Source organism: Paraburkholderia diazotrophica (genome assembly GCF_900108945.1).
GTDB lineage: Bacteria > Pseudomonadota > Gammaproteobacteria > Burkholderiales > Burkholderiaceae > Paraburkholderia > Paraburkholderia diazotrophica.
On sequence record NZ_FNYE01000048.1, the window covers coordinates 1 to 57,348 of the forward strand.

Annotated in this window: 50 protein-coding genes, 4 pseudogenes and 1 riboswitch; of the genes and pseudogenes, 30 read left to right on the top strand and 24 right to left on the bottom strand. The window is 63.0% G+C overall.

Features of this window, described 5'->3' with window-relative positions; translation table 11 throughout:
• Positions 1-138: 138 nt before the first annotated feature.
• Entirely contained in the window at positions 139-876 is a 738-nt protein-coding gene (locus tag BMW76_RS35015; protein WP_090873410.1) for a FadR/GntR family transcriptional regulator, read from the bottom strand.
• A gap of 191 nt (positions 877-1,067) precedes the next feature.
• Between BMW76_RS35015 and lhpH the strand changes: the two genes are divergently transcribed.
• The 6 genes from lhpH (at position 1,068) to BMW76_RS35040 (ending at position 6,613) form a co-directional block, all read left to right on the top strand.
• Complete coding sequence (lhpH, locus tag BMW76_RS35020) at positions 1,068-2,075, top strand: trans-3-hydroxy-L-proline dehydratase (RefSeq protein WP_090873411.1); 1,008 nt, start codon at positions 1,068-1,070, stop codon at positions 2,073-2,075.
• A 152-nt stretch (positions 2,076-2,227) separates the two neighbouring features.
• Entirely contained in the window at positions 2,228-3,145 is a 918-nt protein-coding gene (lhpI, locus tag BMW76_RS35025) for a bifunctional Delta(1)-pyrroline-2-carboxylate/Delta(1)-piperideine-2-carboxylate reductase (protein WP_090873412.1), read from the top strand.
• 233 nt (positions 3,146-3,378) lie between these two features.
• Positions 3,379-4,863 carry a glucose-6-phosphate dehydrogenase gene (gene zwf / locus BMW76_RS35030; RefSeq protein WP_090873413.1) on the top strand — a complete coding sequence of 495 codons (1,485 nt, stop codon included), beginning with the start codon at positions 3,379-3,381 and terminating at the stop codon, positions 4,861-4,863.
• A gap of 394 nt (positions 4,864-5,257) precedes the next feature.
• On the top strand, positions 5,258-5,938 hold the full coding sequence (locus BMW76_RS35035) for a hypothetical protein (RefSeq protein WP_143062401.1): 681 nt from the start codon (positions 5,258-5,260) through the stop codon (positions 5,936-5,938).
• On the top strand, positions 5,923-6,246 hold the full coding sequence (locus BMW76_RS40695; RefSeq protein ID WP_143062402.1) for a hypothetical protein: 324 nt from the start codon (positions 5,923-5,925) through the stop codon (positions 6,244-6,246). Before BMW76_RS35035 ends, BMW76_RS40695 begins: the two co-directional genes overlap by 16 nt.
• Positions 6,247-6,250: 4 nt before the next feature.
• Positions 6,251-6,613, top strand: coding sequence for a hypothetical protein (locus tag BMW76_RS35040; protein ID WP_090873451.1), 363 nt, complete (start codon positions 6,251-6,253; stop codon positions 6,611-6,613).
• A gap of 125 nt (positions 6,614-6,738) precedes the next feature.
• Here BMW76_RS35040 and BMW76_RS35045 read toward each other — a convergent pair whose 3' ends face one another.
• A complete protein-coding gene (locus BMW76_RS35045) occupies positions 6,739-7,824 on the bottom strand; it encodes a GlxA family transcriptional regulator (protein WP_090873415.1) in 1,086 nt (361 codons plus the stop codon).
• 418 nt (positions 7,825-8,242) lie between these two features.
• Here BMW76_RS35045 and BMW76_RS35050 point away from each other — a divergent pair, with 418 nt between their 5' ends.
• From BMW76_RS35050 to BMW76_RS35090, 9 genes are all read left to right on the top strand, one after another.
• A complete protein-coding gene (locus BMW76_RS35050; RefSeq protein ID WP_090873416.1) occupies positions 8,243-9,631 on the top strand; it encodes an L-serine ammonia-lyase in 1,389 nt (462 codons plus the stop codon).
• A 37-nt stretch (positions 9,632-9,668) separates the two neighbouring features.
• Positions 9,669-10,913: a sarcosine oxidase subunit beta family protein gene (locus BMW76_RS35055; RefSeq protein WP_087733733.1), complete on the top strand. Its 1,245-nt coding sequence runs from the start codon at positions 9,669-9,671 to the stop codon at positions 10,911-10,913.
• A gap of 24 nt (positions 10,914-10,937) precedes the next feature.
• A complete protein-coding gene (locus tag BMW76_RS35060) occupies positions 10,938-11,237 on the top strand; it encodes a sarcosine oxidase subunit delta (RefSeq protein ID WP_090873417.1) in 300 nt (99 codons plus the stop codon).
• Positions 11,234-14,233 (top strand): sarcosine oxidase subunit alpha family protein, encoded by a 3,000-nt coding sequence (locus BMW76_RS35065; protein WP_090873418.1) that lies wholly within the window; start codon positions 11,234-11,236, stop codon positions 14,231-14,233. The genes BMW76_RS35060 and BMW76_RS35065 overlap by 4 nt, the downstream gene beginning before the upstream one ends.
• Positions 14,223-14,873 (top strand): sarcosine oxidase subunit gamma, encoded by a 651-nt coding sequence (locus BMW76_RS35070; protein ID WP_090873419.1) that lies wholly within the window; start codon positions 14,223-14,225, stop codon positions 14,871-14,873. The genes BMW76_RS35065 and BMW76_RS35070 overlap by 11 nt, the downstream gene beginning before the upstream one ends.
• Positions 14,870-15,334 (top strand): dihydroneopterin aldolase, encoded by a 465-nt coding sequence (locus BMW76_RS35075; protein WP_090873420.1) that lies wholly within the window; start codon positions 14,870-14,872, stop codon positions 15,332-15,334. Before BMW76_RS35070 ends, BMW76_RS35075 begins: the two co-directional genes overlap by 4 nt.
• 13 nt (positions 15,335-15,347) lie before the next feature.
• Positions 15,348-15,629, top strand: a complete 282-nt coding sequence (locus tag BMW76_RS35080; protein WP_090873421.1) for a hypothetical protein — start codon at positions 15,348-15,350, stop codon at positions 15,627-15,629.
• Positions 15,630-16,532: 903 nt separating this feature from the next.
• Positions 16,533-16,790 carry a hypothetical protein gene (locus tag BMW76_RS42245; RefSeq protein ID WP_245763520.1) on the top strand — a complete coding sequence of 86 codons (258 nt, stop codon included), beginning with the start codon at positions 16,533-16,535 and terminating at the stop codon, positions 16,788-16,790.
• A 9-nt stretch (positions 16,791-16,799) separates the two neighbouring features.
• Entirely contained in the window at positions 16,800-17,111 is a 312-nt protein-coding gene (locus tag BMW76_RS35090; protein WP_090873422.1) for a hypothetical protein, read from the top strand.
• 54 nt (positions 17,112-17,165) lie between these two features.
• On the opposite strand, the gene BMW76_RS35095 is transcribed toward BMW76_RS35090, so the two are convergent.
• Both BMW76_RS35095 and BMW76_RS35100 read right to left on the bottom strand, forming a co-directional pair.
• The gene (locus BMW76_RS35095; protein WP_090873423.1) at positions 17,166-18,125 is read right to left on the bottom strand and encodes a LysR family transcriptional regulator; all 960 of its coding nucleotides are present in this window, start codon (positions 18,123-18,125) and stop codon (positions 17,166-17,168) included.
• Between the two features lie 195 nt (positions 18,126-18,320).
• On the bottom strand, positions 18,321-19,373 hold the full coding sequence (locus BMW76_RS35100) for an NAD(P)-dependent alcohol dehydrogenase (protein WP_090873424.1): 1,053 nt from the start codon (positions 19,371-19,373) through the stop codon (positions 18,321-18,323).
• A 363-nt stretch (positions 19,374-19,736) separates the two neighbouring features.
• On the opposite strand from BMW76_RS35100, the gene BMW76_RS35110 reads away from it, so the two are divergent.
• Entirely contained in the window at positions 19,737-20,732 is a 996-nt protein-coding gene (locus BMW76_RS35110) for an AraC family transcriptional regulator (RefSeq protein ID WP_090873426.1), read from the top strand.
• Between the two features lie 40 nt (positions 20,733-20,772).
• On the opposite strand, the gene BMW76_RS35115 is transcribed toward BMW76_RS35110, so the two are convergent.
• Positions 20,773-21,165, bottom strand: a complete 393-nt coding sequence (locus tag BMW76_RS35115; protein ID WP_090873427.1) for a VOC family protein — start codon at positions 21,163-21,165, stop codon at positions 20,773-20,775.
• A 152-nt stretch (positions 21,166-21,317) separates the two neighbouring features.
• Between BMW76_RS35115 and BMW76_RS35120 the strand changes: the two genes are divergently transcribed.
• On the top strand, positions 21,318-21,632 hold the full coding sequence (locus BMW76_RS35120; RefSeq protein ID WP_090873452.1) for a VOC family protein: 315 nt from the start codon (positions 21,318-21,320) through the stop codon (positions 21,630-21,632).
• Positions 21,633-21,674: 42 nt separating this feature from the next.
• On the opposite strand, the gene BMW76_RS35125 is transcribed toward BMW76_RS35120, so the two are convergent.
• Positions 21,675-23,141 (bottom strand): sensor domain-containing diguanylate cyclase, encoded by a 1,467-nt coding sequence (locus tag BMW76_RS35125; protein WP_090873428.1) that lies wholly within the window; start codon positions 23,139-23,141, stop codon positions 21,675-21,677.
• Positions 23,142-23,297: 156 nt separating this feature from the next.
• A complete protein-coding gene (locus BMW76_RS35130; RefSeq protein WP_090873429.1) occupies positions 23,298-24,512 on the bottom strand; it encodes a polysaccharide pyruvyl transferase family protein in 1,215 nt (404 codons plus the stop codon).
• Positions 24,513-24,788: 276 nt separating this feature from the next.
• Between BMW76_RS35130 and BMW76_RS35135 the strand changes: the two genes are divergently transcribed.
• The 5 genes from BMW76_RS35135 (at position 24,789) to BMW76_RS35155 (ending at position 28,430) form a co-directional block, all read left to right on the top strand.
• Positions 24,789-24,989 (top strand): hypothetical protein, encoded by a 201-nt coding sequence (locus tag BMW76_RS35135; RefSeq protein WP_090873430.1) that lies wholly within the window; start codon positions 24,789-24,791, stop codon positions 24,987-24,989.
• Positions 24,990-25,337: 348 nt separating this feature from the next.
• Entirely contained in the window at positions 25,338-26,159 is an 822-nt protein-coding gene (locus BMW76_RS35140) for an alpha/beta fold hydrolase (protein WP_090873431.1), read from the top strand.
• Positions 26,160-26,321: 162 nt separating this feature from the next.
• Complete coding sequence (locus BMW76_RS35145; RefSeq protein WP_090873432.1) at positions 26,322-26,831, top strand: DUF1697 domain-containing protein; 510 nt, start codon at positions 26,322-26,324, stop codon at positions 26,829-26,831.
• Positions 26,832-26,951: 120 nt separating this feature from the next.
• Positions 26,952-27,884 carry a 2-hydroxyacid dehydrogenase gene (locus BMW76_RS35150; RefSeq protein WP_090873433.1) on the top strand — a complete coding sequence of 311 codons (933 nt, stop codon included), beginning with the start codon at positions 26,952-26,954 and terminating at the stop codon, positions 27,882-27,884.
• A 57-nt stretch (positions 27,885-27,941) separates the two neighbouring features.
• Positions 27,942-28,430, top strand: a complete 489-nt coding sequence (locus BMW76_RS35155; protein ID WP_090873434.1) for an OsmC family protein — start codon at positions 27,942-27,944, stop codon at positions 28,428-28,430.
• A 110-nt stretch (positions 28,431-28,540) separates the two neighbouring features.
• Here the strand turns inward: BMW76_RS35155 and atzF are convergent.
• From atzF to BMW76_RS35200, 9 genes and pseudogenes are all read right to left on the bottom strand, one after another.
• Positions 28,541-30,342, bottom strand: a pseudogene (gene atzF, locus BMW76_RS35160) (allophanate hydrolase).
• A 39-nt stretch (positions 30,343-30,381) separates the two neighbouring features.
• On the bottom strand, positions 30,382-33,993 hold the full coding sequence (uca, locus tag BMW76_RS35165; protein WP_090873435.1) for an urea carboxylase: 3,612 nt from the start codon (positions 33,991-33,993) through the stop codon (positions 30,382-30,384).
• A 209-nt stretch (positions 33,994-34,202) separates the two neighbouring features.
• Entirely contained in the window at positions 34,203-34,847 is a 645-nt protein-coding gene (locus BMW76_RS35170; RefSeq protein ID WP_090873436.1) for an urea amidolyase associated protein UAAP2, read from the bottom strand.
• 12 nt (positions 34,848-34,859) lie between these two features.
• On the bottom strand, positions 34,860-35,576 hold the full coding sequence (locus BMW76_RS35175) for an urea amidolyase associated protein UAAP1 (RefSeq protein ID WP_177200579.1): 717 nt from the start codon (positions 35,574-35,576) through the stop codon (positions 34,860-34,862).
• 36 nt (positions 35,577-35,612) lie between these two features.
• The gene (locus tag BMW76_RS35180) at positions 35,613-36,386 is read right to left on the bottom strand and encodes an ABC transporter ATP-binding protein (protein ID WP_090873437.1); all 774 of its coding nucleotides are present in this window, start codon (positions 36,384-36,386) and stop codon (positions 35,613-35,615) included.
• Positions 36,383-37,197 (bottom strand): annotated as a pseudogene (locus BMW76_RS35185) (ABC transporter permease). The gene BMW76_RS35180 and the pseudogene BMW76_RS35185 overlap by 4 nt, the downstream one beginning before the upstream one ends.
• Positions 37,198-37,227: 30 nt before the next feature.
• Entirely contained in the window at positions 37,228-38,295 is a 1,068-nt protein-coding gene (locus BMW76_RS35190) for a putative urea ABC transporter substrate-binding protein (RefSeq protein ID WP_177200580.1), read from the bottom strand.
• Positions 38,296-38,352: 57 nt separating this feature from the next.
• Positions 38,353-38,463, bottom strand: a riboswitch (guanidine-I (ykkC/yxkD leader).
• A gap of 359 nt (positions 38,464-38,822) precedes the next feature.
• The gene (locus tag BMW76_RS35195; protein WP_407669068.1) at positions 38,823-40,421 is read right to left on the bottom strand and encodes a glycoside hydrolase family 32 protein; all 1,599 of its coding nucleotides are present in this window, start codon (positions 40,419-40,421) and stop codon (positions 38,823-38,825) included.
• Positions 40,422-40,678: 257 nt separating this feature from the next.
• Positions 40,679-42,220, bottom strand: coding sequence for a glycoside hydrolase family 68 protein (locus tag BMW76_RS35200; protein WP_090873440.1), 1,542 nt, complete (start codon positions 42,218-42,220; stop codon positions 40,679-40,681).
• Positions 42,221-42,447: 227 nt separating this feature from the next.
• Between BMW76_RS35200 and BMW76_RS35205 the strand changes: the two genes are divergently transcribed.
• Positions 42,448-43,461 carry a substrate-binding domain-containing protein gene (locus BMW76_RS35205; protein ID WP_090873441.1) on the top strand — a complete coding sequence of 338 codons (1,014 nt, stop codon included), beginning with the start codon at positions 42,448-42,450 and terminating at the stop codon, positions 43,459-43,461.
• Between the two features lie 58 nt (positions 43,462-43,519).
• Here BMW76_RS35205 and BMW76_RS35210 read toward each other — a convergent pair.
• Positions 43,520-43,741, bottom strand: a pseudogene (locus BMW76_RS35210) (IS6 family transposase); the annotation flags it as partial.
• A 23-nt stretch (positions 43,742-43,764) separates the two neighbouring features.
• Positions 43,765-44,703, bottom strand: a complete 939-nt coding sequence (locus BMW76_RS35215) for a LysR substrate-binding domain-containing protein (protein ID WP_090873442.1) — start codon at positions 44,701-44,703, stop codon at positions 43,765-43,767.
• A 140-nt stretch (positions 44,704-44,843) separates the two neighbouring features.
• On the opposite strand from BMW76_RS35215, the gene BMW76_RS35220 reads away from it, so the two are divergent.
• From BMW76_RS35220 to BMW76_RS35240, 5 genes are all read left to right on the top strand, one after another.
• The gene (locus BMW76_RS35220; RefSeq protein ID WP_090873443.1) at positions 44,844-45,968 is read left to right on the top strand and encodes an NAD(P)/FAD-dependent oxidoreductase; all 1,125 of its coding nucleotides are present in this window, start codon (positions 44,844-44,846) and stop codon (positions 45,966-45,968) included.
• Positions 45,961-46,254, top strand: coding sequence for a (2Fe-2S)-binding protein (locus BMW76_RS35225; protein WP_090873444.1), 294 nt, complete (start codon positions 45,961-45,963; stop codon positions 46,252-46,254). Before BMW76_RS35220 ends, BMW76_RS35225 begins: the two co-directional genes overlap by 8 nt.
• The gene (locus tag BMW76_RS35230; RefSeq protein WP_090873445.1) at positions 46,251-47,735 is read left to right on the top strand and encodes an FAD/NAD(P)-dependent oxidoreductase; all 1,485 of its coding nucleotides are present in this window, start codon (positions 46,251-46,253) and stop codon (positions 47,733-47,735) included. The genes BMW76_RS35225 and BMW76_RS35230 overlap by 4 nt, the downstream gene beginning before the upstream one ends.
• A gap of 94 nt (positions 47,736-47,829) precedes the next feature.
• Positions 47,830-48,612, top strand: a complete 783-nt coding sequence (locus BMW76_RS35235; protein WP_090873446.1) for an ABC transporter substrate-binding protein — start codon at positions 47,830-47,832, stop codon at positions 48,610-48,612.
• 356 nt (positions 48,613-48,968) lie between these two features.
• A complete protein-coding gene (locus BMW76_RS35240; RefSeq protein ID WP_177200581.1) occupies positions 48,969-49,478 on the top strand; it encodes a CBS domain-containing protein in 510 nt (169 codons plus the stop codon).
• Positions 49,479-49,553: 75 nt separating this feature from the next.
• Here the strand turns inward: BMW76_RS35240 and BMW76_RS35245 are convergent, their stop codons facing one another.
• From BMW76_RS35245 to BMW76_RS42255, 6 genes are all read right to left on the bottom strand, one after another.
• A complete protein-coding gene (locus tag BMW76_RS35245) occupies positions 49,554-50,450 on the bottom strand; it encodes a hypothetical protein (RefSeq protein ID WP_090873448.1) in 897 nt (298 codons plus the stop codon).
• 315 nt (positions 50,451-50,765) lie between these two features.
• The gene (locus tag BMW76_RS41455) at positions 50,766-50,942 is read right to left on the bottom strand and encodes a hypothetical protein (RefSeq protein ID WP_177200582.1); all 177 of its coding nucleotides are present in this window, start codon (positions 50,940-50,942) and stop codon (positions 50,766-50,768) included.
• Between the two features lie 61 nt (positions 50,943-51,003).
• Positions 51,004-52,200 (bottom strand): glycosyltransferase, encoded by a 1,197-nt coding sequence (locus BMW76_RS35250; protein ID WP_090873449.1) that lies wholly within the window; start codon positions 52,198-52,200, stop codon positions 51,004-51,006.
• 599 nt (positions 52,201-52,799) lie between these two features.
• Positions 52,800-52,976, bottom strand: coding sequence for a hypothetical protein (locus tag BMW76_RS41460; protein WP_177200583.1), 177 nt, complete (start codon positions 52,974-52,976; stop codon positions 52,800-52,802).
• 364 nt (positions 52,977-53,340) lie between these two features.
• Complete coding sequence (locus tag BMW76_RS42250) at positions 53,341-53,448, bottom strand: paraquat-inducible protein A (protein ID WP_281248585.1); 108 nt, start codon at positions 53,446-53,448, stop codon at positions 53,341-53,343.
• A gap of 12 nt (positions 53,449-53,460) precedes the next feature.
• Positions 53,461-53,727 (bottom strand): hypothetical protein, encoded by a 267-nt coding sequence (locus BMW76_RS42255; protein ID WP_245763521.1) that lies wholly within the window; start codon positions 53,725-53,727, stop codon positions 53,461-53,463.
• 116 nt (positions 53,728-53,843) lie between these two features.
• Here BMW76_RS42255 and BMW76_RS35260 point away from each other — a divergent pair, with 116 nt between their 5' ends.
• Entirely contained in the window at positions 53,844-54,134 is a 291-nt protein-coding gene (locus BMW76_RS35260) for a hypothetical protein (RefSeq protein WP_090873450.1), read from the top strand.
• Positions 54,135-56,913: 2,779 nt separating this feature from the next.
• Positions 56,914-57,348 (top strand): annotated as a pseudogene (locus tag BMW76_RS35265) (hypothetical protein); the annotation flags it as partial.

Sequence of the window (57,348 nt, forward strand, 5' to 3'; positions counted from 1 at the left end):
GGCAAAAGCACGACAACAAGAGCCGTTGCAAACAGAAGCAAGTGCCGCCCCGCACAGGGGCAACGCCCGCGCCGCGAGGCGCATACGCGGATGCCAACGCAAAGGCAACAAACGCAAACAAGCGTCGCAGACGAAAACCTACTTCGGTGCAATATCCCGCCTCACCCTCATGATGTGCTGCTCGACATAGAAGGCAGCCGCATCCGCATCGCCATCGACGATCGCCTCATAAATCAGCCGATGCTCCGACACATACAGCCGGATACGCCCCGGATCGTGAATGCCGTCGTCCTTCAGGCGCTTCCATAGCGGCTGGTCCATCGCCTGCGCGACTTCGTCGGCGATCTTCACGAGCAGCGCGTCGCCCGTCATCACGGCCAATTGCCGGTGGAACAGGCGGTCGCTGTCGTTCCAGAGCGCGCGCTGCACGGCATCCGACACGTCGTCGATCGAATCCATCTGCGCAAGGTAATGCTCCGCCAGCTCGTCGCGCCGCGCATGCGCGGCCGCGCGGCGTGCGATCGCCGGTTCGAGGATCAGGCGCACGTCGAGCGCGGAAGTGGGGCTGATATCGGCGTCGCCCGGCGCGCGATCGTCCGCGCGTGCCGTCGACAGGCGCTGCAACGCGTCCGCGCACACATAGGTGCCGGAGTTGCGCCGCGTCACCACGAGCCCTTCGTTCTGCAGCGCGCCCAGCGCCTCGCGCACGGCGGGCCGGCCCACGCCGAAGCGCGCGGCGAGATCGCGCTCGGACGGCAGCCGCGCTTCGGGCGCGAACTGTCCGCTGCGGATGTCGGCGCGCATGCGCTCCGCGACCTGCTCGTAAATCTGCTTCGGGCGAAACGCGCGTTCCAGTGCGAATGAGGTCGTGGCCATAGTGCGTAGCGAGGAATGGACGGCAAGCTGACGTAAGCCGGATTCCTACCAGTTTAGCGCGACAATTTTGAAATTGGTTGATAGCCAACCAAAGCTGGTCTACATTCTGATCCAATATAGCCACTCATGGAGCGAGACGACATGTTCGATATGCAGCCGGCCAAGCCCGTGACGCGAGGCGCGAACGCATCATGAAAATGAACCGCGTGATCAGCACGGTCGAAGTGCATACGGGCGGCGAGCCGTTTCGCATCGTCACGAGCGGGCTGCCGAAGATGCCCGGCAAAACCATCGTCGAGCGGCGCACGTGGCTGAAGGAACATGCCGATCATCTGCGCCGCGCGCTGATGCTGGAGCCGCGCGGCCACGCCGACATGTACGGCGGCTACCTGACGGAGCCCGTCACCGAGGGCGCCGACTTCGGCATCATCTTCGTCCACAACGAGGGCTATAGCGACCATTGCGGCCACGGCGTGATCGCGCTGGCGACGACGGCCGTCGCGCTCGGCTGGGTCGAGCGGACGGAGCCGGAAACGCGCGTCGGCATCGATGCGCCGTGTGGCTTCATCGAGGCGTTCGTCAAATGGGACGGCGATCACGCAGGCAGCGTGCGCTTCGTCAACGTGCCGTCGTTCATCTGGCAGCGCGACGTGAGCGTTCAGACGCCGAGCTTCGGCACCGTGCGCGGCGATATCGCGTTCGGCGGCGCGTTTTATTTCTACACGTCCGGCGAGCCGTTCGGGCTCGAGGTGCGCGAAGAGCAGGTGGACCGCCTGATCCAGTTCGGCGCCGAAGTGAAGTGCGCCGCGAACGTTGCATTCAAGGTCCAGCATCCGCACATTCCCGAGATCAACCACATCTACGGCACGATCGTCGATAACGCGCCGCGTCATGCGGGCTCGACACAGGCCAACTGCTGTATATTCGCCGACCGCGAAGTGGACCGCTCGCCGACGGGCTCGGGCACGGCGGGACGCGTCGCGCAGCTGTATCTGCGCGGGCAGTTGGGCAAGAGCGAAACGCTCGTCAACGAATCGATCATCGGCACGGTGTTTCGTGGACGCGTGCTGTCGGAGACCAGGCTCGACCGCTTCGACGCCGTGATTCCCGAGATCGAAGGCGACGCGCATATCTGCGGCTTCGCGAACTGGATAGTCGATGAGCGCGATCCGCTGACTTACGGATTCCTGGTCCGCTGAGCGCAGGACTGAACGCAGAACTGAACGCAGGACTGGATATAGAACCGAGCGCCGGCTGAGCACAGGACTAAACCCTGGACTGAGTGCAGGACTGAGCGCCGGGCGAACACAGAATTGAACGCACGACTCAACGTACGAGGAGCACGCCCGCCATGAGCAGCACGCCGATTTTCGATGGCGCCGAAACGGCCCGCCTGATTCCCTTTCGCGCTCTCGTCGACGCGCTGAAGACAGCCGCCGCCGATTACGCTGCGGGGCGCGTCGCGAGCCCCGAGCGGTTGGTGGTGCCGCTCAACGACAACGGCATCATGCTGTCGATGCCGGCCGCCGCGCCCGATCTTGCGATCCACAAGCTCGTCAACGTGTGCCCGCGCAACGGCGAGCGCGCGCTGCCGACGATCCACGGCCAGGTCATGACGTTCGACCCCGACACGGGCAAGACGCTGTTCATTCTCGACGGTCCGACTGTCACGGGACGCCGCACGGCCGCGATGACGATGCTCGGCATCGAGACGCTCTCGCGCGCCGCGCCGAAGGAGTTTCTGCTGATCGGCACGGGCACACAGGCCGCGAGTCATCTGCAGGCGATCGGCGAGCTGTATCCGGATGCGCGCGTGCGCGTGCGAGGCACGTCGGCGGCTCGCGCACAGGCGTTCTGCGACGCGCAGCGCGGCAGCGTGCGCGATCTCCAGCCGCTCGCCGATACAGCGACGCCCGATTCCGTCGATGTCGTGATCGCGCTGACGACGAGCCGCCAGGCCGTCTACGACGAAGCGCCGCGCGCGGGGCGGCTCGTGATCGGCGTCGGCGCGTTCACGCCGCAGATGTGCGAGATCGGCGCGCGCACGCTCGCGGGCAGCGCGCTTTACGTCGACGATCTGGCGGGCGCAAAGCACGAGGCGGGCGATTTCATTCAAGCGGGCATCGACTGGTCGACGGTCACGGGCATGGCGGACGCGCTCGAATACAAGCCTGCGCTCGACGGGGCGATCGTGTTCAAGACCGTCGGCTGCGCGGCGTGGGATCTGGCGGCGGGACGCGTCGCACGAGCGACGTTGGGCGCGGGCTGAGTGTCCACAAGCGCTTGCGTCTGCGAGCGCGCAGCGTGTTGGCTGTTTCGCGAAGGAGAGTGATCCGGCACGAACGAACGTGCGTGCCGTGTCACGAGAACATGCGTGCAAACAATCCGAAAACGTTGCACCATAATCGTCTCGCGCAAACGCGTCCGGCCTGAACGCTGCCTGAAAGGGCGGCCCGGACGGGTTTGCGTTTCTCCCAGCAGTTCATCTTTCGCGACCGCGCTATGACGACTTTCAACGCTCCCGCCTCGCCGGACCTCCCGCTCGACATGATCATCTTCGGCGGTGCCGGCGACCTGTCAGCCCGCAAGCTGTTGCCCGCGCTCTACATGGCGCACGCGCACGGCAATCTGCCCGCGGAGACGCGCATCCTCGCGATCGGCCGCCGCGACTGGCAGCGCGAAGACTATCTGAAGTGGATGGATGAGCAGAGCAAGCCCTTCATCGAGTCGAAGGCATTCGACTCGGCCGCATGGGATCACTTTCTCGCGCTCTTCGAGTACGTGCGCGTCGACGTCGATCAGCCCGCCGATTACGTGCGGCTTGCTGAAGCGTCGCGCAAGGACGCGCTGCGTGTGTTCTATCTGTCGACGTCACCGGAACTGTTCACGGCGATCTGCGACAACCTCGCTTCGCACGATCTCGTCGACGACCGCGCGCGCGTCGTGCTCGAAAAGCCGCTCGGCCACGATCTCGAATCGGCGAAGGCGATCAACAATTCGGTTGGCAGGCATTTCGAAGAGCACCAGATTTATCGGATCGACCACTATCTCGGCAAGGAGACGGTGCAGAACCTGATGGTGCTGCGCTTCGGCAATGCGATCTTCGGGCCGCTGTGGCAGGCGCCGTATATCCGCAGCGTGCAGATCACGGTGGCCGAGTCGGTCGGCGTGGGCACGCGCGCGGGTTTCTACGACCATACGGGCGCGATGCGCGACATGGTGCAGAACCACCTGCTTCAACTGCTGTGCATCGTCGCGATGGAGCCGCCCGTTTCGCTCGATGCGGATGCCGTGCGCGACGAGAAGCTGAAGGTGCTGCGCTCGCTGCGTCCGATGACGGCCGAAGACATTGCGCGCGACACGGTGCGCGGCCAGTACACGGCAGGTGCAGTGGGCGGCGAGCCCGTCAAGGGCTATCTGGAAGAGGCGAACGTGCCGCCCGACAGCCGCGCGGAAACCTTCGTCGCGTTGCGCGCGCATATCAACAACTGGCGTTGGGCGAACGTGCCGTTCTATCTGCGCACGGGGAAACGGATGGCGAAGAAGGTGTCGGAGATCGTCATCGAATTCGCGGACATGCCGTTCTCGATCATGCCGAACAGTCCGTGCGGTCCGCGCAATTGCGGCAACCGTCTGGTGATCCAGTTGCAGCCTGCCGAATCGATCCAGTTGCAGATGCTCGCGAAAGAGCCGGGCAGCGGCATGCGCACGTTGCCCGTGAACCTGAATCTCGATCTGGAGCAGGCGTTCACGAGCCGCCGCGCGGAAGCGTATGAGCGTCTGCTGATCGACGTCGTGCGCGGCAGGCTCACGCACTTCATGCGCCGCGACGAACTGGAAGCGGCATGGACGTGGGTCGATCCCATCATCGAAGGCTGGAAGCGCAATGGCGACAAGCCGCGTGGATATACGGCCGGGACGTTCGGGCCGGGCGCTTCGACTGCGATGATGGCGAGGGAGAATATGGTCTGGTCGGAGGAGACGTGATCGGGTTCGGCTTCGATTGAATCGTGAGTTGAGGAAGATGGAGAGGGGGCTGCGTAACTGGTAGCCATTCCAATGTCCATCGTGACCCAGATCGGACTCGACCGCCTCATAGCGCGCACCGCTGCGAGGCACGCGGCCTGTCCGCTCTTCCTCGGTTCAGCCGAACGGCTGTTGCGAGACTCACGCGTCGAGATGACTCTCAATCTCTGAGCGAGTCATCTCGCGCAATGGCCCGCGCACACAAAACCAGCGGGACGCCCCCGCGCCGCTTGCGTCAAAAATTGTCATATTGGTTCTTGGTGACGTGACCCCGTGCTACGTATATCCCTCCATCGCCCAACGACGTGGAGGCTGAGTGCGCAGCTATGGGGGTATGTCATATAACGCGCTTCACGTGCCGCTCGATATCGGCACATGGCAATGCGAGCTTGTACCCGCGAGGGAGTTCTACAGCCTTTCTGGCGGATACGTGGACCGCTTCGCCGACTGGGACGCGCGCCGTGAGCGGGAGCGCGAAATCGAAGACGACAGGCGCACCTTCGACCGGTATTTCCGTCCCAATTATGATTTCCGGCGAACCATTGCCGCTGACATTGACGCGATCCGATCATTCCTGAGCGATCAGCTGAACGTCGTTCATTGGGATCTGCCGACCGATAATCCCGGTATCGAACGCGCGCTCAAACAGTCCGTCCGCGACGGAATGCTTGTGCCTGTCATCAACCGTGACTGGCGCTCGCTTCCGATGACGTTTCGACCTGCTCCCGCGCCGCTGCGTTGGCCGCCAACGTCCGGCGGTGGCGGATTCTGCAGCGGTGGCGGCACGGTGTGGGCCGCCTTCAGAAATGCCGGGCCGGGGCCTTTGATATGGGACGGTGAACCGGTCCTGAGAGGGCCATACGATCCCTCTACCGTAGAGGCGCAGTTGAAGGCTGCGCGCGCCGCCTTGAGTGAGGGCAACAGCGACGATGGCGATAGCCTGCCTGGCGTGGTCGAGGCATGGCCGGACCCGTGCTCGGTGGCGGCGCAGAGCCGGACGATGGCGACGGTACGCTGGACATGGCGGAGAGCTTGACGGACGGCTCAGATGCTGACGACGATACATCGAAGCCGCTCGGCGATGGCGCGCCGTTCGAATATGGCGGAGACATGCCGCTGGGTGAAGACGAAACGCTTGCGGGTATGCCTATCAAAGGCGGGCCGCCTGACACTTGGGTAACGAATCCATCGGGCAGCGGGCAATTGCGCCTATACGATGCCAACGGTAACGCGGCAATGGATATCGACTTTGATCACGACCATGGTTTCGGTGCTGCGCATTCGCATAATTGGGATGGACGGGACCGCGACCTTGGCAACCCTGTATCAATTCTTCCAAGGTAACGACATGGGCGACCTGAAAACCTTTAATCATTTTCACGACTGGTATATCGACACGTTCCATGTTTCGAAAGAGCGCGAAACATTGACCCTTGGCCTGTACCTGCAAGACCGGCGCGCTTCCGTTTCGTTTGTGGGAATGAATCGATGCGTGCTCGAAAATCTCGGACTTCAGAACATCGTGTACGGGATTGAAGTTCTGGAACCAGGTACGCCACGTTATGAGAAAGCGCAGCGGATACTCGCCAGGGCGGAACGATGGACCGATAACAAGCCCAGTCAAGTCGCGCAGATTTTCTCCACGTGCGGAGCGGATCTTATTGTCGAGTTTGACTCGTTGGAGATCGAGTCGTCCACTATCGAACTTTGACGACGACGCATCGACGCCGCTCGGCGTCGACGAAAGACTAACGCATCGCCAGTTCGAAAAGCCGACGTTTGTGACGTCGGCTTCTGTCCTGTCTTTCCGGCTGTCACGTTTGCGCTGCCGCCCCCTCAAAACACATCCACCCTCCCCGGAAACGTCTCCTCATACGCGGCCGCCGCATCGCCTTCAACCGGCGTTCCGCCGCGTTGCTCTCTGAACATCACGGGGGGCATGCCGAACTCCTTGCGGAACTCGCGCCCCAGATGCGACGCGTCAGAAAACCCGCAACTCGAAGCAATATCCGCGACAGTACGATCCGAACTCGTCAGCAGCCACGCAGCCGTTCTCAAGCGAACCTGCTTCGCAAACGCCTGCGGACTCTTGCCCGTCTCCGCCTTGAACAGCCGCTCCAACTGACGCGGCGACAGATCCAGCTTGCAAGCCAGTTCCTCGAGCGGCAGCGTGCGCCCGACGTGCTGCTCCATCAGTAGAATCGCGCGCTTGACCTTCGGATGCGTTGCCGGTTCGAGTCCCGGCGGATGCGGTTGCGGCGCGTTGCCTTTCTGCATCTCGCCGACGAGCAGAATCCGCAGCGCCTTCTGCACCGTCGCCGTCTCGAAGTGCCGCAGCAGGATCGCCGCCGCGACGTCGATCGACGCGCGCCCGCCCGAGCACGTGATCCGTCGACGGTCGATCACGAACAGCCGGTCCGCGATCAGCGCGTCGGAATTGACGGAAGGAAAGCGCTCGACGAAATCCCAGTAGTGGAACCAGCTGACGCAGATCCGATGCTCGTCGAGCACGCCCGCGCGCATCAGCGCGAACACGCCGGTGCAGATGCCGACCAGCGTCGCATTCGAGCGCGCCGCATGGCGGATGAACTGCAAGGTCTCGTCGCTTGCCTGCGGCCCCGAATGCAGCAGCCCGCCGACGACGACCACATAGTCGAACGGCTCGGCATCGGCGAATGTTTCCCACGGCGTGATCTGGATGCCGCAACTCGCGCGCACGGGCGCAAGCGACTCGCCGATCACGCTCCATGAGCAGCGCACGGGCTTGCTGTAGTCGCCTTCGTCGGCGGACAGACGCAGCATGTCGACGAAGCCTGAAAAAGCCGTCAGCGTGAAGTTGGGCAGCAGGACGATGCCGAAGCGGATGCGCTCTTTGGGCAGCGCATCGATGGAAGTCAGCGGTAGCGAATCAATGATGGTCATGGCGCAATGGCGCAGGAAAACGTCATAAGGTCCGGCAAGCTGAGCAAGGGCTGACGAAGCAAAACAGAAACGCAAAACAAAAACGCAGCACGAACGCGCAGCACTAAATACGCGCGCGCGTGGGGATAACCCTAGCGTCGCCGATCCGGCTTCGCGCCTCTTGTCCTTTTCCGACACCGACTTTCGCGGATGCGAAGCGCGTGTGCCCTCGACAGGCGTGCGATCCGGCGATCCCGCACGCGCGCCGACTTGCGTTTTTCCGTCGCCGAGTTGCGCAGAAACGCAGCGGGAGCGGGCGCTGGCGTCGCCATCCCACGTCGATGCCGTTTTTGTTCTATCTGCGGATTTTACGCTTTGGTGTACTGGCGTCACTTCGCAATCTTCGCGTTTCCGCCCAACTCAACTGAGCAAGGTTTCCATGAACGTCAGCGTTTTCGACCTGTTCAAGATCGGCATCGGCCCATCGAGTTCGCACACCGTCGGCCCGATGATCGCCGCATGCCGCTTCGCTTCGCATATCGAGGACGCGAATCTGCTCGCGTTCGTGCGCCGCGTGAAAGTCGAGCTGTACGGCTCGCTTGGCGCGACAGGCAAGGGCCACGGCACCGACAAGGCGGTGCTGCTCGGCCTCGAAGGCCATCTGCCCGACACCATCGACCCCGATCTGATCGAGCCGCGTCTCGCGCAGATCCGCAAGGACAAGCGCCTGTCGCTGCTCGGCAAGCACGCCATCGCCTTCGAAGAGAAGGAGCACATCGCGTTCTTCCGCCGTCTGATGAGCGGCACGGGCAGCGTCGTGCATCCGAACGGCATGCGCTTCCAGGCCTTCGACGAGAACGGCCAGCTGCTCGTCGAGAAAGAGTATTACTCGGTCGGCGGCGGCTTCGTCGTGAACCGCGAAGGCGATCGCGTGAACGGTGTGCGCGCGGGCGGCGAAGTGCCGTATCCGTTCCGCACGGGCGACGACCTGATGCGCGTGTGCCGCGAAAGCGGCCTGTCCGTCGCGCAGGTGACGTTCGCGAACGAATGCGCATCGCGCTCGCCGGAAGACGTGCGCGAAGGGCTGCTGACCATCTGGCGCACGATGGCCGCTTGCGTCGAGCGCGGCTGCAAGATGCACGGCGAGCTGCCTGGCCCGATGAAGGTGAAGCGCCGCGCCGCCGATCTCTCCGTGCAACTGCGCACGCGCTCCGAAGAGTCGCTGCGCGATCCGCTGTCGATGCTCGACTGGGTCAATCTGTACGCGATGGCCGTCAACGAAGAGAACGCCGCGGGCGGCCGCGTCGTCACCGCGCCGACCAACGGTGCGGCAGGTGTGATCCCGGCCGTGCTGCACTACTACGTGAAGTTCGTGCCGGGCTCGAACGAGAACGGCATCGTCGATTTCCTTTTGACGGCGGCCGCGATCGGCATCATCTACAAGGAAACGGCGTCGATCTCCGGCGCCGAAGTGGGCTGTCAGGGCGAAGTGGGCGTCGCGTGCTCGATGGCCGCGGCGGCGCTTGCGGCCGTGATGGGCGGCACGCCGACGCAAGTCGAGAACGCCGCCGAAATCGGCATGGAGCACAACCTCGGCATGACTTGCGATCCCGTCGGCGGCCTCGTGCAGATTCCGTGCATCGAGCGCAACGCGATGGGCGCGATCAAGGCGCTGAACGCTTCGCGCATGGCGCTGAAGGGCGACGGCCAGCACTACGTGACGCTCGACAACGTCATCAAGACGATGCGCGAGACGGGCGCCGACATGAAAACGAAATACAAGGAGACGTCGCGCGGTGGTCTCGCCGTGAACGTCATCGAATGCTAATGGAAACCAGCAAGGCAACGACGAAGGGGTCTGCACGATGAGCCGCTATTCGATATTCAGTCTGTTCCGCAACGGGTTGTCGTATCACGAGAACTGGGAGCGACAGTGGAGGAGCCCGGAACCGAAGAAGGAATACGACGTCGTGATCGTCGGCGGCGGCGGGCATGGCCTTGCGACCGCGTACTACCTTGCGAAGGAGCACGGCGTGAAGAACGTCGCGATTCTTGAGAAGGGCTGGATCGGCGGCGGCAATACGGCGCGCAACACGACGATCGTGCGTTCGAACTATCTGTGGGACGAATCGGCGGCGCTGTACGAGAAGGCGATGAAGCTGTGGGAAGGCCTGTCGCAGGACCTCAACTACAACGTGATGTTCAGCCAGCGCGGCGTGATGAATCTCGCGCACACGCTGCAGGATGTGCGCGACACCGAGCGCCGCGTGAACGCGAACCGGCTGAACGGCGTCGATGCCGAGTTCCTCACGCCCGAGCAGATCAAGGAAATCGAGCCGACGATTAACCTGAACAGCCGTTATCCCGTGCTCGGCGCTTCCATCCAGCGTCGCGCGGGCGTCGCGCGACACGATGCGGTTGCGTGGGGCTTCGCGCGCGGCGCGGACCAGGCGGGCGTCGACATCATCCAGAACTGCCAGGTGACGGGCATTCGCCGCGACGGCGGCCGCGTGACGGGCGTCGATACGGTGAAGGGCTTCATCAAGGCAAAGAAGGTCGCCGTCGTCGCAGCCGGCAACACGACGACGCTCGCCGACATGGCGGGCATCCGTCTGCCGCTCGAAAGCCATCCGTTGCAGGCGCTCGTGTCCGAGCCGATCAAGCCCGTCGTCAATTCGGTGATCATGTCGAACGCGGTGCACGCGTACATCAGCCAGTCCGACAAGGGCGATCTCGTGATCGGCGCGGGTGTGGATCAGTACACGGGCTTCGGCCAGCGCGGCAGCTTCCACATCATCGAAGGCACGCTGCAGGCAATCGTCGAAATGTTCCCGGTGTTCTCGCGCGTGCGGATGAACCGCCAGTGGGGCGGCATCGTCGACGTATCACCGGATGCGTGCCCGATCATCAGCAAGACGGACGTGAAGGGCCTGTACTTCAACTGCGGCTGGGGCACGGGCGGCTTCAAGGCGACGCCGGGTTCGGGCTGGGTCTTCGCGCACACGATCGCGAACGACGAACCGCATCCGCTGAACGCGCCATTCTCGCTGGACCGCTTCTACACCGGCCATCTGATCGACGAACACGGCGCTGCCGCCGTGGCCCACTAATCACGGACACCTGGAGAAAGAAACATGCTGATGATCGAATGCCCGTGGTGCGGGCCGCGCGCCGAATCCGAATTTTCATGTGGCGGCGAAGCCGACATCGCGCGTCCGCTCGACACCGACAAGCTCAGCGACCGCGAATGGGGCGACTACCTGTTCATGCGCAAGAACCCGCGCGGCGTGCACCGCGAGCAATGGATGCATACGCAGGGCTGCCGCCGCTGGTTCATGGCGACGCGCGACACGGTCTCGTACAACATCCAGAGCTACGACACGTTCAAGGTCGGCAACACGTCTGCTGATGCACAAGGGGGCAACAAGCAATGAGCCAGAAGAACCGCCTCGGCGCCGGTGGGCGCATCAACCGCGCGATTCCGCTGACCTTCACGTTCAACGGCCGCACGTACCAGGGCTTTCAGGGCGACACGCTCGCGTCGGCGCTGCTCGCGAACGGCGTGCACTTCGTCGCGCGCAGCTTCAAGTATCACCGTCCGCGCGGCATCGTCACGGCTGACGTCGCCGAACCGAATGCCGTCGTGCAACTCGAGCGCGGCGCGTACACGGTGCCGAATGCGCGCGCAACGGAGATCGAGCTGTATCAGGGACTCGTCGCGACGAGCGTGAACGCCGAGCCCAATCTCGAACACGATCGCATGGCGATCAACCAGAAGTTCTCGCGCTTCATGCCCGCAGGCTTCTACTACAAGACGTTCATGTGGCCGCAAAAATGGTGGCCTAAGTACGAAGAGAAGATTCGTGAAGCGGCCGGCCTCGGCAAGTCGCCGGACGTGCGCGACGCCGATCGCTACGACAAGTGTTACGCGCATTGCGACGTGCTCGTGGTCGGCGGCGGACCGACGGGTCTCGCGGCCGCGCATGCGGCGGCTGTCAACGGCGCGCGCGTGATTCTCGTCGACGATCAGCGAGAGCTGGGCGGCAGCCTGCTGTCGTGCAAGACGGAGATCGACGGACGCCAGGCAATGAGCTGGGTCGAGAAGATCGAAGCGGAACTGTCGCGCATGCCGGACGTGAAGATCCTCACGCGCAGCACGGCGTTCGGCTATCAGGACCACAACCTCGTCACGGTGACGCAGCGTCTGACCGAGCATCTGCCCGTGTCGATGCGCAAGGGCACGCGCGAACTGCTGTGGAAGATCCGCGCGAAGCGCGTGATTCTCGCGACGGGCGCGCACGAGCGTCCCATCGTGTTCGGCAACAACGATCTGCCGGGCGTGATGCTGGCGTCGGCGGTGTCGACGTATATCCAGCGCTTCGGCGTGATGCCGGGCCGCAACGCCGTCGTGTTCACGAACAACGACGCCGGTTATCAATGCGCGCTCGACATGAAGGCATGCGGCGCGACGGTCACGGTCGTCGATCCGCGCGCGCAGGGCAGCGGCGCATTGCAGGCGGCGGCGCGCCGTCATGGCGTGAAGATCATGAACAACGCGGCCGTGATGACGGCGCACGGCAAGCAGCGCGTGACGTCGGTCGAGGTGGTCGCGTACGCGAACGGCAAGACGGGCGCGAAGCAGGCGGATCTGCAATGCGATCTCGTCGCGATGTCGGGCGGCTTCAGCCCCGTGCTGCACCTGTTCGCGCAGTCGGGCGGCAAGGCGCACTGGAACGACACGAAGGCCTGCTTCGTGCCGGGCAAGGGCATGCAGCCGGAAACGAGCGTCGGCGCAGCAGCGGGCGAATTCAGCCTCGCGCGCGGCTTGCGTCTGGCCGTCGATGCAGGCGTTGAAGCCGTGAAGTCGATCGGCTATGCGGTGAAGCGCCCGCAAGTGCCGCAGGTCGCGGAAGTCACCGAGTCGCCGATCCAGCCGCTGTGGCTCGTCGGCAGCCGCACGGAAGCGGCGCGCGGACCGAAGCAGTTCGTCGATTTCCAGAACGACGTGGCGGCAGCCGACATTCTGCTCGCCGCGCGCGAAGGCTTCGAATCCGTCGAGCATGTGAAGCGCTATACGGCGATGGGCTTCGGCACCGATCAGGGCAAGCTCGGCAACATCAACGGCATGGCGATTCTCGCGGATGCGCTCGGCAAGACGATCCCCGAGACGGGCACGACGACGTTCCGCCCGAACTACACGCCCGTGACCTTCGGCACGTTCGCGGGCCGCGAACTCGGCGATCTGCTCGACCCGATCCGCAAGACGGCCGTGCATGAATGGCACGTCGAGAACGGCGCGATGTTCGAGGACGTCGGCAACTGGAAGCGCCCCTGGTACTTCCCGTTGAACGGCGAAGATCTTCACGCGGCCGTGAAGCGCGAATGCCTCGCGGTGCGCAACAGCGTCGGCATTCTCGATGCGTCGACGCTCGGCAAGATCGACATTCAGGGCCCCGATGCCGCGAAGCTGCTGAACTGGGTCTATACGAATCCGTGGAGCAAGCTCGAAGTCGGCAAGTGCCGCTATGGTCTGATGCTCGACGAAAACGGCATGGTGTTCGACGACGGTGTGACCGTGCGCCTCGGCGAACAGCACTTCATGACGACGACGACGACGGGCGGCGCGGCGCGCGTGCTCACGTGGATGGAGCGCTGGCTGCAGACCGAATGGCCCGACATGAAGGTGCGCCTCGCATCCGTCACCGATCATTGGGCGACGTTTGCCGTCGTCGGTCCGAAGAGCCGCAAGGTCGTGCAGAAGGTGTGCAGCGACATCGACTTCGCCAACGAGGCGTTCCCGTTCATGTCGTATCGCAACGGCACGGTCGCGGGCGTGAAGGCGCGCGTGATGCGGATCAGCTTCTCGGGCGAGCTCGCATATGAAGTGAACGTGCCCGCGAACATGGGCCGTGCGGTATGGGAAGCGCTGATGGCCGCGGGCGCCGAGTTCGACATCACGCCATACGGCACGGAAACGATGCACGTGCTGCGCGCGGAGAAGGGCTACATCATCGTCGGCCAGGACACCGACGGCTCGATCACGCCGCACGATCTGGGCATGGGCGGGCTGGTCGCAAAGTCGAAGGACTTCCTCGGACGGCGTTCGCTCACGCGCTCGGACACCGCGAAGGAAGGGCGCAAGCAGTTCGTCGGCCTGCTTTCCGACGATCCGCAGTTCGTGATTCCGGAGGGCAGCCAGATCGTCGCCGGTCCGTTCCAGGGCGACACGGCGCCGATGCTCGGACACGTGACATCGAGCTATTACAGCCCGATTCTCAAGCGTTCGATCGCGCTCGCCGTGGTCAAGGGCGGGCTGAACAAGATGGGCCAGAGCGTGACGATCCCGCTGTCGAGCGGCAAGCAGATCGCTGCGAAGATCGCGAGCCCGGTTTTCTACGACACCGAAGGAGTGCGTCAACATGTGGAATGAAGCAAGGAACAATGCACCGGGCGCTACCTCGGCTGTCGCGCAACGAGTGGCGGGCCAGCCCTGGCAGGAGTCGCCGCTCGTCGGCGTGAACGACCTCGTGAAGAAGCACGCGGCCGCGCCGTCGACGAAGTTTCATCTGCGAGAGAAGGCGTTTTGCGATCTCGTGACGCTGCGTGGCGATGCGCGCGATGCAGCGTTTCTCGGCGCCGTCGAAAGCGTGACGGGCTGTCGTCCGCCCGCGAAGCCGAATACGGTTGCGCGCGGCAACGGCTATGACGTGCTGTGGCTGGGCCCCGATGAATGGCTGGTGCGTTCGCAACAAGCGCAGGCGTCCGTCGCCGAGGACAAGCTGGTCGAGGCGTTGCAAGGGCAGTTCGCATCGGCCGTCGATATCGGCAGCGGCTGGACGGTGCTCGAAGTGAGCGGCGAGAAAGTACGTGACGTGATCGCGCGCGGCTGTCCGCTCGATCTGCATCCGCGCATGTTCGCGCCTGGCCAGTGCGCGCAGAGCCACTATTTCAAGGCATCGATCGTGCTCGCGCCCGTCGCCGACAATACGTATGAAATCATCGTGCGCCGCAGCTTCGCCGATTACTTCGTCCGTATCATGCTCGACGCGGCTGAGCCGCTGATGTCGTGAAGCCGTTCGAAGAACCTCTGGCGGCTTACGTGCAGCCGTTGCGCGGCTCGCATGGGACGCGCGGCAGGGGCTGGCGCGTCTTCATCGACGAATTGGCCGTGTCGACGCGCATCGGCATTCATGCGCACGAGCATCTCGCGCCGCAGCCTGTCGTGATCGACGCGAGCCTTGCATATCGCTGCGAGCCTTCGGAAGAAGGTTCGCACGCGATGATCGACTATGAGCGTTACTGCAACCGCGTGAGTGCGTTTCTCGCGACGAAGCCGCATACGCGGATGCTCGAAACGCTCGCCGTCGAGATCGCGCAGCTTTCGTTCGACGAGTGGCCCGCGCTCGATGCGCTCACGCTTTCGTTGCATAAGCCGAAGATTCGGGAGGGCACGAAGCGGATCGGTGTCGAGCTGGACTGGACGCGCGCCGATTACGACATGCATCGCGCGGCTTCGGCTGCCAGGCGTTGAGCGAGCGTTCGATATGTCGCGTGAGCATACGTCCGAACTGCTCAAGCGTGCGTATGCGGCCGGCGACGCGCACGCGGCTGTCGCGCTGCTCGATCAGAGTATTGCGCTGGGGCATCGGCGGATTGCGTTGATCCGCTATTTGCAGGCGCAACATCTGGACGCGCCGCTCGATGCGAGGCATCACGAGTATGTACGGGAAGTTGCCGCGCGGATGAGCCCCGCGACGCTGGCAAGGGTGGTGGGGGAGGCGCGGGCGAGGGCGGGAAGGTATGCTCGTCACGAATACCGTGACTAGTGCGCGAACTCATCACTTTGGCGGGTGCCGCGATGTGAAGCGGGACGCGCGTTCGATGCGTGCGGACGTTCGCGATTGACGGAGGCAGACTGCCGTGCAGTCTGTGGTTTTCTATTACGACCGCGCCGAGTGGCGCGCGATGCGCCCTGTGCTGGCGCGTATGCGGCGGTGCCTCGAACCCTTGCCGCGTCTTGACACTGTTTTGCAACTGACCTCGGCTCCATGCTACGTATACCCCCTGATCGCGTGATTACTGATTGGGTATCCTATGCAATGGAACACGCTCGACGTACCGCTCGAAATCGGATGGCAATGTACTTTGGTTCCGGCCAGTCAATACCGCAGCCCGTCGGGCGACCGGTTTTCGCGGTTCATGAGCGACGACGAACGCAAGCAGGTTGACGAGGACATAAAGACATTTGTCCGATACTTTCGGCCACGGCTCGACCTGGGGCGCATCACCGACCAGAGAGCGCTTGACGAAGTTCGGGCGTTCTTGAGTCGTATCCTCCATATGGCGCACTGGAATTTGCCGTCAGACTGCAAAGGGGTCGAACGGGCGCTTCGGGAGGCCGTCGAGGATGATTGGCTTGTACCCATTGTGAATCGTGAATGGCGTTTGGCGACGCGCTACTGGCGGCCGACGCCCGCGCCGCTGAATTGGCCGCCAATCGGCGGAGAGGGCGGCGGTGGCCCTCGCAGGCATGGTGCAACCAGATGGGCCGCCTTTGAAGGCTTATCGGGTCAGTTGTCATGGGAGGGCGAACCGGTTCTTTCGGGCCCATATGACCCGGCCACGCTGGGATCACGGCTGGCTGCTGCGCGGGCGGCATTGAGCGGTGGGGTTGAAAGCGTTGCGGACGCATTGACCGGCGACGGCGCGGATACGCAAGACAATAGCCTTTGGACGGCTTTGCTGATACCGACGACGAAACGACCGCGATCAGCGACGCCGCGCCGTTCGATCTTGGCGAATTACCTGACAGTGACGACGTGTTGACCGTGGCCGCGCGTGGCGCGAGCGAGCAGCAGGAGGCCGAATGCTTTGCAGAGTACGAAAGGGAAATGATTGCCTGCCAGGCCGCAGGCGCGATGTTCCAGGGACACACGCACCTACGCGGAGTGCTCGCGCCGTGCTTTCGCCAATTACCAGCAATGTAGAGGCTACTAATGCCCAAACAGCTCTATGCCAGTATCGTTTTTTATAACGACGATACTCAGCAGATGACCGTATGCACGGTGAACCGGCGAGACGTACAAGCCGTCATTGATCGAGAACTGACGCGCACGGGAGGAATCAGGATACCTCCCGACGCGCCCGACCACAGCACGATGCCACTTACCGACGAACACGGGCGCAAACTCGGCGGAATGGTAATGCTTATGCAGGCATATGCCCATCCCGAACTGCGTGAGCGATTGCAAATCACCACTGAAACGCCGATGAAGTGGACCGTAGATCCTCCGCTCGGCAGCGAGTAACAGATGCAAAAAGGGCCACGTGGCGGTCCGTCAGTCGGGAGCTTTCGTCACCCCTCACGCCGCATGCAACCCCCCACGCATCAACTGCCGCACACGCGACATATCCGCCTCGACATGCCCCTGATGCTCGAACAGCTCAGCGAGCCAATCGACGAACGCCCGCACGCGCGGCGATACGCGACGCCCTTTGACATAAGCAACAGACACAGGCATCGGCATCGGCTTCCACTGCGGCAGCACTTCCCGCAGCAGCCCCTTTTCGAGCAGCGGCTGCGCTGCGATCCGCGCGGGCTGGATCAACCCGAGCCCTTGCAAACCGCATGTCAGATACGCATGCTCGTCGCTGACCTTGATGAAGCCATTCACCTTCACGGTCAACGGGCTGCCACCGACATCGAAGTCGAAATCGACGGCGCGGCCGCTGTGCGGCGACATGCAGTTCACCGCGACATGACCCGACAGATCGTCGAGACTTTCCGGCGCCCCATAGCGCTCCAGATACGCGGGACTCGCGCACGTCACATGTTCGAGCGAGCCAAGACGCCGCGCGGCCAGCCCTGAATCGGGCAACTCGCCCAACTGGATGCTGCAATCCACTGCCTCGCCGACGAGATCGACATTGCGATGGCTCACGCCGATCGCCAGATCGATGGCCGGATAGCGTTCATGAAAATCGTCGAGCGCCGGCAATACGATCGATGTCGCCACCGCGCCCGGCATTTCGACGCGCAGCCGTCCGCTCGGGTTGTCCTGCGTTTGACGCAGGCTTGCTTCCATCTCGTCGATGTCGGCGAGAATCTGCGCGCAGCGCTCGTAATATGCCGCGCCTTCCGGCGTGAGGCTCAGGCGGCGCGTCGTGCGCACGAGCAGCGCGGTGCCGAGCATCGCTTCCAGATTCTGCACAATCGTCGTCGCCGTCGCGCGAGGTAGGTCGAGCGATTGCGCGGCGCGGGTAAAGCTATTGGTATCGACGATACGCATGAAGGTACGCATCGCCTGGATACGGTCGATCACGGAACTCTCCAGTTGATTGCTGCAAACGGGACATTCCAAAACCAGATCAGCAAGAAAAGCCGCGGCATGCCCCGTCCCGTCGGGAAGGCGCGCCGGTAATGCAGATACAAGAGCGATACAACGCGGGAAGCAGGGACAGGCCGCCGTCCTGCGCGGCCCGGGTGGAAGGGGTAAAGCGGAGGGTCCTGCTGCCCGTTACTTCCGGAGCGAATCGAGATCGATGACGAAGCGGTACTTCACATCGCTCTTCAATATGCGCTCATATGCTTCATTGATCTTCTGCATCGGGATCATCTCGATGTCGGAGGTGATGCCGTGCTTGCCGCAGAAGTCCAGCATTTCCTGCGTCTCAGCAATGCCGCCGATCAGCGAGCCCGCCAGGCGGCGACGCTTCATGATCAGGTTGAACACTTGCGGCGACGGGTGATCGTGCTCCGGCGCACCCACCAGCGTCAGCGTGCCGTCACGCTTGAGCAGGTTGATGAACGGATTCAGATCGTGCTGCGCCGCGACCGTGTTCACGATCAGATCGAAGCTGTTCGCGTGCGCATCCATCTCTGCCTGGTTCTTCGAGATCACTACTTCATCGGCGCCGAGGCGCTTCGCGTCGTCGATCTTCGACGGCGACGTCGTGAACAGCACGACGTGCGCGCCCATCGCATGCGCGAGCTTCACGCCCATGTGCCCGAGGCCGCCCAGGCCGACGATGCCGACTTTCTTGCCCGGCCCGGCGCCCCAGGTGCGCAGCGGCGAATACGTCGTGATGCCCGCACACAGAAGTGGCGCGACGCCCGCGGGATCGAGGTTCTCCGGCACGCGCAGCGCGAACGCTTCGTCGACGACGAGTTGTGTCGAATAACCGCCGTAAGTGACAGCGCCCGTCACGCGGTCGTTGCCGTTATACGTGCCGACGAAGCCGTTCTCGCAATACTGTTCGAGGCCCTCCTGGCAGCTCGCGCAGATGCGGCACGAATCGACGAGACAGCCGACGCCGACGAGATCGCCGGCCTTGTACTTCGACACTTGCGGCCCGACTTTCGTCACGCGGCCGACGATCTCATGGCCGGGGACGACGGGGTAGATCGTGTTCTTCCATTCGTTGCGCGCCTGATGCAGGTCCGAATGGCAGACGCCGCAAAACAGGACTTCGATATGCACATCGTGTTCGCGCAACTCGCGACGCTGGAATTCGAACGGCGCGAGTTTCGATTGCGCGTCGGTTGCGGCATAAGCGTGGGTCGTGGTCATGAAAGCTCCAATCCTGGTGATGCAATTCAGCGAGGCGCCACGCGCGTTGACAACGCGCGGCGGGCGAATCTGTCGTGCGCCGAGGCACGCGGGAGTCCGTTGGAATGTCCGTCCGATGAACGGGAAGGCGGCGGTGCGCGCTTCGCTTGCCTCGTGCGAGAGGCGATGGACGGTGGTGGTCGCGGACAGAAAGCGGGCTTTGCGACAGGGTTCCCATAGTAGGGATCGCATGCGCCCCAGGGAATACCTGAAGGTCTTGAAGACTTGCCTATTTCTCCTGATGCCGTCCGCTGTAGGCCATTTAATGCTAGATTTCAAGCCATATTCTATGGCGCATCATGGTCGCGCCGAACGGATTTAATCATGTCGGACACAAAACTTTCAAATAACGCGCTTGCGCAATACACGCCGCAGCAGCGCATGGTCGAACTGTTGCGCACGCTCGCGCCGAACGAAGGCATGACGGATGCGCCGCTCGAAGGCGTCAAGTTCCTGCGCGCGAATCATCCGATGCCGCGCCGACCCGTCATGTACGAGCCCAGCATCGTGATCGTCTGCCAGGGCAGAAAGCGCGGGTACCTGGGCGGCCACTCGTACATCTACGATGCGCAGCAATACCTCGTGCTCTCCGTGCCGCTCCCGTTCGAATGCGAGACAGAGGCGAGCATCGAAGAGCCGTTCCTCGGCATTTCGATCCGCGTCGATCTGACGATGGTCGCGGAACTGCTGATGCTGCTGAACGAAACGCATGGCGCCGTCGACAGCGAGCCGCGCGGCATCTACTCGACGCCGCTCGACCAGCCGTTGAGCGATGCCGTACTGCGTCTGCTCGAAGCGCTCGTGTCGCCGTTCGATGCGCGGATTCTCGCGCCGTCGGTCGTGCGCGAGATCTGCTATCGCGTGCTGACGGGCGTGCAGGGCGATGCGATCCGCGCGGCGCTCACGCATCAGCATCACTTCGGGCGCATCGCGAAGGCGCTGCGCCGCATCCACACCGAGTACGACGGCGCGCTCGACGTCGAGACGCTCGCGCGCGAGTCCGGCATGAGCCTCGCCGTGTTTCATGCGCAGTTCAAGACCGTCACGTCGACTTCGCCGATGCAGTACGTGAAGACGACGCGTCTGCATCATGCGCGCCTGCTGATGGTGCAGGACGGGCTCAACGCGAGCGCGGCGGCCGCGCGCGTCGGTTATGAAAGCGCATCGCAGTTCAGCCGCGAGTTCAAGCGGCTGTTCGGCCTCAGTCCCGTCGACGAAGTGAAGCGCATGCGCGGCACGCTGGACCCGGCCGTTTCGGTGCCGCCGCAACGGCCAGCCGCGCCCGCGCGTAAATTCGGCAAGTACGTGACGACGAACTGACGCGCTGCGACCGCGCTACTGCGTTGCTGTGATCGCGCTGTCAAGCGGGGTCGTGACAGCAGACGCACAGCTTGTTGCCGTCGGCGTCGCGAAAGTACGCGCCGTAATAGTTCGCGTGATACTCGAGGCGCAGACCGGGTGGCCCTTCGCAGGTCGCGCCGTGAGCGAGCGCCGTTGCGTGCACGCGATCGACGGTTGGCCGATCAGCCGCCAGCAGCGCGACCATATGGCCGTTGCCCGCGACGGCCGGCTGCCCGTCGAACGGCCGGCCGACCAGAAAGAGCGGCCGCGCGACGCCGGGTGTCATCCATCCCGCCCACGGCCTGTCGTCCTCGCGAAACTTGAGCACGAGTCCCAGTTCGCGCAATAGAGCCGAATAGAACGCATACGCGCGCTCGAAATCGTTGACGCCGATGAACACGTGGGAAAGCATCGAAAGCGGCTCCTTTCAGATCAAAGCCCGGCACAGCCTGGGAGACAGGTAACGCCGATACCAGCATGACTGCTGATCTGGCTACGCGTACGCGCGGCAATTACGATGGTCGCGTCGTCAACACACATGAACCTTACGCGGAGCCCGACATCATGAAGCGTTTTCATATCGCGCTGGCCGTTGCGAACCTCGATGAATCGATTGCCGACTATAGCGGCCGGCTCGGACAGCCGCCGTCGGCCGTGGTGCCGGGGCAGTACGCGATGTGGCGCACCGATCTGCTCAACTTCTCGATCAACGAAAAGCCCGAAAAAGCAGGGCAATTGCGCCACGTCGGCTTCGAGGACGACTCGGCGGAAGGCTATTCGAGCAGCGTCGATGTGAACGGGCTCGAATGGGAGCTGTTCTCGGCGGCGGAGCAGGATCGCCGCATCGTCAGCGCATATGGCGTTCCAGTGCGTGACTGAGCACGCAACTGAGCATGCTACGGGGCGCGCAACGCACGCCGCTCACTTGCTGCCCGCTTCCTGCGATGTATAGTGCGCGCGCTTTTCGTCGTACATCAGCAGATCGGCGCGCTGCACGCCTTCTTCGATCCGCTCGCCTCGCTGCACCGTCGCGGCGCCCATCGAAAAGCTGATCGGCGAGCCCGGATAGAACTGGTTGTTCAGATCGACGAGCTGACGGATCGTCTCGATCATCGCCGCGCCGCCGCGCTCGTCGGTGCCGGGCAGCAGGATCGCGAACTCGTCGCCGCCGATACGCGCCGCGTTGAACGGCGTCTCCATCGCCTTCGCGAGCACTTCGCCGGCACGGCGCAGCAGCGCGTCGCCGGCCGCGTGGCCCAACTGGTCGTTGACGCGCTTCAGGCCGTTGAGGTCGGCCATGATGACCGTCACCGGGAACGGACCCTTGCGCTCCAGCCGGTTCAGCTCGTCGACATAGAACGAACGGTTGCGCAGTTTCGTCAGCACGTCGTGCTTGCCGAGAAACTCCAGATACGCCTCGGCTTTCTTGCGCGCGGTGATGTCGGTCAGCGCGACGAGCACGAGGTCCCATGTGCGCTCGTGGCCCGGCAGCACCGAGAATTGCAGGTGCACGTGCACCTCGTTCGCTTCGAGCGAATAGTTGAGCACTTCGCGCTGTTGAAAGAGCTTGCCGTCCCACAGGTCGATCAGCTGCTCGCGAAAGTGCGGGCGCATGTCGTCGCGGAACACTTCGGGCAGGCGGGACAGCAGCGTTTTCTTGTCAGGCGCGGCAAACATCTCCAGCGTGTGCCGGTTCACGTCGATCACGTGAATCTCGGCCATGCAGCGCTCGACGAACTCGGGGTGGACATCGGTGAACGTGCGGAAATCGGTGATGCCGGCGGCGCGCGCTTCGTCGAGCAGACGCTTGACCGCGCTGAAATCCTCGACCCACAGCGACACGGGCGAATGCTCGAACAGCCCGCGCACGTGCTGTTCGGCGGCCGTCACACGATGGCGCGCGTTTTCGAGCTCCGTGATGTCCTCCGTCGACACCAGCACGCGATCCCAGCGTTCCTCGTGTCCCGGCAGGATCTTGCCCTTCAGCAGTATGTCGAGGCGCCGCCCGCCGAGCGTGTAGTTGACGGTCTGGCTCGTGAAGTGCGGCTGGCCGGACCATAGCTGGCACAGCTCTTCGAGGTGCGTCTTCAGCATGTCGTCGCGGAAGACGGTGGACAGGTTGTCCGTCAGCGAGCTGAAATCGGCGGCTTCGAACAGCGACAGCGCCTTCTGGTTCACCTTGATCACGCGGATGCGGCTCGCGCATTCGGCGATGCGCCGCACGTCCTCGCCGATATGCGCGCGCAGATCGGTCACGCCCTGCTCGCGCCACGCTTCGAACAGCGCTTTCACGCCGCTGAAGTCTTCCAGCCACAGCGCGACGGGGGCGAGGTCGAACATTTCGGAGTCGTCGTCGGCTGTGCTGCGCCGGCTGGAGGAGTTGGGCATGACGGGTCCAGAATCGAAAGTCTCGCTATTCTACGGTGCCAATTTGCGATGCCCGGCAAAAAGAGCGGGCGTGCGGCGCTGGAACGGATGAGTCCGGCCGCAAGCGGGATATCGGCAAATCGCGGCGAATCTGCAGCGCATGTGCGTGCAGACCGGTCAGACGAGAAGCGACGCGAGCGTCGGGAAATCGTCGCGGTAAAGCGTGACGAGCCGCGCGGCGGTCTGATCGAGCCGCTTCTGGTCAACGGATAAAGCGTCGTTCACGCCGTCGGCCAATCCGCTCACGGTGACGGCCTTGGGCGAATCCGGGTCTTCCCATGTTTCGGCGAAGGCGGTCTGCTTGCAGGGCCGCACGAAGTCTTCGTCATGCAGCAGATTGATGCGCGGCCGCGCAAACGCCATCGCGACGATCCGCCCATGCAGACTGCTGCCGAGATACCCGCGGCTGTGTGCGATCAGCGCGCAGATGTCCCAGATATTCAGCGAATCGAACACATGGACGGACGACGCGTGCATGCGCGCAGCGGTGCGTTCGAAGCACGACAGATCGTCGTGCCACGGCGCAGCGCCCGCGCGAAAGAACACGACGGCGAGGCCGTGCGTGTGCGCGACGCGGTCCAGTTGCGCGGCGATCTGCGCGAGCGTCGCATCGTCGCCGAAATCGGCGCTGAACTGCACGGCGAGATAGCCGTTGGGTGCCGCCGAGCGTATCCGTTCGATTGCCGGCGTCGACGCGCGCTCGCGGATCGTATCGCCGAACAGGTTCGCTACCATGACGGCGCAATCCGGGACGAGCCGCGCCTCGATGCCGGACTGCGCGAGCCATGCCTGCGTGTGCGCATCGCGCACGGTGACATCGTCAGCGGCAGCGAGCTTCGTAAGCACTTCGCTGCGCAATGCTTCGTCGCGGCCGCTCAGGCCCACGCCACCGACGCCATGAAAGAGCACGCGCGCGGCTGAGGGCAGCGCTTCCTTCGACGACACATAGGGCGCATGCGCCCGCGTACCGAGCACACGATGCGCCCACGCCAGGCGATCGCGATCGTGCTGATGCGACGCGATGAGCCGTTGCACGTCGTCGGGCGATTGCAGCATCACGGCGGCTTCCCATGCATCGCACGTGAGGATTTCTCCGCCGACATGGATCAGATCGACCGCACGTTCGTGCATCTGCATGAGCGCTCCGACCCGATGGCCGCCGTGCGCGCGCAGGTCGCGAGCCGCGAGTCCCGCGAAGCGCACGTCGCGCTCGCCCAGCATGCGTGCGACGACGTGGGGAAACAGCATGTCGCCCAGGTTGTGCCGGTCGAACGCGCCGAACAGTACGACGGGTGATAACTTGCGCGCCGAGCCGTCATTTGACTTTCGCATTGCGATGCCCTACGAATCGATTTAACCGGTCGTCGGTTTATCGGTGCAAATGATCATACGAGTCACCGGAATCTGTACGGAGGGTACACGCAATTCGCGCATTGGCCACGTGAACGCGCATCGCGGCACACACGCGAGCGACACGCGCAATACGAGGAACACGTGTTTTCCGGCGAAGCCATTCGAAGCGCTTCGCCGTGAGCGGGCGACGATCTGTCTGCGCGCACCGGCATCCCGGTGCGCCTCCTCATGCCTGAAAAGAACAGGGGCAGCGTCATGTTCACTTACGTCATCGTGATGGCCATCTCGGCCTTCATTCCCTATGTCGCGACACCCGCTGCCGAAGCCGGTGTGAAGACGATCGTCTCCCATCACGACGATACGGAAACGGGCGGCGTGGACGCGCCCGCGCAGATGCAAACGCTCGTCGCGCAAGACGGCGCGGTTGCCAATGCTGCGCCCAGGAATGAGCATTGACGGCACTCCGCGTCAAAGCAGGCCGGCAAGCATTGCGCCTCTTCATCGAGTCGAAACAAGGCGAAAGGGACTGGCTCCGATAGCGGGCCACAGCTTCTATGTGCCTTCCCTCCGGCGCGTCTTTTCGCGGCGCGCCACGGTCCCGTCTGGCCGCGCGGACCCTCTGCTGAAGAGAGTCTTGTCGCGCTGTACCATCGGCGTCGATGATCGAAACGATGTTGATGGATGATTGTGCGCGCATCGGTGCGAAGCGCGTTCACTCATTGCTTTCCTGTCGATCCACCCGCCCCATCGGCGGCGCAATGTGTCACCACCTCAATGTGTCACCACCTAAAGGAGCGAAGTTCAATGAGCACGATCACCACGAAGGATGGCACGCAGATTTTCTACAAGGACTGGGGCTCGGGCCGTCCCGTCGTCTTCTCGCATGGCTGGCCGCTCGATGCGGACGCATGGGATGCGCAGATGCTGTTCTTGCTGCAAAAGGGCTTTCGCGTGATCGCACACGATCGCCGTGGACATGGCCGCTCGGGCCAGCCGTCGAGCGGCAATGACATGGACACCTACGCCGACGATCTCGCCGCGCTGCTCGATGCACTCGATATCCAGGGCGCGACGCTCGTCGGGCATTCGACGGGCGGAGGCGAAGTCGCGCACTATATCGGCCGTCACGGCACGAAGCGCGTCGCGAAGGCGGTGCTGATCGGCGCGGTGCCGCCGTTGATGTTGAAGACGCAAGCGAATCCCGGCGGCTTGCCGCTGGACGTGTTCGACGGCATTCGCAAGGGCGTCGCCGACAACCGCTCGCAGTTCTACAAGGACCTCGCGATGCCGTTCTTCGGCTTCAACCGTCCGAACGCAAAGGTGTCGCAAGGCACGATCGACGCGTTCTGGGCGCAGGGCATGGCGGGCGGCATTCACGGCCAGTACCTGTGCATCCGCGAGTTCTCTGAAGTCGACTACACGGAAGACCTGAAGAAGTTCGATGTGCCGACGCTGATCCTGCACGGCGACGACGATCAGATCGTGCCGATCGACGCCGCCGGCAGGATGTCCGCGGAGATCGTGAAGAACGCGACGTTCAAGGTCTACGAGGGCAGCCCGCACGGCATGTGCGTGACGGAGGCGGACAAGATCAACGCCGATCTGCTCGCGTTCATCAACAGCTAGGCGCGCACGCGGACCGTATGCGATGGCGGCGCATCCTCTTGCGGGATGCGCCGCTTTTTTATTCAAGCGGCACGGTCTGTCGCGCGATACGGAATACGCCGGCGTTTGCGCTTCGTTTCCGACGCGATAACATCGCATCCATCGCGACTCCATGAACGGAACATGACCACCTACGTTGCGCTGTTGCGGGCCGTCAATGTCGGCGGCACCGGCAAGCTGCCAATGACCGAGCTTCGCCGGATGTGCGAAGAAGCGGGTTTCATCGGCGTACGCACGTATATTGCGAGCGGCAATGTCGTGTTCGAAAGCAGGCTCGCGAGGCGCGCGGTGCAAGCCGCGCTCGAAAGCCGACTCGAAGCCTACGCGGGCAAGCCCGTGGGCGTGTTGATCCGCACGGGCAAGGAAATGGCTGACGTGCTGCGCGCCAATCCGTTCAGCGACGAAGCGCCGAACCGCACCGTCGCGATCTTTCTCGATGGCCCGCCGCCCGCCGATACGCTCGAACACATGACCGGTCAGCGCGACGAAAAGGTCGCGCTCGGCAAGCAGGAAATCTATGTGCATTACGGCGAAGGGATGGCGAACTCGAAACTAAAAATTCCCGCTGCGAAAACAGGGACCGCGCGCAATATCAACACGATCGCGACGCTCGCCGAATGGGCCGCGCAATGATGGCGGGCGATGGCCCGGCCCGCTGCAGCCGATGCGGCTTGTTGCTACACTGCGCGTTGCCAGTACTTCGTTGCAGCACATCTCTTGCAGCGCTTCCCGTTTCCTGCTCGCGTCCCGCTCATGAAACCGTCACTGCTCGTACTGACTTCCCTTCCCGACGACAATCGAGAGCGCATCGCCGCTTCGTTCGACATCCTCTATGCGCCCACGCACGAAGCGCGCGCCGATTCGATCGCGAAGCACGGTGCTGCGATTCGCGTGGTGCTGACCAACGGCACCACAGGTCTGAGCGCCGATGAAATAGACCGGTTGCCCGCGCTCGAACTGGTGAGCGCATTGGGCGCGGGCTACGAGAACATCGCGACGGACCATGCGCGCGCACGCGGCATCGTGCTCACGAACGGCGCGGGCGCTAACGACGATTGCGTCGCCGATCATGCATTTGCATTGCTGCTGGCTGTCGTGCGCGATGTGCCCCAGCGCGACCGCGCGACACGCGAAGGCATCTGGCGCGATGCGTTGCCGCTGCGGCCTTCGGTGTCGGGCAAGCGGCTCGGTATCGTCGGTCTTGGACATATCGGGGAGAAGGTGGCGCGCCGCGCGGCTGGTTTCGATATCGACGTCGCGTATCACAATCGCAAGCCACGCGACGGCGTGACACTGCGCTACTTCGACAACCTGCGCGATCTCGCGCGCTGGAGCGACTATCTCGTCGTCGCGACGCCGGGCGGCGCGCTCACGCATCATCTGATCGACGCGCACGTGCTCGAAGCGTTGGGGCCGACGGGCTTTGTCATCAACGTGTCGCGCGGCAGCGTCGTCGATACGGATGCGCTTGCGCATGCGTTGAAGAATGGCGTCATCGCGGGAGCGGGGCTCGACGTGTACGAAAGCGAGCCGCATCCGCCGCAGTCGCTGCTGCATCTGAACAATGTCGTGCTGACGCCGCATGTGGCGGGCACGTCGCCGGAAGCGAACGCGGCCTGCGTCGATACTTTCATCGCGAACGCCACGCGTCACTTCGCGGGCCAGGACGTGCTCACGCCCATCTGACTGACGCTTATCGGCTGACGCTTATTGGATTACTCACTACGCGAGGACCTCACGTATATGGCCAAACATACGGCACTGATCGAATGGAGCAACAACGGCAGCCCGTTCACCGACAACCGCTATAGCCGCGCGCATCGCTGGACGTTCGACGGCGGCGCGGTCGTGCCCGCATCGAGTTCGCCGCACGTGGTGCGCGTGCCGTTCTCCGATCCGGCGGGTGTCGATCCCGAAGAGGCGTACGTCGCGGCATTGTCGAGTTGTCACATGCTGTGGTTTCTGTCGATTGCAGCGGGCGAGGGTTACGTCGTGACCTCGTATCGGGACGAAGCCGAGGGCACGATGGCAAAGAACGAAGCGGGCAAGGACGTAGTGACGCGAGTCGTGCTGAAGCCGGCCGTTGCATTTGCGGGCTCGAAAGCGCCGAGCGATGATGCGCTTCACCATCTCCATCATCTCGCGCACGATGCGTGTTTTCTGGCGAACTCGGTGAAGACGGTGATCGACGTCGAGGGAAGCTGGAGCTTCGACGCAGCGTCAAACGACTAATCGCGTATCGACATTGCTCAGGTGGCTACACGTCGCTTCACTGCCCGGACTGGACCGTTCAGGCGCATCGCGGGCAGTGTCCGATCGGAAGCGTGACTATGCGCAACCCGTCACTGACGGAGCCTGCTTAGCCACGCGCGCCATCCGCCGTATTGCGTGATGTCGGTGGCGGCGTCGAGGCCGCCGGCTTCGCAAACGAAGCCGGTTTCCCAGCGGCCATCCGCAAGTTCGATCTTGCCCAGCGCGAGCGGCGCCGGAATGCCTGCGAGAAATGAGCCGAGTTCGGCGCTCGGCAATTCCCACACTTCGACAGCGATCGATGCACCGTTTGCCGTATCGCGCGTCATGCCGGGGCGCTGCGTCGGACCGCCCGCGAGCGCATACAGCCGATAGCGCGGCGCGCTCGCCGTCGCTTCGACGAGCCGCGCGCCGCGCGCCGTCAACTGCCCATTCAGCGCAAGCCCTTCGAGATGCGCGCCGCACACGACGAGCTTCATCCTGTCGTGATGCGCGGCGCGTGCGGGCACATCCGCGTCCTGCGGCGCGCCGCCGATCAACGGCACGGCGAGCTTGCGATGCAAGGCATCGGCGATGCTCAGCAGGTATTGATCCGTGAATGCACGGCCGAACAGCGTCACGCCCCATGGCAGGCCGTTGCGCATGAACCCTGCGGGCGTCGCGACAGCCGCATAGTCGAGCAGATTCATGAAGTTCGTGTAATGCCCGAGCAGCGAGTTCGCACCGACAGGATCACGCTCGAGTTCAGCGAGCGTCACCGCGCGCGGAATGGACGGCGTCAGCACGCAATCGAGTTCGGCGAGTGTGGCATCGCAACGCTGCTTCAACGCCTGAAGCCTGTACTGCGCGCGGAACGCATCGACGGCTGTGGCGCCAGGCGCGTTCGCAAGCACGTCGCGAATCACGGGCAGTACGGCACCGGGTTGCGACTCCAACAGCGCACCCGCCACGCTATAGCGCTCGGCGACCCATGGGCCCTCATAGAGCAGGCGCGCTGCTTCGACGAAAGGCGTGAAATCGATCTCGACGGCTTCGCCGCCGATCGCTTCGAGCGCCGCGCGTGCCCGCGCAAACAGTGCGGGGCTTTCGTCACAGCCCGCAAACTCGAGTTGACGCGGCACGCCAAAGCGAAAGCGCGTGATTTCGCCGAACGCCGCCGCGTCGTTCCATTGCGGGTTGACGCGGCTGTAGGCGTCAGTCGGATCGTAACGGGCGGTCAGGGCAAGCAGTTCGCTCGCCTCACTCGCGGTCGCGGTGAAATACGTCACGCAATCGAGCGTGCGGCACGCAGGCACGACGCCCGCGGTCGACAGCAAACCCTTCGTCCCCTTCGTGCCGACGAGGTTGTTCAGCGCGGCGGGTACGCGGCCCGAACCCGCCGTATCGGTGCCGAGCGCGAAGCCCGCGACGCCGAGCGCGACGGCCAGCGACGAACCCGCGCTCGATCCGCCCGACGGATACGCGGGATGCACGCTGTTGCGGCATTTGCCATACGGCGATCGCGTGCCGTTGAGTCCCGTCGCGAACTGGTCGAGATTCGTCTTGCCGATGGGCACCGCGCCGAGTGCGATCAGTTGTGCAACGAGCGTCGCCGATTCGTCCGGCGTGTAGGCAAAACCGGGGCAAGCGGCCGTCGTCGGAACGCCTGCGAGATCGATGTTGTCCTTCAATGCGAACGGCACGCCGTAAAGCGGCAACGCATCGATAGCGCTTGCGTCCAGCGCCGCCAGATACGGCTCTATTTCCGCATCGGACAGCAGGTGAATGAAGAGGTGATAGTCGGGGTTCAGCGCCGCGCGCGCTCGCGCAATGCGCCGATCAGCCTGCGCGGCGTCGTGCGGCCTTCGCGGTACGCGGCGCGCAACGCGGGCAGACGCAGATCGAATGAATTCATCCCGGTGGTTCCTTGGAAGCGTTGATAGGGAATGCCGTGTCAGGTGCGCTGTTCGATCACGACGACGCGCTGCCCCGCGCGAACGGGCGAACCCGGCGCGACATGAACCTCGCCGACGGTGCCTGCACACGGCGCAATGACGGAGATCTCCATCTTCATCGACTCGATGATGAGCAGCACGTCGCCTGCCTCGACAGTCGCGCCGGGCTCGACGCGCACTTGCCACAGATTGCCCGCGATTTCGCTATCGACGGCAATCTGGCCGTCGGTGAGCGGCGCGATGTCGGCGTCGGCTGCGATGGGCGGTTCGAGCGCGTCTTCGTTGCTGCCCGCTTCGTGCCAGCGTTGGCGCTCCGCCTGAAACGCAGCCTGCTGGCGCGCGCGGAACTGTGCGATCTCGCCGGCTTCGCGTGCGAGAAACGCCTGATAGTCCGCGAGCGACAGTTCGGTCTCTTCGATCTTCAGCGGATAACGCCCGAGCGGAAAGGCTTCGCGGATGCGCAGCAACTCGTCGGCGCTCACTTCGTAGAAGCGGATCTGATCGAAGAAGCGCAGCAGGTACGGACGTCCCGCGAAATCCGCCACTGCGCGATAGCGGTTCCACATTTGCAGTGTGCGTCCGACGAACTGATACCCGCCCGGCCCCTCCATGCCATACACGCACAGATACGCACCGCCGATGCCGACCGAGTTTTCCGCCGTCCATGTGCGGGCCGGGTTGTACTTCGTCGTCACGAGCCGATGGCGCGGATCGAGCGGCGTCGCGACGGGTGCGCCGAGATAGACGTCGCCGAGGCCCATCACCAGATAGCTCGCGTCGAACACGATGCGCCTGACGGCATCGATCGAGTCGAGGCCGTTGACGCGCCGGATGAACTCCAGATTGCTCGGACACCACGGCGCATCCTTGCGCACCGTGGTCATGTACTTGTCGATGGCGAGCCGGCAAGCGGGGTCGTCCCACGACAGCGGCAGATGCACGACGCGCGACGGCGCGCGCAAATCCTTTTGCAGCAGCACGCGCTGCCATGTCGAGGCGACGTGTTCGAGCAGCGCGGCAAGCGGCAATTGCTCCGGCTGATAGTGAACCTGCAACGAGCGGATGCCGGGCGTGAGATCGACGACACCGGGCAACTGCAACGCTTCGAGCGATTGCATCAATGCGTGGCCGCGAAAGCGCAGCACGAGATCGAGTTCGGGCGGGCCGATTTCGAGCAGCAGATGCGTGTCGCCGGAAAGACGCGCGACGAGCCGCTCGTCGCCTTCGCCGACGTTCAGCACAATTGGCGATTGCAGTTGCGCCGAATTTGCAGTGCGCGTCGGCAGCGTCTGTTCTGCGAGTGTTTCGATTTCCATGGCACGCGCGCGTGCCGCTGCGCGCGCCGTCGCGATGTCGACGGGAACGAAGCGCACCTTGTCGCCTGCCTTGAGCTGGCCGATCTGCCACAGGTCCGCTTCGATCACCGTGACGGGACAGACGAATCCGCCGAGGCTCGGACCGTCGGGGCCGAGAATGACGGGCATGTCCCCCGTGAAATCGATCGCGCCGACGGCATACGGATTATCGTGAATGTTCGACGGATGCAGACCCGCTTCGCCGCCATCGGCACGCGTCCATTCGGGCTTCGGACCGATGAGCCTGACACCCGTGCGGCTCGAATTGAAGTGGATCTCCCAGTCCGTATCGAGAAACCGTTCGATATAGCGCGCGTTGAAGTATTCGGGCGCGCCATGCGGACCGTAGACCACACGGAGCACGCGCACATCGTCGAGGCGCCGTGCGAGCGATGCACGCAACGTCGCGCCCGCGGCGCGATCGGCCAGCGCATGCAGATGCAGCACGTCGCCCGCGCGCAGCGCCCGCCCGCCATGTCCGCCGAACTGCCCGAGCGTGAACGTGCTGCGGCTGCCCAGATACTGCGCGACGTCGAGACCGCCGCGGACGCACAGGTAGGCGCGCGCGCCTGCGCCGCGTATCGTGCCGAGCGCGAGCGTCGAACCGGCCGCGACGAAGAACGTCGTGTTCATCGGTTGCGGGATGTCGTCGAGCATGACGGGCAGCGTCGCGCCCGTGACGACCACGACGGCGTCCGCGTTGAAGCGCAGCATGGGCCCGCTCATCGTGATTTCGAGCGCGGCCGCTTGCGCGTCATTGCCGAGCAGGCGATTGCCGAGGCGCAATGCGCGATCGTCCATCGGGCCCGAAGGCGGCACGCCCACGGCCCAATAACCAGGACGCCCCGGATAGTCCTGAACGGTGGTCTGCGTGCCGCCGCCGAGCACCTCGAACGTCGATGCGCGATAGCGCAAACCGTCGAGACAGCGCGTCCACGGATGGCCGCTTGCGAATGGTGCGTCAGCGAGAATCTGGCGCAGATAGTCCCGGTTCGTTTCGACGCCATAGATGCGCGAGGCCTCGAGTGCTGCGTCGAGCGCGCGGCGTGCGGCATCGCGCGTCGGCTGCCAGGCGATCAGCTTTGCGAGCATCGGATCGAACCACGGCGGCACTTCGCAACCGGCTTCGATCCATGTATCGATGCGCAATGCGCGGCCATCGGCTGACGGAAACGACACATCGGTCAAAAGCCCCGGGCAGGGCTTGAAATCACGGCCCGGATCTTCGGCATAGAGGCGCGCCTGGATCGCATGCCCTTGCGGTTTCAGGTCGCGCGACAGCACGTCGAGCGGCGCAAGCGTGCCTGCTGCAAGCTCGATCATCCAGCGCACCAGATCGACGCCCCACACCTGCTCCGTGACGCCGTGCTCGACCTGCAAACGCGTATTCACTTCGAGAAAATAGAAGCGCGCGGCATCGCTGTCGTAGACGAATTCGACCGTGCCCGCCGAGCGATAGGCGACCGCTTGCGCAAGCCCGATCGCGGCATCGCAGAGTGCGGCTTCGACGCCGTCGGGCAGATTCGGCGCGGGCGTTTCTTCGAGCACTTTCTGATTGCGCCGCTGCACCGAACAATCGCGCACGCCGAGCGCGATCGCCGCGCCTTTGCCGTCGCCGAAAATCTGCACTTCGAGATGCCGCGCCTTCTCGATGTACTTTTCGAGGAACACGCCCGCGTCGCTGAAATTGTTCTGTCCGAGGCGCTTCACGATATCGAACTGCGCCGCAAGCTCTTCGGCGGAGCGGCACACGCGCATGCCGATGCCGCCGCCGCCCGCCGTGCTTTTCAGCATCACGGGATAACCGACGCGTTCGGCCGCTTCGAATGCCGCACGTAGATCGTCGAGCAGGCCAGTGCCTTCGAGCATCGGCACACCTTGTCCGGCGGCGATCGCGCGAGCCGTGTGCTTGAGGCCGAATGCGCGCAACTGCGCAGGCGTCGGTCCGATGAACGCGATGCCCGCGGCTTCGCAAGCCTCGGCAAACGCAGCGTTTTCCGACAGAAAGCCGTAGCCCGGATGAATCGCCTGCGCGCCGTGCGCGCGCGCGGCGTCGAGAATCTTCGCGACGTCGAGATAAGTTGCGCTCGCTGCGCCGTCGCCGAGACTGCATGCGGTATCGGCGAAACTGACGTGACGGCTTGCGCGATCAGCTTCGCTATAGACAGCCACGCCTTCGACGTTCAGCTCGCGCAGCGTGCGCAGAATGCGGCAGGCGATCGCACCGCGATTCGCAATGAGGACTTTATCGAACATGAGTGGATGTTCAATGCGTGGGCGGGTCGTCCCGCCACGTGGAGATGCGTGCCGAGGTCGTCCACGGCAGGCCGCTTCGCTTTCGCGTTTCGGAGCGAGCAGCGTTCAGTGGCGCGCGTGCCGTTCAACGCGGCGCGAAGCGCGGTCGATCGGCAAGAAACGCTCGGCGCGAACCTTCATCAGCGTGTAGAGCCACCGACGCAGCGCGGTCAGTTCCATATCGTCAGCTCCGCGGAAGTGGGGTTGTACGCGTTGCACGGGTTGTTCAACTGCGGGCAGTTCGAGATCAGCACGATCACGTCCATTTCGGCGCGCAGTTCGACGTACTTGCCCGGCGCGGAAATGCCGTCTTCGAATGTGAGGCCGCCCTCGGATGTCACGGGAACGTTCATGAAGAAGTTGATGTTGGCGGCGATGTCGTGTTTCGACAGCCGGCCGTCGTGCGCGCAGGCGCGCAGGAAGTTGTCGCGGCAGCTGTGCATGTAGCGCTTTTCCAGCGCATAGCGCACGGTATTGCTTTCCTGCGCGCACGCGCCGCCGAGCGTGTCGTGACGTCCGCACGTGTCGGCGACGATGGTCAGCATCGGGTTGCCGAGATTCGAATAGAGCACGGTGCCCGTCGTCAGATAAAGACTGTTCTGGCGGCGCAGCGTGCGTTGCGCGTCGTAGCGCTCGCGCGGATCGGCGAGGCTGTAGAACAGCGTATCGATCGCCTGATTGCCTTCGAGGTCGCGGATGCGCAGTGTCTGGCCCGCCTTCAGTTCCTTGAGCCACGGCTCGCCCGCAGGCAATGTCGCGCGGAAGACCGCGTTCGCGGAATCGAGCGTGCTGGCTGTGAGTGTCTGTGTCGTCATGGTGCGCTGTGATCAGAGAAAGAATCGTTCGGTGTTGATGAAGCCGCGCGCGTTTTCGTCGCACGACGTGCGGCAGATTTCCGCCACTTGCGGGTGGGCGGCGTGCAGCGTGAGCTTCACGGGCCTCGGCGCGTATTCGCTGTTCGGGTCGAGCGGATGCTGGATCGCCGTCAGTACGACGAGCGTGTTCATCGGCGCATACAGTTCGACGTAATCGCCCGCTTTCGAATTGCCCGCGGCGAGACTGAGCGCGCCTGCATCGGTCACGTCGACGCGGCTGAAGAGATTGAGCGTCATCAGCAGATCCGCAACGCCAAGCCCCCATTTGCCGAGTTCGACGAGCAGGTTGTCCGCGCCGTTGCGATGGAACGCGTTGCGCAACTCCTGATAGCGGCCCTGTCCGTACTTCTCCAGCACTTCCGCAGCGTTCGAAACGCCCGCGAGCGTGTCGTGCCAGCCGCACGTATCCGCGACAATCGCGGCGAGCGCGCGGCCCATGTCGGAATAGAGGCAATGACCCTTGGTCAGCTTCGCGGTGTGCTGGCACTTGAGCGTGTCGGGCAGATTGAGGCGTTCGCTTTTTTCAGCGGCATTGAAGAGCAGCATGCTGACGTTCGCGCCGCCGCGCAGGTCGGTGATGCGCAGCAACTGGCCGCGCCTGACGATCAGCGACGCGTGGCCGCCGCCCGGCACGGTTTCTTCCAGCAATGAGGCGTTGATATCGTTCATCTCGTGTCCTTGTTGTATTCGCGTGGAGCGCACGGTTCATGCGGGCACGGCAAGCAGCGGCGGAATCGCCGTGGCCGCGTGCGGGTCGCGTACGCCGTTGCGTTCGAGCGGAATGTCGTAAGTGATGCGCGCGCCGTAGGCTTGCGGTGCCTGGGGATCGACGCGCACCTTGTCGAACACCAGCACGCGGCTGCCGAGCGTGAAGCCTTCTTTCAGATCGTGCGTGACCATGAAGACGGTCAGTCTCGCTTCGCGCCACAACGCGGTCAGCAGTTCGTGCATGTCGCGCCGGATGCCGGGATCGAGCGCGCCGAAGGGTTCGTCGAGCAGCAGCACGCGCGGCTTCATCACGAGCGCCTGTGCTAGCGCCAGGCGTTGCTGCATGCCGCCCGACAGCTGATGCGGGTACTTGTCGAGCGAATCAGAGAGGCCGACGCGCGCGAGCATCGCGGCGGCTTCGTCGCGTGCAAGACGACGGCGTGCGCCGAACAGTCTTCCCGTGAAGGGCGCATGCGGCAGTTCAAGGCCGAGCATCACGTTGCACAGCACGCTCAGGTGCGGGAACACCGAATAACGCTGGAACACGACGCCGCGATGCGGGTCCGGCTCGGCCGGCAGCGGTTCGCCGTCGAGCAGGATCTGGCCGCGCGTCGGATGTTCCTGGCCGAGCAGCAGCCGCAGAAACGTCGACTTGCCGCAGCCCGATGCGCCGACCATCGAACAGAACTCGCCTTCCGCGATACGCAGATTCAGCCGTTCGAGCACGACCTGATCGTCGTACTGCTTCCACAGGTTGCGGATCTCGATCATGCGCGGCCCCCGTTGTACCAGGGGAACGCCCATCGCGTGACGCGGCGCAGCGCTTCGTCGATGAGCCACGCGAGCAGCGTGATCCACGCGACGTACGGCAGGATCACATCCATCGCGAGATAGCGGCGCACGAGAAAGATGCGATAGCCGAGCCCGTCCGTCGATGCGATCGCTTCTGCCGCGATCAGGAAGAGCCACGCCGAACACAGCGCAAGCCGCAATGCGATCAGTAGGCGCGGCAGCAATTGTGGCACGATCACGCGCACGATCAGTGTCCAGCTCGACGCGCCGAGCGTTTGCGCTTTCATCCATAGCTCCTCGGGAATTTCGCGCGTGCGCTGTTGCAGGTCGCGAATCATCATCGGCGTGATGCCGATCACGATCAGCACGACTTTCGACAACTCGTCGAGCCCGAACACGATGAAGAGAATCGGCAATACCGCAAGCGGCGGAATCATCGATATCACGGTGATGAACGGCGACAGCGTGGCGCTCGCGAGCGGGATGCTGCCCGTTACGATGCCGAACACGAGCGCGAGCGCGGCGCTTGCGACGAGACCGATGCCGAGGCGCTTCATGCTCGACACGGTGTCGTCCCACATCATGTATTCGCCCGTGCGTTTGTCTTCCGTGAAGCGTATTCGTGCAGCGCGTCCTTCATCTGTGCGGCACTCGGCAACAGCTTGTCGTCGGGGTTCGCCTGCAGCCGCAGCGACGAGCCTGTGAAGTACACCGCGATCAGCACGATGAAGGGCAGCAGCAACAGCATCAGACTGCCGGTGCGGCCAGGATGTCGGTTGATGAGCCGCATGGGCCTCTCCTGGTCAGAATGAAGCGGCGTTTACAGCTTGCCTTGCGCGGCCATGCGCACATAGGTCGGATCGAAACGCAGCTTCAGATTGCTCTTGCTGCCGACGATCACGTTGTTGTCGAATGCCATGCCGACCGCACCCGCGTTGGACGCGCCTTTGCCGAGCAGGCCGTGATCGAACGAGAACTGCGCGACGCGCGTCATGATCTTCGGCATGTTCGGGCTCGTGGCGAAATCGAGCGCCTGTTGCGGTGTGTAGAAGAGTGCCGTGGTCGACAGTTGCGCCTTGTAGCCGGCGAGGTCGGTGCCCGACGCCTTGGCCATCGACGTGAGCGCGGACTGGCTGTCGGGCGACGTGCCGTGCATCAGCTGCATGATCTCGAACCACGCACCCGTCAGCGCCTTGCCGAGCGCCGGGTTGTCCTGCAGCGTCTTCGTGTTGACGACCATCATGTCCATGATTTCGCCCGGAATGCGACTCGAATCGAATACTTCGGTCACGTTCGGCTTTGCCTTCAGATCGGCGAGCATCGGGTTCCATGTGACCGTGTTGCTCACCGTGGGCGTGGCGAATGCGCCGGAGATATCGGCGTCCGACGTGTTGACGGTCTTGATGTCGCGCTCGCTCATTCCGGCCGATTCGAGCGCGCGCGCGAGCAGATAGTGCGAGACGGAGAGCTCGACGAGATTGACGGACTGGCCTTTGAGATCGGCGACTCTCTTGCCCGTACCCTTGATGAGCACGCCGTCGTTGCCGTTCGAATAGTCGCTGACGATGAGCGCTGTGCTATCCACGCCACCCGTTGCCGGAATGGTCAGCGCGTCCATGTTGGTCATCGCGCAGCCGTCGAACTTGCCGGCCGTGTATTGATTGATGGATTCGATGTAGTCGTTCAGTTGCACGACATCGACATTGATGCCGTACTTCTTCGCCCATCTGGACATGATGCCCTGCGTCTTCGCATAGCCCCACGGCATCCAGCCGGCGTAGATGGTCCAGCAGACCTTGAAGTCCTTGCGGGCTTGAGCGAATGACGGAGTGGAAATGCAAAGGGAGAGAGCGACGGCGGCAGCGGCGAAAAAACGGAGCTTGCGCATGAGGTTGACCTCGCAGGGACGGTTATCGACGGCAGGAGCGGCGCGACGCATCGCGTTCTCTCCCGGGCTTTTATCCCGCCGTGTAACCTCGTCCGAGGTCGACAACTCTCGGACCAGCGTCGCGCATCGAGTGCATCGATGCGGACCGGAACCCTAGTCGTCCATTTGCCAGATTGTGACTGCTAAACCGGATGCTGCACCGGCTCCTGCTCTTCTCTAAGCGATAAGCATGCCATCGCTGTCACTACGTCGGTTCGCGCTTGCAGAGGATCGATCGTGCACAACCTTGAGGCGCAGTGGCGATATGGCCGCGCGTACGCGCACTAATCGGGTGCCTTGGCGAGCGCTCATTTGCCCAAGCGGCAGCTCGGCGCGGAGTCATCGAACGTGGCTGATTTTTGATGTGCAACTGTCGTGCGATCGTCCCCGTTGCCACTGTGCGATCTTCGACCTCGCGTTTCATTCGACATTGGCAATCGTCCGTTATGCAAATGGGTATTTGCTTTGCTCATCGCGAAAGCCTGCTGTTAGCGGGGATTTGCTACCGCTATGTCACTGAACATCGCATCGCCGTCTTCTGCGAAAACGCGAGTCCTGTCGTGGTCGATCGACGGGAAGATCAGGTCCGTTACTGCGGTGCGACCGTGATCGGCAAACACCTCTACCGAGTTGCGGTCGACCACCACTTGCAGATGAAGCTTGCCATCGCGCAGCGGCAGATCGACGATATGCTCCTTGCTGAATGCATCTGAAAACCATATGTTGCCGGATCGCGATCTGTCCACAACGAGGGCTTGCTTGCGCGCGTCGTAATAGATTCGCGTCCCGGTGTCGCCCGTTGCTGAGCCTCGAACGATCAACCCGGCGCGCTGCGCAGTGCCAGGCCGGATAGTCAATTCGATATTCTGAACGGCGCCGTGCATGAGCGGTGCAAGATCTCGCATAGCCGACGACACTTCGAGCGCTTTTATCCGTCTTCCGGCAGACCGTCTTACCAGCGATTCATACGACTGCGCAGGTGTCGACATTAGCTGCGGCTTTCCGTCGATGGTCTTCAGCGAGAGTTCACGGGGCAATGCCATCGCCCCCCGCCACGGCGATGTCGGCACGTGGCTCGCATAGTCCCAGTTGCTCATCCAGCCGATCGTCAACGCCTTGCCTGCTGGTGCATTCGAAAATGTTCCCGCCGCATAGTAGTCCGCACCGTGATCGAGCCATTGATACTGCGCGGGATCGGAGCTGGCTGATGCGACATCGTCTGGAACGAAACGCGTGCCGTCGAACTGCCCGACGAAATACATGGCGCCCGATCCGCCCGCGATCGACCACGGATTCACATTGACGATCATCACCCACTTCTGACGCGTCGGATCGCCGTCTAACGCAAGCGCAAACAGGTCCGGCATTTCCCATAGCGCACCGCGATGCGGGACATCGGGCAGCGTGAAGTCGCTCAGAAACGTCCAGTCGACCAGGTTGTCCGACCGGTAGAGCTTGACGACATGCGCATCGGCAACAACGGCCGTCATCAGCCAATATCCGCCTGATGCATACCAGGAGACCTTTGGATCACGAAAGTGGTGCGACTCGGGGTTCAAGGTCAATACCGGGTTATGCACGTACTGCTGCCAGGTCTTGCCATCGTCGGTGCTATAGGCGAGCGACTGCGCCTGAACGCCTGGTTCGTGCCCGGAACCGGCCTTGTACACACTCGTGTAGAGCGCAACGAGCGGCGGCGCGTTTGCGGTGCCGAGCCCCGACGTGTTGCGCGTATCGGCGACGACCGAGCCCGAGAATACTTCCTCGGTACGGTTCGCGCGCATCGCGACCGCTTGCTCTTCCCAATGGACCAGATCACGGCTAGTGGCGTGTCCCCACGACATATCACCCCAGAAGTTGCCATGCGGGTTGTATTGGTAAAACAGGTGATACAGGCCTTTGTAGTAGACGAGGCCGTTGGGGTCGTTCATCCAGTTGCGCTCCGGCGTGTAGTGAAGTGTGGAGCGCCACTGCGGTGTATCCGTTGCACTCGCCGCAAACGACGTTGACGGGGGGACGCATGCTGTAACCGTCGTGGCTAGCGCGGTAAAGAGCCATGACGACAGCGTGCGCGATCTAAAGAACATTGGACGTTGTGGGTCGTGCATTGAATGTCTTTCCTCACTGGGAGGCGTACTTGTCCGGGGGGCCTCGCACCACCGGCTTCGATCTCGTGAACTACCGCCAGATACACTGGCCGCTTGCGGGAAGGCAATTCGGAAATCCCGAACTTCATGGCGGCACTCGCTCGGGTGGGGTCACTGCGCGCGCCGCCGGCACGGTGCGCGCAGCCCGACATTAACGAAGCTTGCACGGGCGAACGCTGCAAGCTTCGCCGGGAGCATTACTGGTTGCCCTGACCGTTGCCGTTCGGGCCGTTACCAGGCGCCGACTGATTCGCGGGAATGTCACCGTAGCCGCCAAGACCACCCTTGCCATACGTCCGGTCCACGGCCGTCGTATCGCCATTGATGTTGATCCTGGTGGTCGGCGCGAGCGTGCCGCCGCGCCGTGTGCCGATTGCATCGATGAACGACTCGACGAGACCGCCAGGCATCACGTAGTGCGAGTACGACTGGAACGTGCGCGGGTTCTGGTTCGGATCCTCGGCGTAGGGCGCGCCAACGGGCGCATCGAAATCGGTCGGGTTGCCGAGCACGAGGCCGCTGCCCTTGTTCATCGGCAGAAAATCGCTGCGAATGCCGTTGCCGACGAAGCCATACACACCATCCGGCCCATCGACGCCAGCCGCCATCGTTGCCCGGTGGCTGATCGTGAACAGATAGTACTTGCCGTCCTTCATGTAGATCTGCGGGCGCTCGGTCTGATCGTCGCCACAGTTGGCCGACAGAATCGGCGGCAGAAATTTCCACTGCGTGAGCTGCCTGTCGGTCGCGACGGCAAGACCCACGTTGGCCTTCTGGTAGACCGCGCCTTCGTTCATCACGGTGTTCAGATCCTCGCGGTACGGGTCGTTCGGCGCATAGCCAAGATCGGCCTCAGTACAGGTACGCGCGCCGCGCGCGCCGCCCGTGTTGCCTTCGAACACCATATAGGTCTTGCCGGGATGCGCAGGGTCAGTGAACACGAACGGATCGCGGAACGAGTAGTAGGTGTTTTGCTGACCTGTCTGATACATCGTCCCGTCCGGTTGCAACAGCGCCTGATGATCATCGAAGCCGGTGAACCACACGTGGCTATCGTCGGCGTGAATCTGGCCGTCTGCCCGCGTGATGATCGCGATCGGCGGCGTGATGTCCGATCCGCCCGGCGCCGAGCGATTGAACGACAACGCGGTGTAGTAGAGGTTCACCTGATTGCCGTTGACCAGTCGCGCGGAGCCTGACCATTCGGCGTTGTTCGTCATCGGCGCCGTGCCGAAGACCTTCGCGCTCGAGCCATCGGGGAACAGATGGCCGCCCCAGATCCAGCCGCCGTTCGCGGGGCGCTGCGCCGCCGGCACGCCAGCGCGACGATAGAAGAAGCCGATGCGCGCATGCACGTGACGATCGTCGAACGTGTAGCCGGCATGCGGGTCGGCCGTCAGCGAGAAGATCACCTCCCAGCCCTTGTACGCCATCTGGTTTGCTTGCATATCGGCGAGCGGCCACGTATCCCATACCCACACGTTCGGGTTGATCAGCGGGAAATCCTGCGCAATGTCCGGCATGGTCAACGCCGTCGGCAGCGAGTTCTTGTCCGCAGCCGTCGCGGTATGCGACTGCGCCTTGATCTGGCGAATGTCGGCGCGCGTCCAGCGCATCGTGAAGCTGCTCTCGGGGTCGTAGGCCTGCTGCGAATGGGGTGTCGGCGCAGGGAATCCCGCTGTCTGGGCTAGCGCGCCCGTCGCAACTGCCGACAGCAGGGCTCCCGAGAGGAGGCGCATGCGCAAGCGCGAGTGGTGGGAATGGCTACGCGAGGAGGAGTGGGCAACATTCATCGTGGACGTCCTTTGAGTGAGGGCGGGGTTTGTTTCCAAATCGGTTTGGATAGTAAGTCAAAACCGATTTGGAAGTCAAAATAGGACGGAATAGCAGTATGATGAGCCGGCTTGCTCATCATTTCGTCACACGGGTGTGATGACGGGGCGCGACGAGATCTTGGGGGGAAGAGTTGAAAACGAATTTGAAGGCACTGGCTAACGCGCTGGGCCTGTCGAGAACGACCGTCAGCAGGGCGCTGAACGGCTATGACGACGTGAGCGAGGCAACCCGGCAGCGGGTGATCGAAGCGGCGCGGGCGCTTGGCTACCAGGCCGATCCGACTGCGCGCCGATTGGCCACCGGGCGCGCCGACGCGATTGGCATCGTGTATCCGTTTGGCGCGAGCGATCTGGGCGACCCGCGTTTTTGCGAGGTCGTCGCGGGCATTACCGAGGCGCTCGGCGAGCGTGACATGGATCTGATCATCGCGTCCGCGCGGCCCAATGCGGAGCTTGAGACATACCGGCGTCTCGTTGAAGGACGCTCGGTCGATGGCCTGATCGTCGCGCGCACGCGGATGGACGATAGACGCATCGCGTTTCTCCAGGAGCGGAATTTTCCGTTCGTCGCTTACGGCCGCACGAATACCGAGCAGCCCTATTGGTGGTTCGACTTCGACAACGAAGCGGGCGCGCGGACTGCCGCACGGCGGCTGATCGAGTTCGGTCATCGCAGGATCGCGCTGATCAGCGCGCCGCTGGCGATGACCTTCGCGGCCCAGCGCCGTGAAGGCTTTGTGAGCGCGCTGCGCGATGCGGGGCTCGCACCGTCGCCTGAACTGATGGTCGAATGTACGTTCGACGGCGCGGGCGGTCATGATGCAGCCACCGCGCTGCTGAACCTCGCCGACCCGCCGACTGCGGTGCTCGTGGACAACAACCTCGCAGGCGCGGGCGCATTTCGGGCGATTGTCGACAGCGGCCGCAAGCTCGGCCGCGATGTTTCACTGATCGTCTATGACGGCGTGCCTTCCGACGTCTCGCATCCCTATGCAGTGACGGGCGTCGTGCAGCCGACTGGCCACGCGTCCGGCAAAGCCATTGCCGAACTGATGCTGAACGCGATCGACGATCGGGACCGTTGCGCGCATCGGCTCGCATTGCCTCGCATCGAGCCGGGTGATACGGACGGCCCGATGCATTGACGCGGAGTTGTCGCGTTAAAGTGTTCGCGACGCATTAGCTGCGAGGACGTGCATTTGCTCAGAAAGCGAACAGACCTTGGGTGATCTCAGTGGAATGATGCGAGGCGGCGAAGCGTGCCGCGAGCTGTTTGCGATAGAGCGGGGCACGTCGCAGGTGTCGCGTGAGCGCGAAGAGCTGTCGGATCGAACCGAAGCTCGACAGGAAAGCCTGGGTGCGCTCTGGATCGCGAAAGCCACGCATGCGTCGCTCGCGTTCGCGTGTCGGCTGATGACTGTTTTCAAGCATCCTGCGCAGCGTGTCGTCTAGTTCTTTGTGGTGACAGGCGACGGCGACTGATGCGCGCACACGAGTCGCATCAATGATTCGCGGGCTCGTGCGCAGAACAGCTCGGCGATTCCCGGCAGCGGCTGCGTCGACGCGCGCACGAGGTAGAGCTGGTCGCGAATCTCGGGTTGGAAAGGCCGCACGGCGACACGGTTTTTCGCGTACGCCGCCGTCACGGGATCGATCAGCGCGACACCGGCGCCGTTGGCGACCAGCGCGACGATGGTCTGCGACAACTGTGCCTCGACGCTCATCTGACGCTGGACGTTCTGCTCGACGAATACGCGGTCGATGGCCGTGCGCGCGTCGAACGAGCGCGGGAACGAGATGAACGATTCGCCTTCCAGGTCGGCCGCCTTGAGCACGCGCTTTCTTGCCAGTCTGTGCGTGAGCGGCAGAATGCAGCGCATCGACGCATCCGTCAGCCGTTCGGGCCGCACGGACGGATGCGGAATCGCTTCTGCGATGAACCCGACGTCGCATCGGCCCGACGCCACCATGTCCACGACGGTGCTCGCGCTATGCGTGAGCAAGGTCACGTCGATGCCCGGATGCGCCTGCACGAACTGCGCGACGACGGCGGGCAGCAGTTCGAGCGCGATGGCGGGCGACCCGGCCACCCGCAGCGAGCCGCGCCGCATCGCGCGTATCTGCTGGGCCGCATGACCGATGCGGTCGAGACCGACGAACGCGCGCTCCACCTCTTCGTATAACACGCGCGCTTCCGCGGTCGGCACGAGCCGTCCCTGCTGACGCTCGAATAGCGTAAAGCCCACGCTGTCCTCGAAATCCGCAATCAGGCGGCTCACCGCCGGCTGCGAGATATGCAGCGACTGCGCCGCGCGCGTTACCGTGTGCCGCTGGATGAGTGCACGGAAAGCTTCCACCTGTCGGATGTTGAGGTCGGCCGAGGTCATAACATTCACTTATAGACGAGAGAAAAAACGGCATTTGACGCAGCATTTTGCCAGTTGGATGCTACGTCCGACAGCATTTCTATCGATACGGACGCAGTGGATCAACGCCATAACATTCGTTCCGCCAGCAGGGTGCGGACATGAAATCGAACACCTACGATGTCGTCGTTGCGGGCGGAGGGCTCGTCGGCATGGCGATCGCGTACGGTCTTGCGCGGCTGCGCCTGCGCGTCGCCGTGTGCGACGGCGCGGACAACGCATACCGCGCCGCGCGCGGCAATTTCGGCCTGGTGTGGGTGCAGGGCAAGGGCGGACGCTGCCTGCCGTACGCGCAGTGGTCGCTCGGCTCGTCGCAGCGTTGGTCGACCTTCGCGGCGCAGCTATCGCGCGAAACGGGTGTCGACGTGGGTTTCGAGCGTCCGGGCGGCATCGAGCTGTTCGAAACGCACGCGGAACTCGATAAGGGACACGCGCTGCTCGAATCGTTGCGCGAGCAGGACGCGGGGCTCGATTACGAAGTGCTCGATTCGAACGCGTTGCGCAAGCGCATTCCCGCAGCGTCGCCGGAACTCGCGGGCGCGCTCTATTCGCGCAACGACGGCCACGCCAACCCGCTCTACACGCTGCGCGCCTTGCAACAGGCGTTCGCTGTGCACGGCGGCGAGTATCGGCCGCATGCCGAAGTACGCGAAGTACTGCCGCGCTCGGCCAGTTTCGATGTCGTCACCGCGACGGGCACGCTCAACGCCGGACGCGTCGTGCTCGCGGCAGGACTCGGCAATGCGCGGCTCGCGCCGATGGTCGGCCTCGACGCGCCCGTCTCGCCGTTGCGCGGACAGATCATGGTGACGGAGCGTCTAGCGCCTTTCCTCGATTATCCGACGCTGGTGGTGCGGCAGACGCGCGAAGGCTCGGTGATGCTCGGCGATTCCGCCGAAGACGTCGGTTTCGACGACGGCACCACGCGCGGCGTGATGGCCGATATCGCGCGCCGCGCGCAGACGGCATTTCCGATCCTCGCGCACGCGCGCATCGTGCGGGCATGGGGCGCGCTGCGCATCATGACGCCGGACGGTTTGCCCGTCTACGAAGAATCCGCGTCGTCTCCGGGCGCATTCGTCGCGATCTGCCATAGCGGCGTGACGCTCGCTGCCGCGCATGCCGAAACGCTCGCATCGTGGATCGCGGGCGGCGCGCGTCCGCGGATCATCGAGCCGTTCGTCACCGCGCGTTTCCAACCGCGCCAGGAGCAAGCCCATGTTTGAACTCTTGCCGCTGGCGTCGGCGGCGACCGTCGGCATCGAGATCGACGGCGATCCGCTGCGCGTTCCCGCGCATTTCACCGTCGCTGCCGCACTGCTCGCGAACGGACCGATGGCGTGCCGCACATCGGCTGTGAGCGGCGCGCCGCGCGGGCCGTTCTGCATGATGGGTGTATGCTTCGAATGCCTCGTCGAAATCGACGGCGTGCCGAACGTACAGGCGTGCATGACGCGGGTCGCCGAAGGCATGCGCGTGCGATCGATGCAAGGCAAGGCGAGGCTCGCATGACGGATACACGATGCGATCTGCTGATCGTCGGCGCGGGGCCGGCAGGGATGGCGGCCGCCTGTGAGGCGCGCAAGCGTGGTCTTTCGGTCATCGTCGCCGATGAGGGTCATGCACCGGGTGGCCAGGTCTACCGCGATGCGGCCACATCGCCGCTGCGCAGCATCGTGGCGCTCGGCGAGGACTACGCGGCGGGGCGGCCGCTGATCGAGCGCTTCTTCGCGTGCGGCGCGCGATATCTGCCGCACACGCTCGTGTGGCAGATCGGCCGTGAGGGGCGCATGGGGGCAACGCAAGCCGTGGCGATGCTCACGCGCGGCAATGCGGCCGATGCCGGCGACGCGCACGGACTCGATCACGCGAGCGGCACGCTGGCCGTCCATGCGCGCGCCGTCCTGCTCGCGACGGGCGCGCAGGAACGTCCGTGGCCGATTCGCGGCTGGACGTTGCCCGGTGTGATGGGCGTCGGTGCGGCGCAGACCGCGCTCAAGTCCGCGGGGCTCGTGCCGTGCGCGCAGACCGTGCTGGTCGGCGGCGGGCCCTTGCTGTGGCTGTTCGCTTCGCAGTTGCTCGAAGCTGGCCGCAGGGTCGCGGCGATCGTCGATACGACGCCGCCGGACGCGTATACGAAAGCGCTGCGTCATCTGCCGCGCGCACTCAGGGCCGCCGACTATCTGCTCAAGGGCTGGCGCATGATGCGCGCCGTGCGCCGCGCGGGCGTCGCCATTCACCGTCACGCGCGCGCCGTCGAAATCGTCGGCGACACGCGGGCGCGCGCTGTTCGCTTTATCGACGGCGCTGGCAACGCGCAGCAGATCGAAGCATCGCTGATACTGCTCCATCAAGGCGTGATTCCGTCGACGAATCTTGCGCGCGCAACGGGCTGCGCACACGAGTGGGACACGCGCGCGGCCTGCTGGCATCCGCAAACGGATGCATGGGGGCGCAGCAGTGTCGCCGATGTGTGGATTGCCGGCGATGGCGCGGGCATCGGCGGCGCGCAGGCGGCGGCGTTTACCGGCACACTCGCGGCGCTCGACATCGCCGCGCAACTCGGCGCGCTCGACACCCGAACGCGTGACCGCGCGAGCCGCGCGCCACGCGCCGCACTGAACCGTCATCTCGCCGTTCGGCCGTTGCTGGATGCGCTGTACACGCCGCCGCCCGCATCGCGATTGCCCACCGACGAAGTCATCGTATGCCGTTGCGAAGAAGTGACGGCGGGCGAGATACGTCGAATCGCCGCGCAGGGCTGCACGGGACCGAACCAGATGAAGGCATTCTCGCGTTGCGGGATGGGTCCGTGCCAGGGCCGCTGGTGCGGCACCACGGTCGGCGAACTGATCGCATACGCGCAGGCGAGAGACCCCGCCGATGTCGGCTACTACCGGATTCGCGCGCCCGTCAAACCAGTCACGATTGCGCAACTCGCGCAGGCCATGCCCGTCGACACCGATGTCGCGCGCGGCGAATTTCCCAGTTGAAACGCTGCATGGTTCGCGTGCGCAAAACGCTTCGCTTTTCCCTGACGTTGGACCCTTGACCTTTGACCTTTGATCTTTAGCGAGGAGTGCTTTGATGAAACATAGCTTGAGCGTGATGGTGGCGGCGGTATCGATGGCGCTCGCGTGTGCGGCGTCGGCGAAAGAGTGGCAGACGATACGCGTGGGCATTGACCCGACCTATCCGCCGTTCGAATCGCTGTCGACGAGCGGAGCGGTGGTCGGCTTCGACGTCGATCTCGGCAACGCGCTGTGCGCGAAGCTGAAGGCGAAATGCGTGTGGGTGCAAAGCAGCTTCGACGGCCTGATTCCGGGCCTGCAGGCGCGCAAGTTCGATGTGATCCTGTCGTCGATGGCGGCGACGGCGAAGCGCCGCGAGCAGATCGATTTCACCGATCGTCTCTATCGTAACCAGACCCGCCTGATCGCGCGCGAAGGCTCGGGTCTGCTTCCCGATGCCGCGAAGCTCGCGCACAGGCGTGTCGCCGTTCAGCAGGGCACGGTGCAGGAAACCTACGCGCGCGAGAAGTGGGCGAGCGCTGGTGTCGAGGTGGTGCCGTACCAGAACTACGACCAGGCCTACGCGGACCTCGGCACGGGCCGCGTCGATGCCGTGCTGATGGACGCGGTGCAAGGCAAGCTTGGCTTTCTCGATACCCCGGCCGGCAAGGGCTTCGCGTTCGCGGGCAACGTTGTTTACGATCCGACGATCATGGGCGATGGCGATGCCGCCGGCGTGCGCAAGTCCGACAGCGATTTGCGCGATGCGTTGAACGTCGCGATTGCTGAAATGCTGCGCGATGGAACGTACAAGAAGATCGAAGCGAAGTACTTCCCGTTCGATATGTACGGCAAGTAACGGCCCTTCACGCGGCCACGTGTGCCGATGCCCTCGGATAGGCCGAATCAGATTCCACTCCCTTAGGCGCGAGGCGGAATGCGTTTCACAAGCCGCCGGTGTGCGCCTGATGAAGTCGCGGAGATCGGCCGGCTGTGTCTCGATCTGCACGCCCGCAAAACACGGCAGGAATTCTGCGGAAGTGCCGTTACACAGCCGGCCTGACGCGGCATAGCAATTGCTGTATCCCGTCAGTCGCTCACCCTGCCGGGCGAACAGCGGAGCACGAGATGTCGACTTTGGCAACGATACGTCAGTGGGTGGCTGGCGCCTTCACGAGGACGAAAGGATCGGGCGGTCTCCGTCAGCAAGAGTCGATGCAAGGCTCGATCGATCATTCACAGTTGGGGGCGTGGACCCGGATCTGGCGGGAACAGGACTCCAACGACGACTGGACCCGTCTCAGATGCATCAATGTCATGCGCTCTCCACTTGTCAGTACGCCAGATACGCCGATAGACGCCGCGTTAGCACTGCTTCTGGACAACGGAGCGGAGGCCATGCCGGTGGTCGACAGAGAACAGAATCTCGTTGGGCTGGTGACCGCGAGTTGTCTGACGGCTGGACCTGAGCATCTCCATGCGACGACACCTGCCGATCGGCAATGCGTCGGCAAGGTAATGCTCACCGACATCGATGCTGTGGGCGAAACCGATAGCATAGCGACTGCATTTGCGATCTTGACCGAGGAGGGATGCCACTGTCTGCCCGTTCTCGACTGGCATGGACATGTTGCAGGTGTGTTGACCGAAGCGGACATACTGGACCTGTCGGGAAGTCCCGCGGCTGCGCGTTGGCGGGTCTCTGCTTACCTGACAGGCAGATGATTGACTGTTGGACGTATCGAGCCGTCGCGACTCGTTGATGCACACGACGGCACAACTATGCCGTCGCGGGAAGACTTAAGGCCCGACCGTAATCATGAGCGTGATGTCCACGACGTAATCCGGCGGCGGGGCTCCTGGTCCGAAGTCTCCCGCCAGATAGTGGAACCTGCCGCCATAGTGAATCGTGTGTGAGCCTGTAGGCAACGGTTTCAGGATCAAATAGTAGCCGTCGGCTACGGCCGTGCCGGTTCCGTAGTTATGTTCTGGTAGTCCGAAGACCCAGCGCAACGCTGCCTTAAACGTAAATTGGTCGGTACGGACGCGATACGCCGTAACATCGGCGACCGGGACGTTGTCGATTGTGACGAACAGGTCTTGAATACGATCGGCGAAGCGGTCGGCAATGACCCGTTCGTCCGCCGCCGTGGTGGCAGTGTAGGCGCCAGGGGGCAGCAGCGTCGAAGAAAAAGTATCGAGCGTCGCGAGCAAGATGGATGTGCCCGCAGGAATCACATTTGCGGACTGGTCGCAAGTCTGCGGAGCGTTGGGAACGCTGAGCGCGTGAAAGTAGGAACTGGGCGTGGCCCAATACCAGAGATTGCCGCTTTGCCCGGCTGAGATAGGACGAGTACAGTTGATTAGCGGGTTTGGAAAAAACGGACCGTTGTCTGTCATGTTCACCCACTGCCAGAAGGACACTACCCACTGACGGTAGGTTTTCCTCTCGAAGCGTGCATAGCGCGGAACGACTTGATGATTAGCTGACCCCGCATGCGCGGCTGAGTTGCTGACGGCAGCACCGGCCGAGTTGATGACGGCGTTGTTGGCGGCGGCCGCGTTGGCTGTGCCATCGGTGCCGCCACCTCCGCATCCAGCGAGTGCGACTGCAATCGTCGTGGTAATCGTCGAGGTTCTCAATGCCCTCATGACTCGGGGCATTACGGCAGCGAGGTCATGATCCGTATCGTTCATCACGCTCTCCTACCGGGTGCCCTTACTTGCCTTATTGCCAGCCGATCCGCGTTATGTGAATAGCCGTGGCTCGTGGTTAAGTTCAGCGCTGGGCAAAAAAGTGGCGGCGCTTCCCAGACGTTCTCAGTTGACACGATCGCCCCGGTCTGCGAGTCGCCTGACTGATGGTAACTTCGGCTGAGCGCTACGCCGGGAACAAGATAGCATCGCGTGTTCCTGATCCTTGGTCAGCTGGTCGCTGAGCCAGACGCGCAGCCAGGCAGCAATGACAGCACGGTGACTCATCCGCTACGCACGACGGTCGGCAGCCGTTAATCAAAAAGACGAGCGCCGAATATAGTGCGGTGGAGCAAGATTGGCCGAGGTGGTGCGATGCCAGGCTACATCTTTCCCCACGTCGAAGCGACGTTTTATGGAGGCCCCTGCGCTTCCACCTTTGAATGGCTCAATGGCTTCAGGTTCGGCCGTGTACTCGATGGCGAGAATGCTCAAGCGCACAGTCGTAGCCAACGCGCGCCCGATTTTTGTGCGCTTGCTGTGATCGTGCGGCGAGCTACGTCGCGGCACCTCTACTCGGGGCGAGCGATGCTGTTGCTCCGTTGAGCGAATCGGCAAGCTCAATGACATTTGTCGCGAAGAGCTTGGGCGTCCAGCGACGGACCGTCGAAACGGCGTTCTGCGCGAATCGCTCCCGCAACGCCTCGTCCGTTGCCAGTCGTGCGAGCCTGTCGGCCAGGGCTGCGGCGTCGCCCGGCTCGACGATGAAGCCGTTGATACCGTCAAGCACCAGTTCGTTTGCTACGCCGCATGTCCTGGTTACGATGGCCGGCCTGCCTGCGGCGAACGCCTCACTGATGCAAAGGCCCCATTGGTCGTACGCGCTCGGCAGCACGGCGAATTCGGCAAGTGAATAGAGGGCCGGCATTTCGCAATAGGGGACGCAATCGAGGATTTGTATGTGCCTGTTCATGCCCTGTTGATCGATTGCATTGCGGACTTTCGGCGCGCACGGGCCCTGTCCCACCAGTAGCAGGGAAAGTCCCGCCGCATGCACTTGTGACAGAGAGAATGCCTCGATCAACAGATCGATATTCTTGCGCTTGATGAACCGGCCGACGCAGATGACGTAGCGCGCGGGAAGTCCGAAGTTGCAACGAATCGTTGACGCGTTCGCGAGGGCTGCGCGTGAAGCAGCCGAAAAATGCTCAACGTCGATTACGTCGAAGCCGATTCTCGACCGGCTCAATGGAATACCCAGCGATTGGGCATAAGCACGGTGTTTTTCGCCGGCGACCAGCGCACCGTCAAAGCCCGAGACCAACAGCCGCTTCAGGCGCTCCTTGAGTACGTATCGCGTGCCGTCATCTGCTTTCGAGTCCGACATGTAGATCAGCGTATACCGTCTTCCCAAGACTTTCAGCAATCGCAGGAAAAGGGAATAGTACGTGTTATAGCCGAGCGTCACGACGACGTCGGGCCTGCATCGACGTAGCGCGGCGAGCAACCCGTTACCGACGCGCCACCAATGATGATCTGCCTCGTCGGCATTTTCGACCAACGTGAGAGCATCCGGTGGGCAGTTCTGGAAAAATGCGATGCGACGCTCCTGCGGGAAGGAATAAGCCCCGGATCTTCCAAATACCTCGACAAGGTAGACGTTGTGTCCGCGAGCGGTCGCAAGCCTTGCGAGTGCTTCGTAGCGCGGGACGTGATAGTCGCCCAGATTGCCGATGATGAAAAGGACACGCATTGGATCAAGACCGCCATGATTGAACGAGAGGGAACGTCGAACGTGATGCAACATCCACGGCGCAGCAGGAATCCTGCCCGGAGGCGTGCCGTTGGCGCGGGGGCGAGTGCGTGCCAACGCGTGACTGGTCGCACAAGGTGAACATGCGCGCTGGCGAAATCGCGCAGATCGGAAACGGGCGACTACGATGCAGCGGGGCGAGCGTGTACGAATCGATCGCCGACGTACCGACTGCCGCGACAGGTACGTGTCCGTTGTTATTGGAAATGACAATGCGCGCGCGTTCCATCAATACAAGTCACGTTATGAGTCGACGGCTGGACGCTGCTGGCTTGACGGGAGCTCGCGCCAATAGCGCTGACCCTCATCCACTGTCGCTCGGCTTTGTGATGCTCGCCTTGCTCGCGCTCGGTCTTGCGCAGCCATTTGTTGAGCAGCGTATACGCGGCAGCGCGAGCCAATGCCGAATGCCCGCGAGGTAACACAGTGTCGCGACGAGCAACGGGTTCGACCGTCAGTTCACGCTTCGCGTTGCTATCCGCGAGCCTGCACTGCGCTTTTTACACGACGTCTTGTAAATAATGGACCGCCGCGGCGCTTCACGACAGCACGTAGAACGGAAGAGCTGCGAGCACGGGAGGCATCCGTTGTCGCAGCGCGCCGTTGCCTGGCGTCGATGGCCAATGAACGACACGCAGCAGATAATCGGACGACTGCAGCGCGAGCAGATCGAGCGCGACAAGTTCTTCCTCGCTGCCAATGGACAAGTCGTGCATCCGGCCTCATAGAACACCGGCGTCCTAAGACACATCCGCTCGGCCATATAGCAGACAGGCAAGTGGCCCGGCAGTCCATGGAAATGGCTGGCCAATCACCATGTCGGCGTCGGAGGCATGATCGGCGATGACGTTTCTCTGCGCGCCAAGGCATGCGCCCTCAATGTAACCAGAAAACACTCGACCCGATACGTCAACGCCACGACGGACGTTCGGGGACGAAAGCGGTTGCTGCTCATGGGGTTTTGGTAAACAGCCGAAGGTTCACTGGGTACACACGAGATCAGCTGAGGTACGGCGGCGGGACTGTCATGGATATGATCGCGCGGACGGGCGACCACGTCGACTCGTTGAGCCCGTTCGATCAGTCTTTCGCGTGCTGAGAGGTGGCGTCCCACATGATCCGCGGGTCGAACGCACGCGACGCGGCCATCATCAGGAAAACGACGAGCGCGAATACAGTCGCGCCGATCGAGGGCCTCGACTACGCCATCCCGACAATTTTCGCGACTGGAATAACGATGTTCGTGCAGATCGTCCGAAGGCTGAATGACTGACCACTATTATGATTGTGATGTGGGCGCAGATGCTGCATGGCGGCGACATGCTGGCCGTACAGATAACCGGCATGCCACTGCTCCTCGTCGAACTTCCCTTCGCTGGTGATGTATGGGCACTCGCGTGCCCGGCCAGCAAAGCCTCTTTCGTAGCCCTCGCTGAAGCTACGGTCATAAAGGTTCGCCTCGGTCACTCGCGCTCTCCGTAATACCCCGAACTCGGCACTGGCCTGCTTGAGGAGGCCAATTGTTATTCCAACGAGTGCGTTGTGCTCAACGACCTGGAGCCTCCCCGTCGGATATCACACGCATGCTGCTCTCGCGCACAAGCGCGCGCATTCCCAATCAGCATGGCTCGTTCCTGATGCGCCGAATTTTCGTGGACTGTCTGGCGCAGTACTTTGCGCTAACGACAACGAAAACAGGCCACGGCGCAGTTCGTCATCGACGCGGTCTTGCCGGCACGTCTTTGGAGCAATGCCGCATGCGAACGGTGATGCATCGGATACACATCGTGAACGCGTTGATCCGGGATGCTATGGGAACGCCTATCAAGCTCGAATTGGAGACGATGGCATCTCAACGCGCAAAGGCTCACTGATGTGCAATATGTCGTCAACGAGATGGGGATTGCACTACGCCAGTTGCAATGCCGGTCCAATCCCCGAATCGCGCAGGTGTCGTAGACGTGGTTCGGTTGGGTACTTCATTTTCACATTCACCGGAATTGCCGACATCATCGGCTTGAGGCGAGCGCGCGGCAGTGCCTTCTCGAGTGTATTTCGGATTGCGCCGCGCCATACGTGAATTAAGTGATCCGCGCAAAGCCAATGGGTTATCGGGTGAGCGCCTTAAGGCGCCGTAAAAACCTGAGCCGCCCGAGGCGATCAGCGATCAGCTTCTTCAGAGCGTGCGGCATTTTTCGTGGCTTTGAATCCGTATGTGTGCCCAAATCAGGCACACATACGGTCCGAATGGCCCTCGTCATTAACCCTTCGCCGAAGGCGACGGGTGCAGTACTGGAACGCAATCACGTGACCGCGGTTTGTACCGTTTCAGCGCTATATGAAAAGCAGAAATCTGCCTTTCGGATCGTCAATGCCAATCAGCGCTATCCAGCGCTCAACGCTAGAAGGGATGGCAGCGGGAAACTGGCGGCAGCTCCTGGAGCTGGCTGACGTCCTGCAGCACGTCTTGCGCGATCTGACTCTTTTGCAAAAGAAATTCACGAACGCAGCAGGCCGATGCTCGCTCAGTTGCGAACAAAACTTCAGCAGCTCGAGCTGTCTCGCTATGGTCCCGCCACGAGTGACGGTCACGACTGTCCGGCGGGCATTCGGAGAGCCGAGAGCGCGGGCAGCATTTGTGTGACGTGTGACGGCGTCCAGTGAGCGAGACGATGGGACGACATTCGGGGGCCTCGTCGGCGGGGCATATGGGGATAAAGCCACTGCACCGGGCGCAGCGTCTTACTCGCGTCGTCGGGCGCACGCGGCAGCAAGCCTTCGCTCCTGCTTCGGCATGGCGTATGCTCATACCATCCGCCGGACGGATGTCGAATAGGAGGCAACCATGGAAGCGTGCCCTGCTTGCCAAGCGTTGGTCGGGATGCCTTCAATGCACCCTCCGCACAGAGACCTCTTGCGTGTCGGGACTGGTGTTTTCGGTACGCCTCAAAAGCCAATCGCGCGTTACGTTGAGTATCGCTGCAGGTCTTGTGGTACATGGCTAAATCAGAACACCGCCGAGGGCTCACCGGCAGGGATCTGGTCCGCGTGCGGGTTGGCGGCGGCACAGATTCAGGAGTCGAAAAATTCGGCGGTTGACGCGAGGAGGGCGGCAGCGGCTGCAGTCGCCGCAGTAATCGGGCGCCCGCGCTAGCGCCGCTCGTACCGGGCGGCGTGAATCCCGTCGATGACGCGATTGCCTTCGACATCGGGTACACCGGTTGGCAGGAGGCACCGGGCACGCGCATTCGGAAAACTGACTGCGCGTGCCTGCGGCCCTCGACTATTGCTTGAAGAACTGGCCCGCATGTGACCGCGAAGCCGCCATCCCTGTTGTCGTGCGAACTCATAGGTGCAGCGCTGAGCGAGCGAGACCTGAAAGTCGCCTATGCACGCCACGCCACGCGAGTTGCCTTGCGGTTTCAGGCGCGCAAACCGAGAAGAACTGGTTCTCGTTGTCAACGATCATGCACAGTACCGTCGGTTCGGAGGGTTCCGAAGATACGGAGTAACTTGCAGCATTTGTCGAGTTGCGGAGCGGCACTTGCGAACTGTGCCTTGAGCTGAAAATACGCCGTACGCGGTGAAATATGATTCGCATTCCAAATATAAATTCCGTATTGGCTCAATTTGAATTGCTTTCCCCATTTGCGTAAAAGGTTAGTGACCGGAAATAGAGGGATCAAACCCGAAGCGATTTATATTAATATTATAGAAACGCCATTCACGAAAAAGATATCCAGACCGATCATGCATCCATCTTTTCTCTGGGCTTTTGAGGCAGATTGCCTCCACGAGTCTGACATGTAGAACGTCAGGGGACGATTTAGGCGCTCGTTATTGAAATCAGTACTTTTCTGCGCTACGGCGGGTTAACTCTACCCGCATGAAACGCTTATAATTCACCTGCCTGAAAATTCTTCCGTAAGCGATCCGCTCGACGTCCAAGATGCTGAGCATTGAGTAATAGCTACCGAAGAGGGCATTGCGTGTAGCCAGACATCGTCTTGCAGCGAAAAGCGAGCGGACCTGAATGTCTGGTTGTCAATTCCTGCGCCGGTTTTTCAGTGTGGAAACCCGACGCACGGATCTTGGCTGTTCAGTTGCAGGATTGCGTAGCAGCGTCGTCGAACCGCTGGGGTTCGACGACAGCATTGTGTCGTCAACGCAAGGCGAAGGACGAGTCTGACCGATCAGGAATCCTGATCGATCGGCCAAAAATTCGCAAAGCGGAAGTCAGACGACAGGCGCGGTGGCCGGCATTTGACTCGATTCATAACCGATCGTCTGACATCATCCCGCTGATGCGAGCGTGGTCGCACGTAGGGCGGATCGATGGCATGTGTCGATGGTCATCTGCTCACGCAAGAGGTGCGTAAGTCGAGCGCTTTCAGTTTCGAGGAATGGTGTTTCGAGCACGTCTTATTCATACGTAATAACTAAGGTGTACGTAATAGCAGGTGGGCGGCTCGCGGAGATTTGCGAGCTTGAGCGCGTGGCATCCTCCCGCCCACTTCTCCTCCTATTTGATAACACGAAGACGGGATGACGACCTGGATCGATCTTGCTGGTCCTCGGGGAAACTGTCTTCGGCTAAACATACGGACAATGATGAGCTATTGGAAATTACTGGGGGTTGCATCGGCAACTATATTGGCATCGTTTGGTGCAGAACATGCACAGGCTCAAGCGACCGTCGGCAACTCGACGCTCTCATGCGGGAACCCGACGCAACAGGCGGGCGGCACGGCGAACGGCCTGATCACGGCCGACACGCCGACGAGCGACGGCCTGCGCGTATTCCAGAACAACACGCCGTTCAAGCTCGCGATCACGACGAACGCGCCGAACGCGGATACCGTGGTGTGGTCGATTGCCGATTCGAACGGCGCGATCAAGACGCAGGGCAGCTTCCCCGTGAACTCCGGCGTGCAGACCAACACGATCTCCTGTACGTCGACGTGGTCGGGCTACGGCGCGCTGACGGCCACGCTGCGCGCGAGCGGCGGCACGCTGCCGCACAGCGGCACGCGTCCGACGGGCATCGCGACGTTCGGCGTACTGCCGAACCTCGCGCCCGTGCTCGGC

Coding starts and splice junctions, on each gene's coding strand:
- BMW76_RS35110 (WP_090873426.1), top strand. CDS start 19,737: ATGTCGGACACAAAACTTTCAAATAACGCGCTTGCGCAATACACGCCG.
- BMW76_RS35120 (WP_090873452.1), top strand. CDS start 21,318: ATGAAGCGTTTTCATATCGCGCTGGCCGTTGCGAACCTCGATGAATCG.
- BMW76_RS35100 (WP_090873424.1), bottom strand. CDS start 19,373: ATGACCACGACCCACGCTTATGCCGCAACCGACGCGCAATCGAAACTC.
- BMW76_RS35260 (WP_090873450.1), top strand. CDS start 53,844: ATGCTGCTCTCGCGCACAAGCGCGCGCATTCCCAATCAGCATGGCTCG.
- BMW76_RS35180 (WP_090873437.1), bottom strand. CDS start 36,386: ATGATCGAGATCCGCAACCTGTGGAAGCAGTACGACGATCAGGTCGTG.
- BMW76_RS35190 (WP_177200580.1), bottom strand. CDS start 38,295: ATGCGCAAGCTCCGTTTTTTCGCCGCTGCCGCCGTCGCTCTCTCCCTT.
- BMW76_RS35115 (WP_090873427.1), bottom strand. CDS start 21,165: ATGCTTTCCCACGTGTTCATCGGCGTCAACGATTTCGAGCGCGCGTAT.
- zwf (WP_090873413.1), top strand. CDS start 3,379: ATGACGACTTTCAACGCTCCCGCCTCGCCGGACCTCCCGCTCGACATG.
- BMW76_RS35250 (WP_090873449.1), bottom strand. CDS start 52,200: ATGCGTGTCCTTTTCATCATCGGCAATCTGGGCGACTATCACGTCCCG.
- BMW76_RS35065 (WP_090873418.1), top strand. CDS start 11,234: ATGAGCCAGAAGAACCGCCTCGGCGCCGGTGGGCGCATCAACCGCGCG.
- BMW76_RS35140 (WP_090873431.1), top strand. CDS start 25,338: ATGAGCACGATCACCACGAAGGATGGCACGCAGATTTTCTACAAGGAC.
- BMW76_RS35070 (WP_090873419.1), top strand. CDS start 14,223: ATGTGGAATGAAGCAAGGAACAATGCACCGGGCGCTACCTCGGCTGTC.
- BMW76_RS35225 (WP_090873444.1), top strand. CDS start 45,961: ATGTTTGAACTCTTGCCGCTGGCGTCGGCGGCGACCGTCGGCATCGAG.
- BMW76_RS35200 (WP_090873440.1), bottom strand. CDS start 42,220: ATGCGCCTCCTCTCGGGAGCCCTGCTGTCGGCAGTTGCGACGGGCGCG.
- BMW76_RS35015 (WP_090873410.1), bottom strand. CDS start 876: ATGGCCACGACCTCATTCGCACTGGAACGCGCGTTTCGCCCGAAGCAG.
- BMW76_RS35040 (WP_090873451.1), top strand. CDS start 6,251: ATGGGCGACCTGAAAACCTTTAATCATTTTCACGACTGGTATATCGAC.
- BMW76_RS35145 (WP_090873432.1), top strand. CDS start 26,322: ATGACCACCTACGTTGCGCTGTTGCGGGCCGTCAATGTCGGCGGCACC.
- BMW76_RS35175 (WP_177200579.1), bottom strand. CDS start 35,576: ATGAACGATATCAACGCCTCATTGCTGGAAGAAACCGTGCCGGGCGGC.
- BMW76_RS35245 (WP_090873448.1), bottom strand. CDS start 50,450: ATGAACGATACGGATCATGACCTCGCTGCCGTAATGCCCCGAGTCATG.
- BMW76_RS35240 (WP_177200581.1), top strand. CDS start 48,969: ATGCAAGGCTCGATCGATCATTCACAGTTGGGGGCGTGGACCCGGATC.
- BMW76_RS35080 (WP_090873421.1), top strand. CDS start 15,348: ATGTCGCGTGAGCATACGTCCGAACTGCTCAAGCGTGCGTATGCGGCC.
- BMW76_RS41460 (WP_177200583.1), bottom strand. CDS start 52,976: ATGCACGACTTGTCCATTGGCAGCGAGGAAGAACTTGTCGCGCTCGAT.
- BMW76_RS35055 (WP_087733733.1), top strand. CDS start 9,669: ATGAGCCGCTATTCGATATTCAGTCTGTTCCGCAACGGGTTGTCGTAT.
- BMW76_RS35150 (WP_090873433.1), top strand. CDS start 26,952: ATGAAACCGTCACTGCTCGTACTGACTTCCCTTCCCGACGACAATCGA.
- BMW76_RS35215 (WP_090873442.1), bottom strand. CDS start 44,703: ATGACCTCGGCCGACCTCAACATCCGACAGGTGGAAGCTTTCCGTGCA.
- BMW76_RS35220 (WP_090873443.1), top strand. CDS start 44,844: ATGAAATCGAACACCTACGATGTCGTCGTTGCGGGCGGAGGGCTCGTC.
- BMW76_RS40695 (WP_143062402.1), top strand. CDS start 5,923: ATGGCGGAGAGCTTGACGGACGGCTCAGATGCTGACGACGATACATCG.
- BMW76_RS35155 (WP_090873434.1), top strand. CDS start 27,942: ATGGCCAAACATACGGCACTGATCGAATGGAGCAACAACGGCAGCCCG.
- BMW76_RS35090 (WP_090873422.1), top strand. CDS start 16,800: ATGCCCAAACAGCTCTATGCCAGTATCGTTTTTTATAACGACGATACT.
- BMW76_RS35235 (WP_090873446.1), top strand. CDS start 47,830: ATGAAACATAGCTTGAGCGTGATGGTGGCGGCGGTATCGATGGCGCTC.
- lhpI (WP_090873412.1), top strand. CDS start 2,228: ATGAGCAGCACGCCGATTTTCGATGGCGCCGAAACGGCCCGCCTGATT.
- uca (WP_090873435.1), bottom strand. CDS start 33,993: ATGTTCGATAAAGTCCTCATTGCGAATCGCGGTGCGATCGCCTGCCGC.
- BMW76_RS35195 (WP_407669068.1), bottom strand. CDS start 40,421: ATGTTCTTTAGATCGCGCACGCTGTCGTCATGGCTCTTTACCGCGCTA.
- BMW76_RS35170 (WP_090873436.1), bottom strand. CDS start 34,847: ATGACGACACAGACACTCACAGCCAGCACGCTCGATTCCGCGAACGCG.
- BMW76_RS35060 (WP_090873417.1), top strand. CDS start 10,938: ATGCTGATGATCGAATGCCCGTGGTGCGGGCCGCGCGCCGAATCCGAA.
- BMW76_RS35125 (WP_090873428.1), bottom strand. CDS start 23,141: ATGCCCAACTCCTCCAGCCGGCGCAGCACAGCCGACGACGACTCCGAA.
- BMW76_RS35045 (WP_090873415.1), bottom strand. CDS start 7,824: ATGACCATCATTGATTCGCTACCGCTGACTTCCATCGATGCGCTGCCC.
- BMW76_RS35230 (WP_090873445.1), top strand. CDS start 46,251: ATGACGGATACACGATGCGATCTGCTGATCGTCGGCGCGGGGCCGGCA.
- BMW76_RS35050 (WP_090873416.1), top strand. CDS start 8,243: ATGAACGTCAGCGTTTTCGACCTGTTCAAGATCGGCATCGGCCCATCG.
- BMW76_RS35130 (WP_090873429.1), bottom strand. CDS start 24,512: ATGCGAAAGTCAAATGACGGCTCGGCGCGCAAGTTATCACCCGTCGTA.
- lhpH (WP_090873411.1), top strand. CDS start 1,068: ATGAAAATGAACCGCGTGATCAGCACGGTCGAAGTGCATACGGGCGGC.
- BMW76_RS35135 (WP_090873430.1), top strand. CDS start 24,789: ATGTTCACTTACGTCATCGTGATGGCCATCTCGGCCTTCATTCCCTAT.